Origin of the sequence: Citrobacter sp. RHBSTW-00524, from assembly GCF_013747755.1 — a bacterium.
GTDB classification, from domain to species: Bacteria; Pseudomonadota; Gammaproteobacteria; order Enterobacterales; family Enterobacteriaceae; genus Citrobacter; species Citrobacter braakii.
The window spans coordinates 2,475,017-2,532,687 of sequence record NZ_CP056421.1 but is presented as its reverse complement, the minus strand read 5'-3'; the positions used below and the strand labels follow the sequence as shown (position 1 = coordinate 2,532,687).

The 57,671-nt window shown below is 52.6% G+C and carries 52 protein-coding genes (2 of these 52 running past the window's edge); 16 read left to right on the top strand and 36 right to left on the bottom strand.

Annotated elements, in window-relative coordinates; genetic code table 11:
- A protein-coding gene (locus HV229_RS12190) for a YncE family protein (RefSeq protein WP_181547653.1) crosses the window boundary here: on the bottom strand, window positions 1-686 show its 5' portion. Its footprint begins 376 nt before the window's first position; 686 of the gene's 1,062 nt are visible here — the first part of the coding sequence; the start codon lies at window positions 684-686; its stop codon lies beyond the left edge, outside the window.
- 260 nt (window positions 687-946) lie between these two features.
- On the opposite strand from HV229_RS12190, the gene pqqU reads away from it, so the two are divergent.
- Complete coding sequence (gene pqqU, locus HV229_RS12185; protein ID WP_181547651.1) at window positions 947-3,067, top strand: TonB-dependent receptor PqqU; 2,121 nt, start codon at window positions 947-949, stop codon at window positions 3,065-3,067.
- 30 nt (window positions 3,068-3,097) lie between these two features.
- Here the strand turns inward: pqqU and HV229_RS12180 are convergent, their stop codons facing one another.
- A complete protein-coding gene (locus HV229_RS12180; protein ID WP_047417394.1) occupies window positions 3,098-4,135 on the bottom strand; it encodes an NADP-dependent oxidoreductase in 1,038 nt (345 codons plus the stop codon).
- A 58-nt stretch (window positions 4,136-4,193) separates the two neighbouring features.
- Window positions 4,194-4,769 (bottom strand): XRE family transcriptional regulator, encoded by a 576-nt coding sequence (locus tag HV229_RS12175; RefSeq protein ID WP_016153140.1) that lies wholly within the window; start codon window positions 4,767-4,769, stop codon window positions 4,194-4,196.
- Between the two features lie 37 nt (window positions 4,770-4,806).
- On the opposite strand from HV229_RS12175, the gene mddA reads away from it, so the two are divergent.
- Both mddA and HV229_RS12165 read left to right on the top strand, forming a co-directional pair.
- Window positions 4,807-5,325: an L-methionine sulfoximine/L-methionine sulfone acetyltransferase gene (gene mddA / locus HV229_RS12170; RefSeq protein ID WP_047498607.1), complete on the top strand. Its 519-nt coding sequence runs from the start codon at window positions 4,807-4,809 to the stop codon at window positions 5,323-5,325.
- A complete protein-coding gene (locus HV229_RS12165) occupies window positions 5,322-5,771 on the top strand; it encodes a DMT family transporter (RefSeq protein ID WP_016156572.1) in 450 nt (149 codons plus the stop codon). Before mddA ends, HV229_RS12165 begins: the two co-directional genes overlap by 4 nt.
- Before the next feature lie 66 nt (window positions 5,772-5,837).
- Here the strand turns inward: HV229_RS12165 and HV229_RS12160 are convergent, their stop codons facing one another.
- Together HV229_RS12160 and HV229_RS12155 are read right to left on the bottom strand one after the other, a co-directional pair.
- Window positions 5,838-6,071: a YdcY family protein gene (locus HV229_RS12160; protein ID WP_016153143.1), complete on the bottom strand. Its 234-nt coding sequence runs from the start codon at window positions 6,069-6,071 to the stop codon at window positions 5,838-5,840.
- Between the two features lie 17 nt (window positions 6,072-6,088).
- The gene (locus HV229_RS12155; protein WP_181547647.1) at window positions 6,089-7,687 is read right to left on the bottom strand and encodes an ABC transporter substrate-binding protein; all 1,599 of its coding nucleotides are present in this window, start codon (window positions 7,685-7,687) and stop codon (window positions 6,089-6,091) included.
- A gap of 282 nt (window positions 7,688-7,969) precedes the next feature.
- Between HV229_RS12155 and HV229_RS12150 the strand changes: the two genes are divergently transcribed.
- From HV229_RS12150 to HV229_RS12140, 3 genes are read left to right on the top strand one after another with little or no spacing between them, the layout of a single operon-like run.
- Window positions 7,970-9,283 carry an SrfA family protein gene (locus HV229_RS12150; protein ID WP_047358129.1) on the top strand — a complete coding sequence of 438 codons (1,314 nt, stop codon included), beginning with the start codon at window positions 7,970-7,972 and terminating at the stop codon, window positions 9,281-9,283.
- A 4-nt stretch (window positions 9,284-9,287) separates the two neighbouring features.
- Window positions 9,288-12,269, top strand: a complete 2,982-nt coding sequence (locus tag HV229_RS12145) for a virulence factor SrfB (RefSeq protein WP_046275606.1) — start codon at window positions 9,288-9,290, stop codon at window positions 12,267-12,269.
- On the top strand, window positions 12,266-14,425 hold the full coding sequence (locus HV229_RS12140; RefSeq protein ID WP_181547645.1) for a virulence factor SrfC family protein: 2,160 nt from the start codon (window positions 12,266-12,268) through the stop codon (window positions 14,423-14,425). The genes HV229_RS12145 and HV229_RS12140 overlap by 4 nt, the downstream gene beginning before the upstream one ends.
- Window positions 14,426-14,444: 19 nt before the next feature.
- Here the strand turns inward: HV229_RS12140 and HV229_RS12135 are convergent, their stop codons facing one another.
- Complete coding sequence (locus HV229_RS12135) at window positions 14,445-14,618, bottom strand: GhoT/OrtT family toxin (RefSeq protein ID WP_016153148.1); 174 nt, start codon at window positions 14,616-14,618, stop codon at window positions 14,445-14,447.
- Window positions 14,619-14,810: 192 nt separating this feature from the next.
- On the opposite strand from HV229_RS12135, the gene yncL reads away from it, so the two are divergent.
- Window positions 14,811-14,906, top strand: coding sequence for a stress response membrane protein YncL (yncL, locus tag HV229_RS12130; protein WP_071524268.1), 96 nt, complete (start codon window positions 14,811-14,813; stop codon window positions 14,904-14,906).
- A 119-nt stretch (window positions 14,907-15,025) separates the two neighbouring features.
- On the opposite strand, the gene HV229_RS12125 is transcribed toward yncL, so the two are convergent.
- Complete coding sequence (locus HV229_RS12125; RefSeq protein WP_181547643.1) at window positions 15,026-15,805, bottom strand: helix-turn-helix transcriptional regulator; 780 nt, start codon at window positions 15,803-15,805, stop codon at window positions 15,026-15,028.
- 101 nt (window positions 15,806-15,906) lie between these two features.
- Here HV229_RS12125 and HV229_RS12120 point away from each other — a divergent pair, with 101 nt between their 5' ends.
- Complete coding sequence (locus HV229_RS12120; RefSeq protein WP_181547641.1) at window positions 15,907-17,034, top strand: multidrug effflux MFS transporter; 1,128 nt, start codon at window positions 15,907-15,909, stop codon at window positions 17,032-17,034.
- A 195-nt stretch (window positions 17,035-17,229) separates the two neighbouring features.
- On the opposite strand, the gene patD is transcribed toward HV229_RS12120, so the two are convergent.
- From patD to HV229_RS12080, 8 genes are all read right to left on the bottom strand, one after another.
- Window positions 17,230-18,657, bottom strand: coding sequence for an aminobutyraldehyde dehydrogenase (gene patD, locus HV229_RS12115; protein WP_181547639.1), 1,428 nt, complete (start codon window positions 18,655-18,657; stop codon window positions 17,230-17,232).
- A 21-nt stretch (window positions 18,658-18,678) separates the two neighbouring features.
- Window positions 18,679-19,485 carry an ABC transporter permease gene (locus HV229_RS12110; RefSeq protein ID WP_003020204.1) on the bottom strand — a complete coding sequence of 269 codons (807 nt, stop codon included), beginning with the start codon at window positions 19,483-19,485 and terminating at the stop codon, window positions 18,679-18,681.
- Window positions 19,475-20,419: an ABC transporter permease gene (locus tag HV229_RS12105; RefSeq protein WP_181547637.1), complete on the bottom strand. Its 945-nt coding sequence runs from the start codon at window positions 20,417-20,419 to the stop codon at window positions 19,475-19,477. The genes HV229_RS12110 and HV229_RS12105 overlap by 11 nt, the downstream gene beginning before the upstream one ends.
- Complete coding sequence (locus HV229_RS12100) at window positions 20,420-21,436, bottom strand: ABC transporter ATP-binding protein (protein ID WP_016153153.1); 1,017 nt, start codon at window positions 21,434-21,436, stop codon at window positions 20,420-20,422.
- Window positions 21,437-21,452: 16 nt separating this feature from the next.
- Entirely contained in the window at window positions 21,453-22,598 is a 1,146-nt protein-coding gene (gene ydcS, locus HV229_RS12095; protein ID WP_016153154.1) for a putative ABC transporter substrate-binding protein YdcS, read from the bottom strand.
- Between the two features lie 329 nt (window positions 22,599-22,927).
- Window positions 22,928-24,337 (bottom strand): PLP-dependent aminotransferase family protein, encoded by a 1,410-nt coding sequence (locus HV229_RS12090; RefSeq protein WP_019076828.1) that lies wholly within the window; start codon window positions 24,335-24,337, stop codon window positions 22,928-22,930.
- Window positions 24,338-24,429: 92 nt separating this feature from the next.
- Complete coding sequence (locus tag HV229_RS12085; RefSeq protein WP_131341011.1) at window positions 24,430-24,846, bottom strand: type II toxin-antitoxin system HicB family antitoxin; 417 nt, start codon at window positions 24,844-24,846, stop codon at window positions 24,430-24,432.
- A 31-nt stretch (window positions 24,847-24,877) separates the two neighbouring features.
- Window positions 24,878-25,066 (bottom strand): type II toxin-antitoxin system HicA family toxin, encoded by a 189-nt coding sequence (locus tag HV229_RS12080; RefSeq protein ID WP_049259794.1) that lies wholly within the window; start codon window positions 25,064-25,066, stop codon window positions 24,878-24,880.
- Between the two features lie 263 nt (window positions 25,067-25,329).
- Here HV229_RS12080 and HV229_RS12075 point away from each other — a divergent pair, with 263 nt between their 5' ends.
- The 4 genes from HV229_RS12075 (at window position 25,330) to HV229_RS12060 (ending at window position 28,288) form a co-directional block, all read left to right on the top strand.
- Window positions 25,330-26,733, top strand: a complete 1,404-nt coding sequence (locus HV229_RS12075) for a cytochrome ubiquinol oxidase subunit I (protein ID WP_131350825.1) — start codon at window positions 25,330-25,332, stop codon at window positions 26,731-26,733.
- Window positions 26,733-27,743, top strand: a complete 1,011-nt coding sequence (gene cydB / locus HV229_RS12070) for a cytochrome d ubiquinol oxidase subunit II (protein ID WP_016153157.1) — start codon at window positions 26,733-26,735, stop codon at window positions 27,741-27,743. The genes HV229_RS12075 and cydB overlap by 1 nt, the downstream gene beginning before the upstream one ends.
- A complete protein-coding gene (locus HV229_RS12065) occupies window positions 27,743-27,868 on the top strand; it encodes a DUF2474 domain-containing protein (RefSeq protein WP_003020230.1) in 126 nt (41 codons plus the stop codon). Before cydB ends, HV229_RS12065 begins: the two co-directional genes overlap by 1 nt.
- A 189-nt stretch (window positions 27,869-28,057) precedes the next feature.
- Entirely contained in the window at window positions 28,058-28,288 is a 231-nt protein-coding gene (locus HV229_RS12060; RefSeq protein ID WP_016156585.1) for a DUF2554 family protein, read from the top strand.
- Window positions 28,289-28,291: 3 nt separating this feature from the next.
- Here the strand turns inward: HV229_RS12060 and HV229_RS12055 are convergent, their stop codons facing one another.
- Together HV229_RS12055 and HV229_RS12050 are read right to left on the bottom strand one after the other, a co-directional pair.
- Window positions 28,292-30,253 (bottom strand): U32 family peptidase, encoded by a 1,962-nt coding sequence (locus HV229_RS12055; RefSeq protein WP_046275600.1) that lies wholly within the window; start codon window positions 30,251-30,253, stop codon window positions 28,292-28,294.
- A gap of 79 nt (window positions 30,254-30,332) precedes the next feature.
- The gene (locus HV229_RS12050; RefSeq protein ID WP_181547635.1) at window positions 30,333-30,869 is read right to left on the bottom strand and encodes an XRE family transcriptional regulator; all 537 of its coding nucleotides are present in this window, start codon (window positions 30,867-30,869) and stop codon (window positions 30,333-30,335) included.
- 105 nt (window positions 30,870-30,974) lie between these two features.
- Between HV229_RS12050 and HV229_RS12045 the strand changes: the two genes are divergently transcribed.
- A complete protein-coding gene (locus HV229_RS12045) occupies window positions 30,975-32,141 on the top strand; it encodes a benzoate/H(+) symporter BenE family transporter (protein ID WP_046275601.1) in 1,167 nt (388 codons plus the stop codon).
- Here the strand turns inward: HV229_RS12045 and HV229_RS12040 are convergent.
- Window positions 32,124-32,993 carry a helix-turn-helix domain-containing protein gene (locus tag HV229_RS12040; protein ID WP_053390121.1) on the bottom strand — a complete coding sequence of 290 codons (870 nt, stop codon included), beginning with the start codon at window positions 32,991-32,993 and terminating at the stop codon, window positions 32,124-32,126. The two genes, HV229_RS12045 and HV229_RS12040, sit on opposite strands and share 18 nt — an antisense overlap.
- Before the next feature lie 184 nt (window positions 32,994-33,177).
- Between HV229_RS12040 and HV229_RS12035 the strand changes: the two genes are divergently transcribed.
- The gene (locus HV229_RS12035; protein WP_016153163.1) at window positions 33,178-34,086 is read left to right on the top strand and encodes a DMT family transporter; all 909 of its coding nucleotides are present in this window, start codon (window positions 33,178-33,180) and stop codon (window positions 34,084-34,086) included.
- Between the two features lie 35 nt (window positions 34,087-34,121).
- Here the strand turns inward: HV229_RS12035 and HV229_RS12030 are convergent, their stop codons facing one another.
- The 3 genes from HV229_RS12030 to tehA all read right to left on the bottom strand — a co-directional run bounded on the left by HV229_RS12030 (window position 34,122) and on the right by tehA (window position 36,548).
- The gene (locus HV229_RS12030) at window positions 34,122-34,796 is read right to left on the bottom strand and encodes a DUF3313 domain-containing protein (RefSeq protein WP_047498586.1); all 675 of its coding nucleotides are present in this window, start codon (window positions 34,794-34,796) and stop codon (window positions 34,122-34,124) included.
- Window positions 34,797-34,950: 154 nt separating this feature from the next.
- Complete coding sequence (gene tehB, locus HV229_RS12025; RefSeq protein ID WP_181547633.1) at window positions 34,951-35,547, bottom strand: tellurite resistance methyltransferase TehB; 597 nt, start codon at window positions 35,545-35,547, stop codon at window positions 34,951-34,953.
- Entirely contained in the window at window positions 35,547-36,548 is a 1,002-nt protein-coding gene (tehA, locus tag HV229_RS12020) for a dicarboxylate transporter/tellurite-resistance protein TehA (RefSeq protein WP_047358122.1), read from the bottom strand. The genes tehB and tehA overlap by 1 nt, the downstream gene beginning before the upstream one ends.
- A gap of 113 nt (window positions 36,549-36,661) precedes the next feature.
- Between tehA and ydcK the strand changes: the two genes are divergently transcribed.
- Window positions 36,662-37,642, top strand: coding sequence for a YdcK family protein (gene ydcK / locus HV229_RS12015; RefSeq protein ID WP_131350837.1), 981 nt, complete (start codon window positions 36,662-36,664; stop codon window positions 37,640-37,642).
- On the opposite strand, the gene rimL is transcribed toward ydcK, so the two are convergent.
- From rimL to HV229_RS11990, 5 genes are all read right to left on the bottom strand, one after another.
- Window positions 37,634-38,179, bottom strand: coding sequence for a 50S ribosomal protein L7/L12-serine acetyltransferase (gene rimL / locus HV229_RS12010; protein WP_016156595.1), 546 nt, complete (start codon window positions 38,177-38,179; stop codon window positions 37,634-37,636). The genes ydcK and rimL overlap by 9 nt on opposite strands.
- A 103-nt stretch (window positions 38,180-38,282) precedes the next feature.
- Window positions 38,283-38,507 carry a YdcH family protein gene (locus HV229_RS12005; RefSeq protein WP_003833168.1) on the bottom strand — a complete coding sequence of 75 codons (225 nt, stop codon included), beginning with the start codon at window positions 38,505-38,507 and terminating at the stop codon, window positions 38,283-38,285.
- 167 nt (window positions 38,508-38,674) lie between these two features.
- Window positions 38,675-40,330 (bottom strand): glucan biosynthesis protein, encoded by a 1,656-nt coding sequence (locus tag HV229_RS12000; RefSeq protein ID WP_029139548.1) that lies wholly within the window; start codon window positions 40,328-40,330, stop codon window positions 38,675-38,677.
- A gap of 193 nt (window positions 40,331-40,523) precedes the next feature.
- Window positions 40,524-41,867 carry a VOC family protein gene (locus tag HV229_RS11995; RefSeq protein ID WP_053389633.1) on the bottom strand — a complete coding sequence of 448 codons (1,344 nt, stop codon included), beginning with the start codon at window positions 41,865-41,867 and terminating at the stop codon, window positions 40,524-40,526.
- Between the two features lie 120 nt (window positions 41,868-41,987).
- Complete coding sequence (locus HV229_RS11990; protein WP_155574236.1) at window positions 41,988-42,890, bottom strand: manganese-dependent inorganic pyrophosphatase; 903 nt, start codon at window positions 42,888-42,890, stop codon at window positions 41,988-41,990.
- A 230-nt stretch (window positions 42,891-43,120) separates the two neighbouring features.
- On the opposite strand from HV229_RS11990, the gene pcaQ reads away from it, so the two are divergent.
- The gene (pcaQ, locus tag HV229_RS11985; RefSeq protein ID WP_003020288.1) at window positions 43,121-44,044 is read left to right on the top strand and encodes a pca operon transcription factor PcaQ; all 924 of its coding nucleotides are present in this window, start codon (window positions 43,121-43,123) and stop codon (window positions 44,042-44,044) included.
- A gap of 45 nt (window positions 44,045-44,089) precedes the next feature.
- Here pcaQ and HV229_RS11980 read toward each other — a convergent pair whose 3' ends face one another.
- The 10 genes from HV229_RS11980 to hrpA form a co-directional block, all read right to left on the bottom strand.
- Window positions 44,090-45,778 carry a methyl-accepting chemotaxis protein gene (locus HV229_RS11980; protein ID WP_153690342.1) on the bottom strand — a complete coding sequence of 563 codons (1,689 nt, stop codon included), beginning with the start codon at window positions 45,776-45,778 and terminating at the stop codon, window positions 44,090-44,092.
- 169 nt (window positions 45,779-45,947) lie between these two features.
- The gene (locus HV229_RS11975) at window positions 45,948-47,066 is read right to left on the bottom strand and encodes an S-(hydroxymethyl)glutathione dehydrogenase/class III alcohol dehydrogenase (protein WP_151222644.1); all 1,119 of its coding nucleotides are present in this window, start codon (window positions 47,064-47,066) and stop codon (window positions 45,948-45,950) included.
- Window positions 47,067-47,098: 32 nt separating this feature from the next.
- Window positions 47,099-47,374 (bottom strand): metal/formaldehyde-sensitive transcriptional repressor, encoded by a 276-nt coding sequence (locus tag HV229_RS11970; RefSeq protein ID WP_003833178.1) that lies wholly within the window; start codon window positions 47,372-47,374, stop codon window positions 47,099-47,101.
- Window positions 47,375-47,703: 329 nt separating this feature from the next.
- The gene (locus HV229_RS11965) at window positions 47,704-49,005 is read right to left on the bottom strand and encodes an AppA family phytase/histidine-type acid phosphatase (RefSeq protein ID WP_181547631.1); all 1,302 of its coding nucleotides are present in this window, start codon (window positions 49,003-49,005) and stop codon (window positions 47,704-47,706) included.
- A 278-nt stretch (window positions 49,006-49,283) separates the two neighbouring features.
- The gene (locus HV229_RS11960) at window positions 49,284-50,552 is read right to left on the bottom strand and encodes a Y-family DNA polymerase (RefSeq protein ID WP_181547705.1); all 1,269 of its coding nucleotides are present in this window, start codon (window positions 50,550-50,552) and stop codon (window positions 49,284-49,286) included.
- 2 nt (window positions 50,553-50,554) lie between these two features.
- On the bottom strand, window positions 50,555-50,974 hold the full coding sequence (locus HV229_RS11955; RefSeq protein WP_016153176.1) for a translesion error-prone DNA polymerase V autoproteolytic subunit: 420 nt from the start codon (window positions 50,972-50,974) through the stop codon (window positions 50,555-50,557).
- A gap of 171 nt (window positions 50,975-51,145) precedes the next feature.
- Window positions 51,146-51,676, bottom strand: coding sequence for a cytochrome b561 (gene cybB / locus HV229_RS11950; protein WP_104652040.1), 531 nt, complete (start codon window positions 51,674-51,676; stop codon window positions 51,146-51,148).
- A gap of 149 nt (window positions 51,677-51,825) precedes the next feature.
- Entirely contained in the window at window positions 51,826-53,265 is a 1,440-nt protein-coding gene (aldA, locus tag HV229_RS11945) for an aldehyde dehydrogenase (RefSeq protein WP_016153178.1), read from the bottom strand.
- A 199-nt stretch (window positions 53,266-53,464) separates the two neighbouring features.
- A complete protein-coding gene (locus HV229_RS11940; RefSeq protein WP_047417340.1) occupies window positions 53,465-54,256 on the bottom strand; it encodes a YdcF family protein in 792 nt (263 codons plus the stop codon).
- An 85-nt stretch (window positions 54,257-54,341) separates the two neighbouring features.
- Window positions 54,342-57,671: the 3' portion of an ATP-dependent RNA helicase HrpA gene (hrpA, locus tag HV229_RS11935; protein WP_181547629.1), read on the bottom strand. The gene runs 573 nt beyond the window's last position; 3,330 of the gene's 3,903 nt are visible here — the last part of the coding sequence; the start codon falls outside the window, past its right edge; the stop codon is at window positions 54,342-54,344.

Genomic DNA, 57,671 nt, shown 5'->3' with positions numbered 1-57,671 from the left:
TTTCCATCATCCAGCAGCTTTTTACGGCTGAGAATTTTGTTGGTGGTGGTATCGATGGTGATGAATTCACCGTCCGCATTGGCGGTGTACAGGCGTTTAGCCTTGCTGTCGACAGCCAGAGCGGTGCTCATTTTGCCGGTATTTTGAATGGTGTCCTTCAATTTAATGGCATCACCGTCCACCACCCAAATCACGCTCTCTTTACCAATACCGCTAATGTATACCGTGTTGGTGGCGTCATCGGCGACCAGCTCACGCGGCTGCAGTGGGCGAACGTCTTCAGAACGCTTACGCACATCCAGCACCAGACGTCCTTTCACCGCGCCCGTTTTGGCATCCATTGCCGTCACCGCGCTGTTTACCGTGTTGCCGAACCACAGCGTTTGCGTGGCGTTGTTGATGGTGGCGCCAAACGGTTTGAGATCGTTATGAATAACCTGAGTCACTTCGAGGGTGACCGGGTCAAGACGGTAAACCACCCCGCCGGTATCCAGTTTGCGGCTCTGCGAAGTCGCCAGCCACAGCGCGTTCTCTTGCTGGCTGTACGCCATTTCATAGGCGCCTTTGCCCACGGCTTTGCGCAGCAGTTCTTCTGCAGCCTGCGTAGTAAAAGATGATGCAACGAGCAGTGAACCTAACAGTAAAGAACCACGCAGACGCGGCGAAAACAGATGACGTAAAGACATGACGACTCCCTTTGATAAATTCGTTTGTTACTGCTTCACATAGCTTCAATGAGCAAAATCATGGTTTTGCCTTTTTTAAGAATGAGAATAGTAATCATTATTCATCTCAAAGTGGAGCACTTCTTCACATATTGACTACACTCGTTGTCATTGCCCGAAAAATTAGCGCAATTCAGCAGCGCTAAAATTCATCTTTTATAAAAAAATTCACGCGCTTATCGCTGGTGTTTCGGCGTAAGCATCATTAACTGGCCTTGTTCATGACGATTTTTTCAGCCCGCTACACTGCACTTCCTGTTTCTTTACTGCCTGTCTTCCTCTCGCCTTATGCCGTGGCAGAAAGTGAGATAAACGATCAAACGCTGATCGTTAGCGCGACACCACAGTCCGTTTCTGAACTGGACACCCCTGCCGCCGTCAGCGTCGTTGACGGAGAAGATATGCGTCTGGCAACGCCGCGAATTAACCTGTCTGAATCCCTGACCAGCGTCCCTGGGCTACAGGTGCAAAATCGGCAGAACTACGCCCAGGATCTCCAGTTGTCGATTCGCGGATTTGGTTCGCGAACCACTTATGGCATCCGCGGCATTCGTTTGTATGTCGACGGGATCCCGGCAGCCATGCCGGATGGGCAGGGTCAAACATCCAATATTGATATCAGCAGCGTACAAAATATTGAGGTTTTACGCGGCCCCTTCTCTGCTCTGTATGGCAATGCGTCTGGTGGAGTGATAAATGTCAGCACTGAAACGGGACATGAGCCGCCAACCATTGAAGCCAGCAGTTATTACGGCAGTTTTGGCAGTTGGCGCTACGGGTTAAAAGCAACGGGCGCATTGGGCGATGGCACACAGCAAGGGGATGTGGATTACACCGTTTCAACAACCCGGTTTACTACCCATGGTTATCGCGATCGCAGCAGCGCCCAAAAAAATCTGGCCAATGCCAAACTGGGCGTGCGCATGGACGATACGAGCAAACTAACCCTGATTTTCAATAGCGTAGAGAGTAAAGCTGACGATCCTGGTGGTCTTACCGAGTCAGAGTGGCAGGCCAATCCGCAGCAATCTCCCCGCGCTGAGCAATACAACACGCGAAAAACCATCAAGCAGACCCAGGCGGGGTTGCGCTATGAACGCCAGCTTAGCGCGAAGGATGATATCAGCATCATGACTTATGCAGGCGAGCGTGAAACCACTCAGTATCAGTCGATCCCGATGGCCCCGCAGTTAAAACCCTCTCATGCCGGAGGCGTTATTACCCTGCAACGTCATTATCAGGGGATAGACAACCGCTGGACTCACCGTGGCGAGCTGGGCATACCCGTGACCTTCACCACCGGTCTGAATTACGAAAATATGAGCGAAAGCCGTAAAGGCTACAACAACTTTCGCCTTGATGATGGCGTGCCAGAATATGGTCAGAAAGGCGACTTACGACGTAACGAACGTAACCTGATGTGGAATGTCGATCCCTATCTGCAAACCCAGTGGCAATTAACGCAGAAACTCTCGCTGGATGCCGGGGTTCGCTACAGTTCGGTGTGGTTTGATTCTAACGATCGCTATATTACGCCTGGTAACGGAGATGACAGCGGTGACGCCAGCTATCACCAGTGGTTACCTGCCGGATCGTTAAAATACGCCATCACCGATGCCTGGAACGTCTACCTGGCCGCGGGACGTGGGTTCGAAACGCCCACCATCAACGAGTTGTCTTACCGCTCCGACGGCCAAAGTGGGATGAATTTTGACCTACAGCCTTCCACAAACGATACCGTGGAAATCGGCAGTAAAACGCGTATCGGCGATGGGCTGTTTACCGCAGCGCTATTCCAGACCGATACCGATGACGAGATCGTGGTTGACAGCAGTAGCGGCGGGCGGACAACCTACAAAAACGCTGGAAAAACTCGCCGTCAGGGAGGTGAGTTATCCTGGGACCAACGCTTTGCCGCAAGCTGGCGCGTAAAAGCTGCATGGACCAGGCTGGATGCGACCTACCGCAGCAACGTCTGTGGCGATCAAAACTGCAACGGCAACCGCCTGCCTGGCATTGCGCAAAACATGGGATTTGCTTCTCTGGGCTACGTGCCTGATGAAGGTTGGTATGCGGGAACTGATGTTCGTTATATGAGCAATATTATGGCCAATGATGAAAATACGGCGCAAGCCCCGTCCTATACCGTAGTGGGTTTAAATACCGGCTATAAATTTTATTACCGCAGTCTGATGATCGACTTGTTCGGTCGGGTGGATAATCTGTTTGATAAGTCCTACGTCGGTTCGGTGATAGTGAATGAGGCAAATGGTCGATATTACGAACCGGCGCCAGGACGAAACTATGGCGTAGGGATTAATCTGGCCTGGCGTTTTGAGTAACACTGGCGGGAATGACTCCCGCCATCCGTTTTACGCATCGTCTGCAAGACGAATCACCACTTTACCGAAGTTTTTGCCGGTCAGCAGGCCGATAAAGGTCTGCGGCGCATTTTCCAGACCGTCGGTGATTTGCTCGCGGTAATGGATTTTGCCCTCTTTAACCCAGCGCCCCATTTCCCGCTGAAACTCCTGAATGCGGTGACCATAATCCTGACCAATGATAAAGCCCTGCATCCGAATTCGCTTTTTCAGCAGCGTTGCCATCAGCAAAGGTAATCTATCGGGTCCGCCTGGAAGCGATGTGGCGTTGTAACCGCTGACCAGTCCGCACAGCGGAATGCGCGCAGAGGTATTGAGTAATGGCAGAACGGCGTCAAATACCTTGCCGCCGACGTTTTCGTAGTAAATATCGACCCCCTGCGGACAGGCTTTTGCCAGCTGTTGCGCAAAATCTTGTGCGTGGTGATCGAGGCAGACATCAAAGCCCAAGACCTCGGTGGCATGTCGGCATTTCTCTGCCCCGCCTGCAACCCCGATCACCCGGCAGCCTTTGAGCTTACCAATCTGCCCTACCGTTGCGCCAACCGGGCCGGTGGCGGCGGCCACAACCAGCGTTTCCCCCGCTTTTGGCTGACCGATATCCAGCAGCCCCATATAAGCAGTAAATCCTGGCATCCCCATCACTCCCAGCGCCCAGGAGGGATGTTCAGGATTATCGCCAAGCTTCACCAGCCCGTTACCGTCGGAGATGTCATAGTCCTGCCAGCCGCTGTAGCTCAGCACCCACTCGCCTGGCTGGTAATCAGGATGGTTGGAGGACACCACGCGACTCACGGTCCCGCCAACCATCACGCCGCCAATCTCTACCGGCGGAGAGTAAGACGGCTCATCGCTCATGCGTCCACGCATGTAGGGATCGAGGGAAAGAAAAATGGTGCGCAGCAAAACCTGGCCTTCACCCGGCGTTGCCACCTCATCGTCTTCAAGACGGAAGTTTTCCGGGACCGGCGCGCCATGCGGGCGGGAAGCCAGTACCCAGCGGCGATTGCGATTAGTCTGTTGACCCATGATGTGCTCCTCTGCTTTTGGCATGATTCCATCAATAGTAGCAGCCTGTGTCCGCCAGTTAGCTGACGACATGATTTAACCGCACAACCAGGTAAACGCAGGGTTGTGCGGTTTCATTGATAAACCGACAATCATTCGGCGGGCCAAGCTCCAGGCAATCGCCAGCCCGCATTTCATGACGCACGTCCCCTTCCACAAAGACCAATTCCCCCTGCTGTAGCCAGATAAGTTGTCTTGCCTGCACATAGGAAGAGGCTGGCATCGGGATATCGCTTCCGGCGGGCAATTCTATCTGCACCAGATCAATAGGTAGATCGCTGCGCGGTGAAACGTGGCGGCGCAGATAGTGGCTTTGCGGGTCGTGCCAGACAGGCTGATCAGCGAAGCGCAGCAGCTTGCCCTCCTGCATTTCGGCCCGCGCCATCAGCATAGACATGCTGATACCAAAGGCACCGGAGAGCCTGCCCAGCAGCGTGGCCGTTGGGCTGCTCTCACCGCGCTCTATTTTATGGATCATCGCCCGCGACACGCCTGCGCGTTCAGCGAGTTCCGTCAGAGACCAGCCGCGAGACTCCCGCTCAATGCGAATTCTTGCACCGATCCGTTGATTTATGCTGTCTTCAATAGTATTCATATTGTAATACTATAGTGAACAACCCCTGAGGTTCAACATGTCCATTCGATTTGCCAGCAAAGAAGATTGTGCCGCCATTGCAGAAATCTACAACCACGCGGTACTGCATACGGCGGCTATCTGGAACGATCAAACGGTCGATGCCGAAAACCGTATCTCATGGTATCAAGCCCGCCAGTTGATGGGCTATCCGGTGCTGGTGAGTGAAGAGAATGGCGTGATTACAGGGTACGCCTCCTTTGGCGACTGGCGTAACTTTGATGGTTTCCGTCATACCGTTGAACATTCGGTATATGTCCATCCTGCTCATCAGGGTAAAGGCCTGGGACGATCGCTGCTCAGCAGGTTAATAGAAGAAGCCCGCGCGTGCGGCAAGCATGTGATGGTTGCGGGCATTGAGTCTCAGAATCAGGCGTCGCTGCATCTGCACAGTACGCTGGGTTTTAAAACCACCGCGCAAATGCCACAGGTTGGCACGAAATTTGGGCGCTGGCTGGATCTGACTTTTATGCAGTTGCAGTTAGACGATCGCCGCGAACCGGATGCCAGCAGATGAACCAGACGCTAACCCTCTCCTTTCTGATTGCCGCAGGTATTGGTCTGGTGGTGCAAAATACCTTGATGGTACGCATCACGCAGACGTCCTCGACGATCCTCATCGCCATGTTACTTAACTCGCTGGTCGGGATCGTGCTGTTTGTCAGCATACTGTGGTTTAAGCAAGGTATGGCGGGGTTTGGGGAACTGGTTTCCAGCGTGCGCTGGTGGACGCTAATCCCTGGCTTGCTGGGATCGTTCTTTGTTTTTGCCAGCATCAGTGGATACCAAAATGTGGGTGCAGCAACCACTATCGCGGTGCTGGTGGCCAGCCAGTTAATCGGCGGACTGGTGCTGGATATTCTGCGCAGTCATGGCGTACCGCTGCGGGCGTTGGTGGGGCCGGTCTGCGGCGCGGTGCTGCTGGTCGTTGGGGCCTGGCTGGTGGCGAGACGTTCGTTTTAATTGCGCTTATCCGGCCTGAACATGCAGGCCGGATAAGGTGTTACTTCGCCATCTGGCAACAACGAATTAAAGGATTGTGCCGCCTTTGGTCAACTGTTCGCGACGGGTTTCCATATCCTCTTTATGCTGACGACCATGATGTGCGATAGCCGTACGCAAACGCTGTTGCTGGGTGTAACGTTCTTCCCGGCTCAGCACGACATCATCGCTGAGTTCAATCAGCAATTCATTCATATGCGTAATGACGCTCTCTTCAATGGCGGCATCAACACGTGCGCTGACCTCATCCAGATGCGACATAACCTCTCCTTAACTCATTAATTTAATTTTGCTTTTGAAAAATCGCTGCCCATCAGGCTAACGCTGTATCCGCTGACGTTGCTGCGCGTCGCGTAAAACGTTTTCCCGTTTGCCAACGCAATCCACGGAGCCTGCTGGTAGAAAATCTCTTGCGATTGCTGGTAAAGCGCGGCGCGTTCTTCCGGTTTACTCACCAGTTTCGCCTTTTGAACCAGCGAATTATACTCTTTATCGCACCAGCGCGCGGCGTTAGATCCGGTTTTAATGCTGTCACAACCCAGCAGTACATCGGCGAAGTTATCCGGATCGCCGTTGTCTGACATCCAACCGAACAACGCGGTGTCATGCTCACCTTTACGCATTCCGGAGAGATATTCGCCCCACTCGTACGACACAATTTTCGCCTTCACGCCAACCTTCGACCAGTCGCTTTGGATCATCTCGGCAATCCGTCGGGAGTTCGGGTTGTATGGGCGCTGAACCGGCATTGACCACAGCGTCGCTTCAAAGCCGTTTTCAAGTCCCGCCTGTTTCAGCAGATCTTTCGCTTTTTGCGGGTCGTAAGCGTAATCCTGCAAATCTTTATTGAAACCCAGCATATTCGGCGGAATTGGCGATTTTGCCACCGTACCGGAACCTAAAAAGACGGCGTTAATAATGGCCTTTTTGTCTGTCGCGTAGTTAAGCGCCTGACGCACCAGCACGTTATCAAACGGTTTTTTCTCGGTATTAAACGCCAGATACCCGACGTTCAGCGCTTCAACCGAATGCAGCGTCAAATCTTTATTCTTCTTAATCTCATCAAACTGTACGGGCGCAGGTGCCGGAATTATCTGGCATTCATTGGTTTGCAGTTTCGCCAATCGGGTCTGAACGTTTGGCGTGATTGAGAAGATCAGGTGCTTCGTGGGGACGGCACCGTCCCAGTAGTTCGGGTTGGCGAGATAGCGGATTTGCGAATCCTGCTTGTACTGCTGCAACACGTATGGCCCGGTGCCAATTGGCCAGTTATCGACGTTTTCCGGGGTGCCTTTTTTCAGCATCACGTCGGCATATTCCGCAGAGAGGATGGAGGCAAAATCCATTCCCCAGTCGGCAAGAAACGCGGCGTTAGGTTCATTAAGGATAAACTGAACATGATAATCATCGACCTTCTTCACTTCTTTAATCAGTTTATCCAGACCGACATCGTTGAAGTATTCGTAGCTTCCCTGAGAAATTTTGTGGTATGGATGATCGGCATCTTTCTGTCGTAATACCGAGAAAACCACGTCATCAGCGTTGAAGTCACGGGTTGGTTTGAAGAATTTATTACTGTTGAATTTCACGCCCTGACGCAGGGTAAAAGTGTAGGTCTTACCGTCCGGCGAAATCGTCCAGTCCGTTGCCAGAGACGGAACTGGCGTATTTTTTACCGGATCAAAGTTGATGAGTCGGTTGTAGAGCACCTGTGAGCTGGCTACAAACGATGGACCGGAACTGGCGATTTGCGGGTTAAATGACTCTGGCGACGCTTCTGAGCAGTAAATGAGAGTGTCAGTATTGGCCGCGAACGCCGCGCCTGATGGTAAGACGGCGCTGAGCGCCAGCGCGAGTAACGTTTTCCTTGCAATCATGGTTATAAGCCTTCTTATTTTATTATTAACCGGGATATCAGAGCATAGCTGACAAAAACTGACCAATAACAAATCACTATCAGGTTATTCTAATCCGGTGTATTTCGCTGAATAATTCATCACCCTAAGCGAATTAATTTCCCTTAAGTCTTTTTCAAAACGTCAAGATTTTTCCCGGCACTCTATGCCATGAAAATTCGCCCCTTTTTGCCTCTCTTCCACCGTTTGCTCGTTTTTATAAAACGTAAAGTAGATACGTGAAGAAGTCTAAGGGGTAACAACGTGGCAAAAACTCTCTTGCGCAGCGGCAATTTGGATGACTATCAGGCCGTGGGCGGCGGTGGTCAGGCCGTGTTTGATTCAGCATTGCAAATTCGTGAAACGCTTCGCCTGCGTAAACAGCAGGCGATGGTGGATTGTCTGGCGATCCCACAAATTAACGACAACGGCGATCGCGTTGACTGGTATTCGCCGATTGAAGGGAAAGCCGTTGCATGGAAAGCCGCTGATGAAGAGGCCCGTTTTCGTGCGCTGCGCTATCTGGGAAGCACGCTGGAAAATGCGGCGGCGCTGAGTCGTAAAAGTCTGCAATCGGGTAAAACCTCCCTGCAACTGTTTGGCTCACTGCTGGAAAAAGCCATCCAGTTTCCTGGTGAGAATCACGTGTTTCTGGTTGAAGGTAAACCCGTTATTACGTTCTGGGGTTTCGTCAATCTGAATGAAAATCCTCGCGACGATGTGCTCGATTGCCTGCGCCTTGCCGATATTCCTCCGGTCGTCACCGTAGCAGAGCCTGAGCCGGAAGAAGAAATCACTGCCCAAATCACCTTTGTCGAGGCCGACGCACCTTTGCTGACTCCAGTGGTTGAGCTACCTAAACCGGCTGAACCTGAACATGAACTACAACCCCCGGTCGTTGTTAACGAACCGGAAGTCTCGCCGCCGCTCGCACAGAAGAAACCCGCACGCCGCCTGCCGCTGTGGAGCCTGCCCGTTGCCGCGGTGATCATTGCAGCCATGGTTGGGCCGCTGCTGTGGAAGCAACAGACCACCCAGCCCGTACCCGCTGTTCCCCCTGGAGACGTCGCTAAGGCAGATATGGCACCGCTGCCAGAACTGACATCTGCACTGCCGCTGCATCGGGCTGAAGTGGCTCCGGCTGCCAAAAAAGAAAAACCTGTCGAGGGACCGGTCGTGATCGCCGCGATTCCGAAAGATGCGCTGGTGATGGATGCCAACCAGATGAAGGCAGGAACGACGCGTTTTCTCAACGGTAACTGGCGCGTAATGGTTGATGTTAAAGATCCGGTTAGCGGTAAAGCGCCGTCGCTGCGCTATCAGATCCAGGCCAATAAAGGCACGGCGCGCGTGGTTCATGGCGACAATATTGTTTGTCGTGCCGAGATTTTCTCAGGTTTGCATCAGTCAGGTGAATTAATGATTAAGAGTCGCGGGAATGCCCGTTGTACGGACGGGTCACGTTATCCGATGCCGGAAATTACCTGCAAAGCGGGAACCAATGACGTCGCCGCCTGTACCGCACGTTATGACGATCACGCGGAAATCCCTCTGACGATCAAAAAGATAGGTGCCTGATTTTATGTTGGTGAATCTGTGTGACTACAAACAGAGCGTGACGCTCATCGCCAATAGCGGTGTGCAATTTCTGGATTTTGGCCTGACGCCGCAGGAATCTGCGCATCATGGCCGCTTTGTGCGCAAAACGGCAAATGGTCCCCTGCTGCGGCTGGATTTCGATCTGACAACCGGGCGTTATACCTTACCAGGCAGCACCGGCGGTCAGCCCGAAGTGGTGAAGCCGGAAAGCACCCAGAAGCTGCATTATTCGCTGGACGTGCTCGACGGTGTCTGGCTGCCGCTGCCGTTCCTGCGCTTTAATCCGCCGCGTACGTTCGTTGAAGGCCCGGATAACTGGGCGCGCGTACAGGTGCGAAAGCTGGCGCAACCTGACAGCGCGGGCAACACCCACCGCGTCACCGTGGCGCTGGACAGCCAGCTCACTGAAAATGCCCCTGCGGCGTTAACCCCCAACGAAAATGACCTGCTGAACGGTACGCGATTTGCGCTGGCCTGGCATGACAACGAAATTGCCGATTTCCTCGACCAGACCTGGATTGACGGCTGGTTGCGCGAATCCTTTATGCATCATGTCACACAGCATGAGAACCGCTCAGAACAAGAGATCCAGCAGGCACTGCGTAACTTTGAATATCAGGCGCACTGGCTGAATGTGCTGACCCTGTTAGGCGAGCAGCTTTCCGTCCCGGAAGTGAAACTGGTCACGCATACCCTCAGCACGCCCGCCATTCCCGTTGATCTTATCCTGGATATCGGTAACACCCATACCTGTGGCGTCCTGATTGAAGATCACGGGGATGCCAATGACGGACTGCGCCAGACAGCCGAATTGCAGGTGCGTTCGTTAAGCGAGCCACAGTTTCTCAACGATCCGTTGTTCACCAGCCGACTGGAGTTTTCCGAAGCACGTTTTGGTAAGCAGCACTTTTCCGTGGAGAGCGGTCGTGATGATGCCTTTATCTGGCCGTCGATTGTCCGCGTTGGCGATGAAGCCCGAAAGCTGGCGATGCAGCGCATGGGCACTGAAGGCAGCAGTGGGATCTCCAGCCCGCGCCGTTATCTGTGGGACGAAACGCCGGTGTTGCATGACTGGCGCTTTAGCCAGATGAATGGCAAAACCCAGCGCGAACCACTGGCTACCGCCTTCCCGCTGATGAACCTGATGAACGATGACGGGCAACCGCTGTTCAGCCTGCCGCAGGATGATCGTCTGCCGGTATTCTCACCGCAATACAGCCGCAGTACGCTGATGACGCATATGTTGTGCGAAATACTGGCCCAGGCGCTGGGGCAAATTAACAGCGTGGCGACGCGTTTGCGCCTCGGATTCCCGGCATCTCCTCGTCAGTTGCGTACGCTGATCCTGACCCTGCCGTCGGCGATGCCCAAACAGGAGCGTGAGATTTTCCGCCTGCGCATGTTTGAAGCTATTGCGTTGGTCTGGAAAGCAATGGGCTGGCACCCGCAGGATGAAGACTTCACCACCCGTAAACAGCAGGAAAAGAGCGTGGTTCCCGTACCTGAGATCCAGATGGAATGGGATGAGGCCAGCTGCGGGCAACTGGTGTGGCTGTATAACGAAGCTATCTCTCACTACGATGGCCACACCGAATCGTTCTTTAACGCCCTTGCCCGTCCGGACCGTTTGCCGGAGCCTGGTGAGACTAAAGGTCGTGCGCTGCGCGTGGCATCGATCGACATTGGCGGCGGGACAACGGATATGGCCGTCGTCCATTACCAGCTTGATGACGGCGTGGGTACAAACGTCAAAATTACCCCGCACCTGCTGTTCCGTGAAGGCTTTAAGGTTGCGGGCGATGACATGCTGCTGGACGTGATTCAGCGCTGCGTGTTGCCTGCGCTGCAAACCCGTCTGCAACAGGCTGGCGTGACCGACGCCGCCGCATTGCTGGCTACGCTATTTGGAGATTCCGGGCGCATCGACACCCAGGCGATTTTGCGTCAACAAACGGCGTTACAACTCTTTATGCCGCTCGGTCATGCGGTACTTTCTGCCTGGGAACAAAGTGATATTAACGATCCGGTAGCGGGTCTGCATGCCACCTTTGGCGAACTCCTGAGCCAGCAACCAACGCGCAACGTGCTGAATTACATCCAGCAGGCTATCGATCATGCGTTGCCTGCGGGATCGCCAGCGTTTGATGTGCTGAGCGTGCCGTTACAGGTGCAGTTCAGGCAGTTACAAGAAGCGTTACTGGCGGGCCAGTTTACCCTGACCTCCCCACTGCACGCGGTCTGTGAGGCCATTTCACACTATCGCTGCGATATTTTATTAGTGACCGGCAGACCCGCCTGTTTACCGGGCGTACAAGCGTTGATCCGCCATCTGCAGCCCGTTCCGGTTAATCGTATGATCTGGATGGATAACTACCGCGTACATGAGTGGTATCCGTTCAGCCAACAAGGGCGGATTGGTAACCCCAAATCCACCGCAGCAGTTGGTGCGATGTTGTGTAGCCTGGCGCTGGATCTACGCTTGCCGCGTTTCAACTTTAAAGCTGCCGATATCGGCGCTTACTCGACCGTACGTTATCTCGGCGTGTTGGATAATACGGTCAATACGCTGCGCGATGAGAACATCTGGTATCACGATATCGATCTGGATAAGCCCGGCGCGAAGCTGGATGCCCGCCTGCACTTCCCATTGCGCGGCAACGTTACGTTAGGTTTCCGTCAACTGGCCAACAGCCGTTGGCCTGCCACACCGCTGTATACGCTCAGCATAAATTCTGCCGAACTGGCAAAAACCATCGCCGGAGATGGCGTGTTGAATGTACGGCTGCAGCTACGCGGTGGTAGCAAAGAAAGCGGCCCGGAGTTCTTCGTACTGAGCGATGCGTGGTTACAGGATGGCACTCCCGTTGCCGCCAATGCCTTAACGTTAAAACTGAATACGCTGGCAGACCGTCGCCATAGCGGGAGCCATTACTGGATTGATAGCGGGAGCGTGTACCTGAAATGAGTAAGATGTTAAACACCGCGCAGGCCGCCATCGAGTGGGTAACTGATACCCGTCAGCGTGCGGCGCGTCTTGATGATGAAGCGGATGCCCTGTTGGCGCAGCTCACCCTGGCCGCCGTTAATGAATCTGCGTTGAAGACGACCTTTTCATCGCGAGGATGCGTTGGGCTTTACGGACATTCGCAATCGGCAAAAGCGCACCTGCTCACAGCATTGTGCAGCAACGCCAATGGCAAAGTGAATATCGTTACCCCGGATCGCAGCTTTGATTACTTTTCACATATTAATCCTGGTCATGCGCCAACCAATATGGCGATCCGCTTTACGCGTGATGAAAATCCGCTCGATGGTGAATGGCCGTTGCGCCTGCGGCTACTCAGTGAAGCCGAACTGGTACAGCTATTTATTACCCAGTTCTGTGCGCTTGCGGACAACCGCCAGGTCGAGAAATCGATTATTGAGGCGCGCCTGGAAAAATGGCAAACGTTGCGCCAGCGTCATCCGGTGCCGGGCATTACCGCGCATGATGTCGCGGCAATTGGTCGTTTCTGGCGCGCCTGCGTACCGGCCAGACAACAGCAATTTGACGACGCGCTATGGCATCAGTTTGCCACGCTGCTACCCGCTCTGGATCTGACTACCCGGGCAAACGCCTGGGCGTTACTGTGGGGAGAACAACCAGAGTTGACGCAACAGTGGTTGGCGCTGGCGCATACGCTGCAACAAACCGGGAGCGCGCAAGAACTCGCGGCTCCGCTGAGCCTGCTGGTTGACCATTTTGGTTTACCTGCCGAGAGTTTCCTGACTCAGGTAGCATTGAACGGGAATGAGGCGCAAAGCGATGTGGTGGTTCATCCAATAGAAAATGATCAGTTGCTCAATGCGGTCAGCCTTTCTCAGGCTTCGCTGGCGCTGCTCACGCGCGAGCTGGTCCTGACGGTTGAAGACGCGGTACTGGAAAATGTCGATCTGCTGGATATTCCCCTCGCCCCGGATGTTCATCCCCATCCATTGTGGCAGGCCAAATTAGGCTGGATGCTGGAACATTATCGCCAGCATCTGCAACCGGATGTACTTTTAATCTGTAATGCTGTATCTACCCGCTCCCAGACGCCCGCCATCACCCGCAAACTACTGGGCTGGGTTAACGACACTCAGCCCGTACATGACGCCGCATTGCCGGGAGTGGTCTGGGCCATTACTCCGCAGGATGCGCGGTTTAGCACTCAGCAAAATCTTGATGAATCTGTGCAGCAATTAATGGGCAAGCCCGGACTGCACTGGGGCACGCTGCAGGCGCTGGATAAACACAGCTTACAACGCCTCGTCGAATGGCTGACTCAGGCAACCTCGCCCCAGCAACGCCAGGCGAGATTGACCTCCCTGCGTGAGCAGCACCAGCAGCGTGTACGCGAAACCCTGATCGGCTGGATTAACCCCGTTGAAACCGAATCGGGTAGCAATGAGTCGGTGATCCGCCAGCTCCAGGCCCAGGCGGCAAAGCATGGCGAACTCCTGGACGGTTTGCTCCCGCCGATGCGCCTCTTTGAGTCGCTGCTGCGTGTTCAGCAGCCGCGCGAGGAACAGGTGAGCGGATTATTTAATGAAGAGATTGACCTGTTTGCCGAGGTGCGTGACACACCGCACTCGCCGGAAAGCAAAGAGACCGGGTATCAGGCGCACAAAATGTGGGTTAACCACGTGCGCCAGTGGTGTCGCGATGAAAATAATGCGCGCCGTTTACGCCTTGAGCCGCGTACGCTAAGGCAGGTTGCCGATATCCTCGTCACCACCAGCTATCGGCTGGAGATGCCGCAACGCTTACAGCGCATTATGCAGCGAGAAAACGTCTGCGCCGCGCAGCTTCACGCCGATATTGGGGATTTTATTACCTGGCTTGGATTTGCCAGCGTGGCAGAGGAACAGCGTCCGGCCAGCAGGATCCAAAAAGGGTCGGCTATTTTTAGTGCCCCGGCGCAACAGCCGATGTTACGGTTGACGAAACTGGATGAACAACCTTCGCATGGCGCAAGCCGTTACGTTTACGACTGGCTGGTCGCTTTGTATACCCGCGCCAATGAAAACGTGGGATATCAGCATCCAATGGATGTTTGCGCAGCCGACAAAAAACGATTAGATGCCCTGCTTTCCACCTGAAACGGCGTTTACGCCGTCATCAGAAGAGAGAAAACATTAACGCGACGGGAAAACTCATCGGCCAGGTCGCCCCGACTAATACCGCGCTGAGAAAACGAATCCGCTTTTTATCGCGGGAAAGAAACCAGGTGATGATTGCCGTGATAGCGGCCATCACCGCATAAAAAACCAGCATTTTTTGGTACAGAGACATGTCAGGCATCCGGGCCGAAAGGTAAAATCGCGCGCAATATGCTCTTTTTCATGACCTACATCAAGTTTTATTAATTATTTTAAGAGAAACGCCGGTAAAACAAGCCGTTTTCATTATGTTCAGAATCCGTACTATTGCGGATAGTTATAACCCGTACTATACCCATAAGGGTTAAAACGAAAGGTGGCACAAATGAATGTTTCCAGTAAAACTGTGGTGCTGATAAATATATTTGCTGCTGTAGGACTTTTCAGTCTGATTTCCGCAAGGTTTGGCTGGTTTGCTTGATGTCGTTCTTCTTGATTAATTGCAGCGTCCGCTGGCAGAGAGGCTCTTCTCTCTGCCATTAGTACACGATTTTCCCACTCTCCTGCCACCCGGTAAATTATCCTTAGTATGTAATCCCCCTAATCCTTCTGCGGCATTATATTGCCCGCATAACGGCTCGGTGTTGTGCCGGTATGCTGATGGAAAAAAGCGATAAAAGCACTGTCACTGACAAATTCCAGATATTGCGCCACCTGGCTGATCTGCCCCCCGTCAGCCAGCATCTCCATGGCTTTTAATAGTCTAAATTGCTGCCGCCAGCTCTGATAATTCATCCCGGTATCCCTGGTAAATATTCGACTGATCGTCCTCTCGCATGCCCCAACCCGTTGGGATAATTGATTTAGTCGTGGTGGCAATTCGCCCATACGTACTCCTTCAAGCCACACGTTCAGCCGTGGATCTGAGGGAAACTGCAACGTCCAGTTTTCACTGCGGGCGGCCCGCATTTCCTCACAGAAAACGGTGATAAGACTGGCCTGCTGCGCGGCAGGCATTTCCCACGGCCAGAAAGCCATACGTTCTATTACTTCAAAAAAGAGAGGATTAACGTCGACTATCTGCAGCGGAAATTTAGATAACGGCAATGTAGTTGAAAAATACAACGAACGATAAGCCATCACGCCACGCATTATGGCGCGATGTACCGTACCAGCCGGGATCCAGACCGCGCGCCGTGGCGGTAGCAGACACAGGGCATGCTCCAGCTCAATCGTAATGCTTCCCGCTGCCGAAAAAAGTAGCTGATGACGAAGATGGCGATGCCGGCCGGAATCGTGTACGCCCATCTCGGAGGCAATCCCGATTACCGGTTTATCAAAGCTATCCGCATCGAAATCATCATCCGGGGCAATTTCCATTATCTGTCCGATAGTTGATATTTAAAGTCTTGATAATGGTAATGCGACACCTCCCTTTCAGCAATAATGCCCGCCAGTTTTCTGTCTCTCTGGATATTGCTATGAACACTCTTCGCCGCCCGCCGCTGTGGCTTCTTACTTTGCTGATTATGTTTCCGCAACTGGTGGAAACCATTTATAGCCCGGCATTGCCAGGAATCGCCACGTCTTATCACGTAAGCAGTGAGCGCGCGGCGCAAACACTCTCCGTTTATTTTATTGCCTTTGCCATCGGCGTGGCGATGTGGGGTTGGCTAAGCGACTGCATCGGTCGACGTTGGGCGATGCTGGCAGGACTTATCTGCTATGGGTCAGGTTGTGCCCTGGCCGTGGTTGCCACTGACTTCAGCGTTTTGCTGCTGGCGCGGATGATCTCAGCCATCGGCGCGGCTGCCGGGTCAGTGGTGGTACAGACCATGTTACGGGACACTTATGAATCAACTGCGCTATCCCGCGTCTTTTCCGTGATGGGCGCTGCGCTGGCATTGAGTCCCGTTTTCGGCCTGCTAAGCGGAGGTTGGTTGGTTAGCCTGTATGGTCATACCGGTGTATTTATTGCCCTTGTGCTGCTGGCGCTGCTACTGCTACTACTGACTGCGACCATGCTGCCAGAAACCCGGCCCGAAAATACGCTCAGCCCCAGCCTTGCTGCACTGCTCTCCCGCATGATGCGTGACCGCGAGCTGTGGAAAAATACCATGCTGGTTGCGCTGCTGAACACCATGCTGTTTAGCTATTACAGCCTGGCTCCGTTTCTTTTCGGGCAATTGGGATGGAGTTCCAGAGCCTTTGGCTGGACGGGGGGATTACTTGCGTTTGCTTCGCTGTCGGGCAGCCTGCTGAACCGGAGATTATTGACGACAGACCAGACATCGGAACAGAGGGTACGTTATGCCTGTGCGCTGGCAGCATTGTCAGGCCTCGCCGCGTGGTGGTTACAGCACTCCGCGTGGATTCTGATACCGGTTTTCGGCGCGGTGATTGCCTATGGCATCGCGATCCCTAATGTGCTGAGTCAGGCCCTACGCCACTATCGTGAACAGGCCGGGGCCGCCGGTGCATTATTCGGATTAAGCTATTACCTGTTGCTAGGAATGATGCTGGGGGTGGCAGGCATGGTGCAACAACTGGGGCTGGTTCTGAGCATCTGTGCGCTACTTGCCTGGATTTGCAGCTTGCGCCGCGGATAACCGGATGACGATCGTGAAAGCACAAAGCCCTGACATTAATAAGCCGGGGCTTTGTTGTATCAATTAGCCTGACCTCGCGGATATTTCCAACTTACCGCCGTCCGATGGCGACGAGGCCAGTGGCGCGAATAATATAGACACACGTTTGCCAGTATTTAGCTATCCGTGCCGCATTTATTGCTCGCGCTTCAGATATTACTCATGCTTGATCATGACATGGCGAACAATCGTGTAGTCTTCCAGCCCGTAAACCGACATATCCTTGCCATAACCAGACTGTTTTTGTCCGCCGTGCGGCATCTCGCTGACCAGCGTGAAGTGGGTATTGACCCAGGTGCAACCATACTGCAGGCGAGCGCTAAATCGATGCGCGCGCCCCACATCCCGAGTCCAGACGGAGGATGCCAGGCCGTATTTCGAATCGTTAGCCCACGCCAGCACCTGATCTTCATCCTCAAATACGGTGACGCTGACCACCGGACCGAAAACTTCCCGCTGCACGATAGCATCTTCCTGCTTCGCCCCGGCCAGCAGCGTCGGAGCAAAATAGTAGCCTGCGCCGTCCACTTTTTTACCACCGGTGATGACTTTGATATGCCCCAGTGCTTTGGCTTCATCGACCGCTTTAGTCACGCGATCGAGGTGCGCCTGCGAGCTTACCGGCCCCAGCTCCGTCGATTCATCATTCGGTGCGCCGATTTTCAGGCTGGCAACCGCGGCACCAAGTTTCTCAACCAACGCGTCATAAATGCCTTTCTGGGCATAGATTCGACAAGCGGCGGTACAGTCTTGCCCGGCGTTGTAATAGCCAAAGGTTCGCACGCCGCTCACCACTGCATCCAGATCGGCATCATCAAAAATGATGACCGGGGCTTTGCCGCCCAGCTCCATATGTGTGCGCTTAATCGAAGGCGCGGTGTGCTGGATAATGTGTTCACCGGTCGCAATGGAGCCGGTCAGGGAAACCATCCGGACTTTTTCATGACCGGTCAGCGGGTCACCCACCGTTTTGCCACGGCCAAAAAGCACGTTGATAACGCCAGGCGGATAAATATCTTTGGCAAATTCAGCCAGTTTAAGTGCCGTTAGCGGGGTAATTTCTGACGGTTTAATCACCACACAGTTACCCGCCGCCAGCGCCGGTGCCAGCTTCCACGCCGCCATCATCAGCGGGTAGTTCCACGGCGCGATAGAGGCCACCACGCCCAGCGGATCCCGACGAATCATCGACGTATGCCCTTCCAGATACTCTCCGGCCGCCTGTCCTTGCAGGGTACGAGCTGCCCCAGCGAAGAAGCGGAAAACGTCGACGATTGCCGGAATTTCATCGTTAAGGACACAGTGCAGCGGCTTACCACAGTTAAGCGATTCCAGCTCAGCGAAGGTTTGCGCGTTATCGGCGATAGCATCCGCCAGTTTCAGCAGCAGTTCGGAACGGACTTTCGGTGTGGTTTGTCCCCAGGAGGCAAATGCGCAGTCTGCTGCACGTACCGCCGCATCAACCTGCCCGGCTGACGCCTCGGCAATCTCCAGAATGCGTTCTCCAGTGGCAGGGTTATAGACTGGCTGCTTTTCACCTTCACCGTTGACCAGCTCGCCATTAATCAGTAATTGATGTTGCATAGCAATTTCCCATATCGTCGTTTATTTACCGTTTCCGGCGAGAGTGTCGCCTTCACGCGTTAGCCACCAGGCCCCTAAAATTGGCAGTGTTGTCACCAGCATTACCAGCAATGCCACAACGTTGGTGACAGGCACATCTCGTGGTCGACCCAGTTGATTGAGCAGCCACAAAGGAAGTGTTCTTTCATGTCCGGCGGTGAACGTTGTCACGATGATTTCATCAAACGACAAAGCAAACGCCAGCATCCCTCCCGCCAGCAGTGCCGATGCCAGGTTTGGCAGCACGACATAACGAAAGGTTTGCCAGCCGTTGGCGCCAAGATCCATAGACGCTTCAACCAGACTCCATGAGGTACGGCGAAAACGCGCCACGACGTTGTTAAATACCACCACCACGCAAAACGTCGCATGGCCGACCACGATGGTGAGAAAACCGGGTTCCAGGTTGATAGTTTTAAACGCCGTCAGTAGCGCCAGACCGGTAATAATCCCCGGCAGCGCGATCGGCAACAGCAGCAACAGCGATATTGCGCTTTTACCAAAAAAGTCCCTGCGCCACAGTGCGGCAGCGGCCAGCGTCCCCAGAACGAGGGCAATGGCCGTTGACAACGCAGCGATTTTAAGTGACAACGTCACCGATTCCAAAATATCGCTACGTTGCGCCGCAACGCTAAACCACTTCAGCGTTAACCCCTGCGGTGGAAAACTAAAAGCAGCCTCCTCAGTATTAAAAGCATAGGTGGCGATGATGAGGATGGGAAAGTGCAGGAAAATAACCCCGCCCCATGCCGCCAGTTTGAGTAACCAGGGCGCGCGTTCAGAGTGCATCGAAAGCTCCCAGACGCTTCACGAACGCCAGATACAGTGCGATTAACACAATCGGCACCAGAGTAAATGCCGCCGCCATCGGCATATTGCCGATCGCCCCTTGTTGCGAATACACCATATTGCCGATGAAATAGCCTGGCGGCCCCACCAGTTGCGGCACGATAAAATCGCCCAACGTCAGAGAGAAGGTAAAGATCGACCCTGCCGCGATACCGGGTATCGCCAGTGGCAGGACCACATAGCGGAAAGTCTGATGCGGACGAGCGCCCAAATCAGCGGAGGCCTGTAAGAGCGAAGGCGGAAGTCTCTCCAGCGCGGCCTGTACCGGCAGGATCATAAACGGCAGCCAGATGTAGACGAACACCAGAAAACGCCCTAACCCTGAAGTCGACAACGTATTGCCGCCTACCGCAGGCAGCGTCAGGAACGAAAGCAGCAGCGGCTCCAGCCCCAGATGGGTTAAAAACCACTGCGCCACCCCGTCTTTAGCCAACAGTAACGTCCATGCGTAGGCTTTAACAATGTAGCTGGCCCACATCGGCAACATCACAGCAATGTAAAAAAAGGCTTTCATTTTGCCACTGGTATATCGCGCCATATACCACGCCATCGGAAACGCCAGAATCGCGCTGGCAATGGTGACCGCCACCGCCATCGTCAGGGTACGCAAAATGATGTCGTAGTTGGCGGGATTAAACAGCGCCTGCAAATTCGCCAGCGTCAGGTCGGGGGTGACCGACATGGTGAAATCATCGAAGGTATAAAAACCTTGCCACAACAGCGTCAGTAATGAGCCGAAGTAGACGATCCCAAACCACATCAGCGGTCCGAGGAGCAGCAAAAACAGCCCCAGACATGGATTACGCCAGAAGAACCCTGAGATCCGGTTCAGACTTGTCGACTGTGGAGGCGAATGTAAGACATTCATAGCCATTCACCTCTCCTCAACCAGCGGTACCATCACGTCGCGTGACCACGATGCCATCACCTGTTGACCCGGCGACAGCGTTGTCGGCAGCATTTCTCCCGTCAGGTTCGCCTGGCTAACCAGCAATTTTTCACCGCCGACAAGTTTCAGCTCAAAACGTGTCGCGGCACCCTGGTACTGCACAGCCTGGATAACCCCCCGGGCCTGGACTTCGCCACTGCTATCATTCAAGCGAATGTGTTCCGGACGCAGGGAAAACATACCCTGTAGCCCGCAAACGTTCGCTGACATCGTTTCATCAAAAACATTTGACGTCCCGACGAAACTTGCCACAAACGGTGTGCGCGGACGCATGTACAGTTCACGCGGAGAATCCACCTGTTCGATGCGACCATTATTAAACACCGCCACACGATCGGACATCGACAGGGCTTCACCCTGATCGTGGGTGACAAAAATGAAGGTGATACCCAGGGATTGCTGTAGCTTTTTCAGTTCCAGCTGCATCTGCTCACGCAGCTTAAGATCCAATGCCCCGAGCGGTTCATCCAACAGCAGGACGCGCGGTTCATTGACCAGCGCGCGGGCAATCGCCACGCGTTGCCGCTGACCACCGGAGAGTTGCGATGGTTTGCGTTCATAAACAAAACCGAGCGCAACCTTATCCAGCGCTTCACGTGCTTTAGCGTGACGCTGTTTTTTATCAATACCTTTGACCATCAGCCCGTAGGCGACATTGTCGAGAATCGACATATGCGGGAATAGCGCATAATCCTGAAATACCGTATTGACGTCCCGTTCCCAGGGCGGCAATTCGCTGGCCTGCTTACCAAAAATGGTGATTGCGCCGCCTGACAGTTGCTCAAACCCTGCAATAAGGCGCAGACAGGTGGTCTTGCCGGAGCCAGATGGCCCCAGCATAGAGAAAAACTCACCGTCGTTAATCGCAATACTCACCCCATCAACTGCACGAACATCCCCGTACAGACGCGAGACGTTATGAAACTCCACTGCGTACGTCATAAAACCCCCAGCGGAATTAACGACCGCCCATAATGGCGATGTAATCCTGCGTCCAGCGACTGTAAGGAACGAATTTGCCACCTTCTGCGATCGGCGTTTTCCAGAAGGCAATTTTGTCAAAGTAGCTATAGCCGTTGGTTTCACAGCCCTTTTCACCCAGCAGCGGGCTGGCTTTACAACCTTCAGGCACGACTGGCAGAGAACCAAACCAGGCTGCGACGTCGCCCTGAACTTTCGGGGTTAATGACCAGTTCATCCATTTGTAAGCGCACACCGGGTGTTTGGCTTCGCTGTGTAGCATGGTGGTATCAGCCCATCCGGTAACCCCTTCTTTTGGGAAGACCGTGGCAATAGGCTGGCCTTCTCCTTTCAGGGCGTTCGCCTGATAAGGCCAGGCGCTGGACGCCACCACACCTTCGTTTTTGAAGTCGCTCATTTGTACGGTGGTATCGTGCCAATAGCGATGGATCAGCGCGTGTTGATCGCTCAGGACTTTGATCACCGCCTGATACTGTTGTTCGGTGAGCTGATAGGGATCGGTAATGCCCAGTTGCGGCTGAGTCGCCTTAACGAATAATGCAGCATCGGCAATATAGATCGGGCCATCGTAGGCTTGAACGCGCCCTTTATTGCTTTTTCCGTCCCCAAGTTTTTGCTCAACAAATACCACGTTCCAGCTATCCGGCGGCGTTGGGAAAATTTTGGTGTTGTACATCAGCAGGTTTGGCCCCCACTGGTACGGTGTGCCGTAAACTTTTCCGCCAACGTTAAACCACTCGCCTTTTACCACGCGCGGATCGATGCTTTTCCAGTTAGGGATCAGCGCGGTATTAATCGGCTGAACGCGTTTTCCCATAATCAGACGCAATGAGGCATCACCGGAAGCGGTAACCAGGTCGTAGCCGCCTTTTGCCATCAGGCTGACCATTTCATCAGAAGTGGCCGCTGTTTTAACATTGACCGCGCAGCCGGTCTCTTTCTCAAACTGCGAGACCCAATCATATTGTTTATCGGTCTGTCCACGTTCGATGTAGCCCGGCCAGGCAATAATATCCAGACGGCCTTCCGGTTTATCTAAGGATGTCGGGGGTTCGGCTGCCTGTGCAGTCATCAGCGTCATACTGAGTGCGCACAGGCTACTGAGGGCAAACTGCTTGCTCATAACGTCTTACTCCTGTCTAAAAAATATTGAGCGGCAGCCTTGCCGTAAATATATGTCCTTTCCTAAAAATAGTCGGGGTGTTGTAAGCGTTCCTGCTGGCGCAAGGAAATTTAATCAGGTTGTGAGCTAACGCTCATTACGCTACTGATGCTGAACGGGAGCTTTAATCTTCTGGAGTATAGACAAGGAGTTAGGTGCAACGGTGGCAATAGTAAGAACTATTGATTTTTTGTATGGTAGCACCCGATATAAATAACATCGGGGTTAGGTATTCTCTATTTCGAAAATAAGAACGCGCTATTCTTTTATATTGAATAGCGCGTTACGTTTTATTTCATCATCTCGCGAATTAATTTTCCCAGCTGTTTCACTGCCTGTTCCTCACGCTCTCCCCAGTGCCATGCGGTATTAAAGCGAAAGAAACGAGTCCAGCTCCCCGAGGTCGAAAACATTTTTCCCGGTGCAATGCTGATATGGTGCGCCAGTGCCTGGGTGCTGAGCACGCCTGCATCAAGCGGTTCAGGCAGTTCCAGCCACAGAAAATAGCCGCTGTCGTTATGGTGAATTTTGACTTCCGCCGGAAGATGACGCAGCAACGTTTGCCAGGCCTGCTGTTTGCGTTCCGCCAGTTGACGGCGTAAGCGGCGCAGATGCGCGTCATAGCGCCGGGTTGACAGATAATCCACGAGCGCAAGCTGCATGGGGGAACTGGTGGATAACGTGCTCATGAGCTGGAGTCGCTGAATACGTCGAGCATGCTTCCCGGCCGCCACCCAGCCCACGCGAAATCCGGGCACCAGGCACTTCGAGAAGGATGAACAATGCAAAACGCTGTCGGCGCGATCCCAGGCTTTGGCAGGCAGTGGTTTTTCGCGACCAAAGTACAGCTCGCTGTAGACATCATCTTCTATCAGCATTACATGATATTTTTCCAGCAATGCGACCAGGTGCGCCTTTTTCTCTGGGCTGAGCGTAAAACCCAGCGGATTTTGGCTGTTGGTCATCAGCCAGCAGGCTTTTACCGGATACTCCTGCAACGCTTGCTCCAGCGCGGTAAGATCGATCCCCTCTTTCACGTCGGTGGCAATCGAAAGCGCCTTCAGCCGTAATCGCTCCAGGGCCTGCAACGCCCCATAGAAACAGGGATTTTCGACAATCACCCAGTCTCCCGGTTCGGTAACCGCCTGCAGGCTCAGGTTGAGGGCATCCAGCGCACCGGTAGTGATGACAATTTCATCAGGTGAAATGGTCATCCCCTGTTGAGCATAGCGGCGGGCAATGGCATGGCGCAGCTCATCATTTCCCGGCGGCAGGTTTTCTATCACGCTCATGGCGGTCGCGGTTTTACTGACCTGCGCCAGCGAGCGGTTCAACTGCTGGAGGGGAAACAGACGCGGATCGGGGAATGCAGAGGCAAATGGCATCACTGACGCATCCCGGCTGGCCTGCAACATATCAAAAATATAGGTGTTGATATCCACCGCTTCATCGCGCATCACCTGCGCCTGCGGCGCTGCCAGCTCACGTTCAGGGCGCGCGGCAACATAGTAACCCGACTGCGGCCGGGCAATAATCCGGCCCTGACTTTCCAGCAACTGATATGCATGTCCGACGGTCATAAAACTCATGCCGCTGCTGACCACCTGCTCGCGCAAGGATGGCAAGCGATCGCCGGGCTGCCATACGCCAGACGCGATTTGATCGCGAATTTGCTCAGCCAGTCGCTGGTATTTTTTCATTTTTCGTCCTGATAATCGGTGTCGGTGACACGCACTGTATATATCAGTTTACATAATCAGGGCATTTTTTATAACTGTTATAGTTAACAGTTTTACAACATTGTTACTGACAGCTCCTTGCCTAAGGCGCGTGCAGCTATTTGCACAGCATCAATTTTTGTCGCGTGCTTTAAATCGAACAAACGGGTAATTTCCTGCTTAGGCCTGCCGATCCTGTTTGCCAGCTCCTGCTGGGTGATTTTTGATTCAAGAAAGGCATTTAACAAAAGAACCTTCGACGCAATGCTCAGGGGGATTTCCACATAGTCACCTTCAGCGCCAACCGCCGAAGGTAAAGGAATCGGTTCGTTATCGTCGAAATAGAATTCAAAAGCGGTCACCAATGCAGACTGCGCAGCCTGCAAAGCCCCATGACGGGTTTCGCCCTGGGTTAATGCTTCAGGAATATCCGGGAAGGAAACCACGAATCCACCTTCCACGGCGGGGATTAGATTAACGGGATAACGCATGATTTTTTCAAAATCTCTCATATAATTAACCTCATATTGATGATGACTGTAAACCAAGCTGCTTCAGGATCGATTTTCGCAAGGCTTCTTTTATTTCATCACCAGGATGCCTGGGCATAACGCTACGCCTTCCCTGATACCTCAACTTCAGATGATTTGAGCCGTTTGTAACAGCCACTCCCTGAGATTCAAGCCAGCGTCTGAACTCACTTTGCTTCACTGCGCCTCCCTGTCGTCTATTATACGCACAAAGTAAACATTTATGATTACCTTTTCATTACCTCGCTAGTGATAGCGTAAAATCACTCGCGTGGGGAGGACGCTATTTGATAACAGGAATCCAGGTTCCAGATTTCATATCAGCCAGGCCAACCTATAACAGCACGACAACTGTTATGGTTAAAAAGAACTGTTCTGTTTCTGCCCTCCATTGCTTCGCAGCCTTAGAATTGCGCTAAATCAATTTTGCCTGCGGAGCTAAGCATGTTCGGTCTTGACGCGTTTCACCTGGCGAGGATCCAGTTCGCGTTTACGGTATCCTTTCACATCATCTTTCCGGCGATTACCATTGGCCTCGCCAGTTATCTGGCGGTGCTCGAAGGGTTATGGTTAAAAACGAAAAATCCAACCTGGCGCTCGCTATACCATTTCTGGTCGAAAATATTCGCCGTAAACTTTGGTATGGGCGTGGTTTCCGGGCTGGTGATGGCTTATCAGTTCGGCACGAACTGGAGTGGTTTTTCTGAGTTCGCCGGTAGCATCACCGGGCCGCTGCTGACCTATGAAGTATTAACCGCCTTCTTCCTCGAAGCAGGCTTCCTCGGGGTAATGCTGTTTGGCTGGAATCGGGTTGGCCCAGGGCTTCACTTCTTCGCGACCTGTATGGTTGCGCTGGGTACTATTATTTCTACCTTCTGGATCCTCGCCTCCAACAGCTGGATGCAAACGCCACAGGGCTATGAAATTGTTAACGGGCAAGTCGTTCCCGTCGACTGGTTCGCCGTGATTTTCAATCCTTCCTTCCCTTATCGTTTGCTGCATATGTCCGTTGCCGCCTTCCTGAGCAGCGCGCTGTTTGTCGCGGCATCAGCCGCATGGCATTTATTGCGCGGTAATAGCACGCCAGCAATTCGCGCGATGTTTTCAATGGCGCTGTGGATGACGTTAATCGTCGCCCCGCTGCAGGCCTTAATTGGCGATATGCACGGGTTGAATACGCTGAAGCACCAGCCTGCAAAAATTGCGGCGATTGAAGGACACTGGGAAAATCCGCCCGGTGAACCGACCCCGCTGCTGTTGTTCGGCTGGCCGGATATGGAGCAGGAGCGCACCCGCTATGGGCTGGAAATCCCGGCGCTGGGCAGCCTGATCCTGACTCATAGTCTGGATAAACAGGTCCCGGCGTTAAAAGAATTTCCGAAGGAGGACAGGCCCAATTCCACCATCGTGTTCTGGTCGTTTCGCATTATGGCAGGGTTAGGCATGCTGATGATCCTGCTGGGCGCGTTTGCCCTGTGGCTGCGTTATAAGGAGCGGCTATACACCTCACGTCCTTTCCTGCGCTTTGCATTGTGGATGGGGCCCTCCGGTCTGATTGCCATCCTTGCTGGCTGGGTGACCACCGAAGTTGGCCGTCAGCCGTGGGTGGTTTACGGTTTGCAACGTACGGCGGATGCGGTTTCCGCACATGGTGATTTACATATGAGCATCAGCCTGCTGTCTTTCTTTGTGGTTTATAGCTCGGTGTTTGGCGTGGGTTACAGCTACATGATCCGCCTGATCCGTAAAGGACCACAGGAAGATGAGCCGACCATTCCACCAACAGGCACGCCGGCACGGCCGCTTTCTGCTGCCGTTCTCGATTCTCAACCGGAGGCACACCGCTAATGGGTATCGATTTATCAGTTATCTGGTTTGTAATTATCGTGTTCGCCACGCTGATGTATATCGTGATGGACGGTTTTGATCTCGGGATCGGTATTTTATTCCCTGCGATTTCGGATGCGGATGACCGCGATGTGATGGTCAACAGCGTCGCCCCGGTATGGGACGGTAATGAAACCTGGCTGGTGTTGGGTGGCGCCGGATTATTCGGCGCTTTTCCCCTGGCCTATGCGGTGATTGTCGATGCGCTGACGATCCCATTGACCCTGATGCTCATCGGCCTGATATTTCGCGGCGTCGCGTTTGAGTTTCGCTTCAAAGCCACGCCGGCGCATCGACCATTCTGGGACAAAGCTTTTCTCGGCGGTTCAATCCTCGCGACATTCACTCAGGGTATTGTGGTCGGTGCCGTACTCAATGGATTTTCCGTCACCGGACGCAGCTACAGCGGCGGTCCTTTCGACTGGCTGACCCCCTTTACCCTGTTCTGCGGCGTGGGCTTGGTTGTAGCCTACGCCCTGTTGGGGGCAACATGGCTGGTGATGAAAAGCGAAAATCCGTTGCAGGATAAAATGCGCTGCGTGGCAAGAAAACTGCTGCTGGCGATGCTGGTTGTCATTGCCATTATCAGCCTGTGGACGCCGCTGGCGCACAGCGCCATTGCCGAACGTTGGTTTAGCCTGCCCAATCTGTGGTTCCTGATGCCGGTTCCGCTCCTGGTTGCGCTGATTAGCCTCTGGCTGTGGCGCTCGCTGGGTCAGCAAAACAGCCATACACTGCCTTTTGTATTGACGCTGGGGCTGATTTTTCTCGGGTTCAGCGGGCTGGGGATCAGTATCTGGCCCCACATCATTCCACCGTCCATTACGCTGTGGCAGGCGGCAGCTCCGGCGCAGAGTCAGGGCTTTATGTTGGTTGGCGCGCTGCTGATTATCCCGATAATCCTGGTGTACACCTTCTGGAGCTACTACGTTTTCCGCGGCAAAGTTCAACATGGTGAGGGGTATCATTGATGCAACAAACAATCTGGAAACGCCTGATGTGGCTGGTGATCCTCTGGGGCGGCAGCGTGCTGGCCCTGGCCGCCGTTGGTATGTTCTTTCGTCTCCTGATGACGGCCGCCGGATTTAAATCCTGATTCTCTCCCTGATAACAACCGGGCAGCGCTGCACTGCCCGGTTGTGACAAATCCCAACGTTATCTAAACAAAAATGTAAAAAACATCGAAATGACAAAACAGAGATTGTCATTAACCCGATTAAAATATTGAATAGTCACCTGGCGAAATTATCGTCAATTCCGCAGCTAACGTACCAGAGGGTGCATGATGTTTAAGAAAGGGTTAACGGTGTTATTGCTGGCCAGCGCGCTTTTTTCCGGTCAGCTTCTCGCTACCAATCAGGGACATGAATATATTCAGGTGCAGGATGCCGATCACTTATTACGACACACGGCAGACAGCGATGAACTACGAATGACGGCGGAAGAATCCGCCGCCGATCTTCGCGAACACCATTACTGGCAAAAATCACGCAAACCCGATACACATCAGAGCTAACCGTTAGCTTTTACGCTTTGGCAACGTTTTCAGCAGTTCTTCAGGGCTGACAGAAGCCACCACGCTGCCCGGCAACGGCATCTTCAGAATGTGATGTTTCATCTTGCCGATCACGTGCATTTCGCACGGTCGGCAATCAAATTTCAGCGTCAGGACCTCATCGCCGTTAACCAGCTGCATCGGCGTGGCTTTCCAGCTTTTGATATTTCCTTTCGCCTGTTTCGGACACAGGTTAAACGCAAAACGCAGGCAATGTTTGGTGATCATCACCGGCACATCGCCCTTCTCTTCATGCGCCTCATAGGCGGCATCAATCAACTGCACGCCATAACGGTGATAAAACTCTCGCGCTTTATGGTTGTAGACGTTAGCCAGAAAGCTCAGATGCGTTTGCGGGTAAACCGGCGCCGGCTGGGCAACCGGTTTACGGCGACCGCGCTGATAGTTTTGCAAACGAGCTGCATCCAGCATGTCGACCGCTTCACGTCGCAGCTGATTCAGTTGACCGTTCGGCACGAACAATGCTCCCGGCAGATTCACCTGAATATTACGGGCGTAATACAGCGTTTGTCCCAGTTTTGCCAGGCCATCCTGCAGGTTGCTCAACGCTTTTTCTGCATTGTTCGCTTCCTCAAACTGGCCGTCCAGCGTATGGGTGATACTCACCCCCTCCTCACTGGTGAGCGTCAGGATCAACTGTTCCTGCCAGCCGCCCAGCTCAATATCGACCGCGACGCGGCGTTCGCTGGAGGTTTTGGTCAACGCTTGCTGCCAGTTATGATCGAGATTGCGGTTCAGCGGATGGTTGGCGCGCACTTTGTGCAGGTCGGCGGGCATTTCATTCGGCCACACCCGATAACGATTGTGCCCCGTTTTTTCAACGGTGTTGGCGCGAAATCCGACGACCTCACGCTTGATTAACACGTTCAGACCATCCCCGTTGGCCAGCGGTTCTGTTACCTCAACATCGAGATGATCTTTTGCCACCTTCAGGACTTCGCCAACCGGCAGACCGATGAACTTTGGTGAGTCGAATGCGCCGATATCCCCTTTACGGGCATTCACAAAATAATCGGTGCTGCCGCGATGGAAGGTCTTTTCCGTGGATGGAGTAAAGAAATGTTCGGTACGCCCGGCTGAAGAACGGGCAAGATCGCCGCGCTCTTCAATAATGGCGTCCAGCATCTGACGATAATGCGCGGTAATATTCTTCACATAGCTCATGTCTTTATAGCGCCCTTCAATTTTGAAGGAGCGCACGCCTGCGTCAATCAACGCACCGAGGTTGGCGGTCTGATCGTTATCTTTCATCGACAGCAGATGTTTTTCATAGGACACCACGCGCCCCTGATCGTCTTTCAGGGTATACGGCAGGCGACAAGCCTGAGAACAGTCACCGCGGTTAGCGCTACGTCCGGTTTGCGCATGTGAAATATAACACTGGCCTGAATAGGCGACGCACAGCGCACCGTGAATGAAAAATTCAATAGTTGCATCCGTAGCCTGATGAATGGCGTGTATCTGCTCAAGGCTCAGTTCACGCGCGAGGACAATTTGGGTGAATCCGACGTCAGAAAGAAACTTCGCCTTCTCGACGCTGCGAATATCACATTGGGTGCTGGCGTGCAGCTCAATGGGAGGGATATCCAGCTCCAGAATCCCCATATCCTGCACAATCAGGGCGTCAACGCCGGTCTGATACAGATCGGTAATTAATCGCTGTGCGGGCTCCAGCTCATCATCATGCAAGATTGTATTCAGCGTCACAAAGATTTTCGCCCCGTAACGATGCGCAAACGGCACCAGTTCGGCGATATCTTTCAGGCTGTTACTGGCGTTATGACGCGCACCAAAACCCGGTCCGCCAATGTAAACGGCGTCAGCGCCGTGCAAAATGGCTTCACGTGCAATGGCGGTATCCCGGGCCGGGCTTAACAATTCAAGGTGATGAGGCTGCTGGCGCATACAGTTGTTACCATCCACAAGTGGTAAAAATGGCGGCTATTGTAGTCACAAGCGCGGATTTTCGGAATAGTTTTCCCGACTAACCGCGCGGGTAATGGATCAGGGAATGAAAGTGAACCGTTTGTTCGCTACTGTTACGGTAGCTATGCGCCCTGTCTCCCGCAAAACGCACCCCCTCGCCGGATTCCATGGTGCGCCACTGCCCCTCAATACACATATCCAGCAGCCCATTTATCACCACCACGTGCTCTATAACGCCGGTTTCATGCGGAGTCGATTCACTGAGTGCGCCAGGTGCCAGCTGTATCGAAAAATGATCGAAGCACAGTTGTGGGTCCCACGGAAACAATGGCGTGACGACCATCGCCTGCTGCTGGGGATCGAATGTTGGCGCGCCGTCTGACTCTGGCGGTGAAATAAACGTCGAGAATGGCACGTTCAGTCCGGTGGCAATTTTCCACAATGTAGCCACCGTTGGGCTGGATTCGTTGCGCTCAATCTGCCCCAACATGGCTTTTGACACGCCGGTTTCCTCCGCCAAACGTGACAGGCTCCATTCCCGCTGGTGACGTAGCGTGCGGAGCGTTGTGGCCAGATAGTGGGTTAAGTTTTCCATTTTTCGCCTTCCTGACTCTCCTTTCTCAAGGCTACAGCTTAGCACTTGTACGCTATAACGCACAGTGCTACATTGATTGACCGTTATAACGCACACGGAGTGACTATGCGCGCATTTTCCATCCCACTGCCCACCGTATTATCGGGTTTTGTGGCTGTCCTGGTCGGTTACGCCAGCTCGGCTGCCATTATCTGGCAAGCGGCCCTGGCCGCAGGTGCGACCACCGATCAAATCGCGGGCTGGATGACCGCGCTGGGGATTGCAATGGGCGTCAGTACGCTGGCGCTGACGTTATGGTATCGCGCTCCTGTGCTCACGGCCTGGTCAACACCTGGCGCCGCGCTGCTGGTTACGGGTCTGCACGGGGTATCGATTCAGGATGCTATCGGCGTTTTTATCGTAGCTAACGCGTTGATTGTGCTGTGCGGCATAACCGGATTGTTTGCCCGTCTGATGAAAATAATCCCCCACTCACTGGCATCAGCCATGCTGGCCGGGATCCTGCTGCGCTTTGGTCTGCAGGCCTTTAATAGCCTCAACAGTGAGCTTATTTTGTGCGGTAGTATGCTGGTGGCATGGCTGGTATTTAAAGTCACAGCCCCACGGTACGCGACGATCGCCGCGATGCTGGCGGGTATCGCTATCGCGCTAATAAAAGGTGACATTGTCACAAGCGGAGTAAATTTATCGCCGGTCATGCCTGCGTTTATTGCCCCACACTTTTCATTTGCCCACAGTATCAGCATTGCGCTACCGCTGTTTCTGGTTACCATGGCTTCGCAAAATGCCCCAGGTATTGCCACTATGAATGCCTCGGGCTATTCATTACCCGTTTCACCGCTCATTATCTTTACCGGCCTGCTGGCGCTGATGTTTTCGCCGTTTGGCGTCTACTCCATCTGCATTGCCGCCATAACCGCCGCAATTTGCCAAAGTCCCGAAGCGCATCCTGATGACAAACGACGCTGGCTCGCCGCCGCCGCGGCTGGCGTCTTCTATCTTCTGGCAGGGGTGTTTGGCGGTTCAGTCACAGGACTAATGGCGGCACTGCCCGTAAGCTGGATCCAGATGCTGGCCGGTCTGGCCTTGCTCGGGACAATTAGCGGTAGTTTGTATCAGGCGTTGCATAATGAAGCGGAACGCGACGCAGCCATCGTTACGTTTTTGGTCACGGCCAGCGGCCTGACGTTATTGGGGGTTGGATCTGCATTCTGGGGGCTGGTCGTAGGCGGTATCTGCTACGCCGTGTTGACGTTATTTCGCCGCACGTAGCTGCGTTGGCGTTTTACCGGTTACCTGTTTAAACCGGTTACTAAAATGGCTTGCCGAACTGAATCCGCAGGTCATCGCAATATCTGACAAACTGCGTGAAGTGTAACAAACCAGATGCTGTGCCAGCGCCATACGACGTTGCATCACGTACTGATGCGGTGCCATATTCATCGACTGGCGAAACATTCTGGCAAAATGGAATTCGCTGAGCGCCGCCTCGCTAGCCAGATCGTTCAGGGTGATCGGGTACGCCAGATGCGCGTCAATATAGGCCAGCACGTTACGCAAGGTGACAGGCGCGAGTCCTCCGGTGACGGTGGGCAGTCGCCATTGAACGTTGCTGTAATGCTGGATCAGATGCGTTAACAGTAGCGAAGATGCCGCGCTGAGCGTGAGGTGATTGGCCGGTTGCTGCCAGTCGTTATCAAGCAGAAACTGACGGTAAACCGCCGTGATCCCCGGGTCACTGCCAAACGTGTGCTCGTCCAGCGTGAAGCTATAGGGACTTCTATCCCAGACTTTTTCACCCACTTCGCGCAGATGTTCGTCGGTACAATAGAGATGAACAAAGGAGAGAGCGTCGCGGATATCCCAACTTGACTCGCTCTCTTTCGGCATCAGGCAAAAACGGTCCGGTCCGCCGCCATTCTTCCAGCCCCCCGCCGTTTTGTGGTAACTCTCGTAGCCATCCGCGATATATAAACTGAGCGTATGGTGATCGCAATACTGGGTGATGGTATCGCGCTTGTTTGACCAGGCCGCCAGTTGGATCCCTGAATGTAACGCAACCGATTCATGCAGCACGGCATTATGTTTGCGTAAGTTTTCAAAGGCATCGTAGGGCTGAGGCATACCATCACATTCAAAATAAGTTAGCAGGCTTTCAGTCTATAACAGCCACATATTGTTAACAGCTTCCTTTTCGCTTTTACGCTAAAAAAGCGCAAGATTTTGCAAGTCCGCCGCAAACCGATGAAAGCCTCCTGCCGCCAGACATGACACAGTGTGAACCTGAATCCAAAAAAGAGAGAGTTGTATGAACGCACTGTTGTACTGCCTGGTGGTGGTAATTTGGGGAACGACATGGATTGCGATTTATTTGCAGCAGGGCCCGGTTTCTGCGCCGGTTTCTATCTTTTGGCGCTTCGCCGTTGCCAGTTCGCTGATGATAGTGATCCTGCTGGTTAGCGGTAAATTACGCAAACTGTCTGGTCGCGATCATCTGTTTTGTCTGTTACAGGGTGGATGCGTTTTTTGCTTCAACTTCTGGTGTTTTTATACGGCTGCGGCCTGGATTAATACCGGCCTGGAGTCGGTGATTTTCTCAATGGCCGTCCTGTTCAATGCGGTCAATAGCTTCATCTTTTTTGGGCAAAAACCACCGCTGCGTTTCTATATAGCAGCCGGTCTTGGACTGACGGGCATTGTGACTCTGTTCTGGCAGGATTTGCTCAACAGCGGATTCAATCATTCCTTGCTGCTGGGTATCGGCTTAAGCGCCCTTGGAACCTTCGGTTTCTCATTGGGTAATATGATCAGCATGCGTCACCAGAAAAAAGGGCTGGAAGTGTTAACGACCAACAGTTGGGCCATGCTGTACGGCACGCTGTTGATCGCTGCCATTGCGCTGATGCGCGGGGACAATTTTACGCCACAGTGGACATTCAGCTATCTCAGCGCACTGTTATATCTGGCTATTTTTGGCTCAGTGATTGCTTTCGGCGCTTATTTCACACTGGTAGGTCGCATTGGTCCCAGTAGGGCGGCATACAGCACCCTGCTTTTCCCGCTGGTTGCGCTAACGCTGTCAACATTGTATGAAGGATACGTCTGGCAAGTTAACGCTATTGCCGGATTGGTATTGATTTTACTGGGGAATATGGTGATGTTTGCCCGACCAGAAGTGCTGATGGGTAAACTATTCTATCGACGCCGGGTGGCATAAAAAAAACGCACCATCCTGAGATGGTGCGTTGATTATTATTGTGGTTTTTTGTTCACGTCAAACATGGAGGCATCCGTCGCCATGTCATCAACAACTTTCTTCAACGTTTCGAATGTCATCGGCGTATTTTCGTTGCTCAGATCTTTACCTTCACCCTTACGTACAACTTTAACTACCGGTTTATTGGTCGCCGCATCAATCAACTCACCCTCGAAATAGAGGTTGGTATCCATGGTACGGTGACCCGTTGCCATTTGTGTTCCCGCAACGAGTAGCGCAACCGGGATCACTTCATAGAACTGCAGTCCTTCTTTGCTCGTTGCAACACCGGTAATCGCTCCGCGGAAAATCAGGCTACGTGGCCCAGGGGTAGTAACCAGGGGCTTACGCTTGCTGATGGCGGATTTCAACTGGGTATTAGTGTAGGTCAGCAGTTGATCAAGAACCTGCTGCCCTACCTGCGTGGTAGGTTTAGGAACCGGATAATACGTTACCGGGTTATATACAATGTTGTCATATTTGGATTCGTTGTAGCTCGGATCAACCCAACGGAGTACGGTTTGTCCCGATGCTGATTGTGTTTCCTTCAAATCAGAGTAATTTTTTAAAAACCCAGAATATTTATCCGGCGCAGTCACTTTTGACGCACAGCCGGATAATGCCAACAAGCCAGTAAGCACTGCAACTTTAAATAAAGTTTGAGTACGCATGAAACGATCCCTTTAGTTTTCGCAATGATGCTTAAAAAGGATAGCAAAACCGTTTCATTTTGGATGTACTAAAAATGGTAAACACCGCACAATTTTCTCTCTGCGCCCGGCACAAAAATACTGAGCGCAGAAAGAGTTAACCCAAGCGGGAGGTTCAGGCAGTTTTGCGTGCCAGCATTGTGGCAAAGCGCAGTTTAATTCGATTACCGTTTTCATCCGTACGATGAAGTTCACCCACGTCTTCGTTATATTTCAGCAGATCCCATCCGCTGTAATAGTTGCGCAATTCTCCGGTTTTAAACGCGAACGGGAAACCCACGGTACACGGAAAATCATCGGTATCCATCGCCGCGACGATTAAGTTATATCCGCCCGGTTTAGTGCACCGCTGCATATTTTCAATAAGGCCAGGGATAGTTTTGGCTTCAAGGAACATCAGCACAACGGTAGAAAGAATAAAATCATATTCGCCATCAAAGCGTAATGCGTTGAGATCCGCGACGTTAGCGTGCAGATTGGTCAGCCCTTCCGCCGCTTTGATACTCTCAAGGTTAGCGATGCTCATGGGATTTTTATCCCATGCTGTCACGTCATAACCGTTTGCCGCAAGGTACAGGCTGTTACGACCGTTACCGCAGCCCAGGTCTAACGTTTTACCTGGCTTAACAATTTTTGCCGCTTCAACAACATCGGAATGCGTACGAGTTAAATCGTATTTCTCAGTAAAGTAGTTTTCGTCGCAAAGGGTCATTATTTATCCTCAGATTTCAGTAATGCAGCACGCTCCGTGCGGATGAGCAGTTTCCCCTGCATCAGCAATGCAAACGTACGTACCAGTAATAATGCAATGATAAAATTGGTAAAAATAAACAGTGGGATCGCCAGCGTATGAAAAAATCCTGACTCGCTACCGTGGCCCAGATGCAGCCCTGTTGTTGCCAGCGCCGACACGCCAAACGAGAAGCTCCAGAAAGACGCATTAAATGGCTGTGACAAATACCACGGCATGAGCCGTAGCATGAACAAAAGTTGCAGCAGACCATAGCCGAACAACATTTTGGCTAACGTATCGCCCTCGCCGCCGTTGACGCTAAGCCAGGCGCTGCAGGCGACCAGCGCAGGCGCCAGTTGAATGCCAAGTGAAGTACGTAACACCGCAGGCAACTCGCCGCAGCTACGTAAACGTTGCAGAATCACCGGCTCCAGGCTGAGCCAGGAAAAAACCCCTGCGCCTAAAAACACCAATCCTGCGTCGTTGAAACCCAGAGCGCCACAGGCCATTGCACTGATAAAGTTATTGGCGACGGTCGGCAGATACAGACCCGGCGTGGTGGCTTCCTCTGGATGCGATCCACGCCACAACCCTGCCGTTTGCCAGGCGGCGTAGGCCAGCTGTATCACCACGCCAATGCTGAACAACCCAATCGCCAGCGGTCGATACCACGGGACAAAACCAATCGCGACCAGCATCGTTGTGGCCGGAAACAGACTGACAAAGCTGCTCATCACCGGGTGACGAATTTCCGCCAATACGCTATGCGGAAAACGCAGTAAACGGCTCAGAAAAGCCAGCGTCAGCAGCCCCCAAATGACCATTGCGAGGATCACTAAACCGTCGCCAATCAAGTGACTCACTGGCCACACCTGACTGGCATAACGCCACGCAAACCCCATCCCAATGATGCCCAGTACCATGCCAAAATAACCGGCCGGAAGATTGAGGACCCGCTCACTCTGCTTGTTCTTACTCATTTTGTTTATTTTTTAAAGTATATTTGAAATGCATTTTATGGAATTTCCGCTGATTTAGCCAGTGCGGAAAACTTTGCTACGTTTAACTAAGGTGCGCAACATGGAAATGAGCTATGACCAAATATCGTCTCAGCGATGAGTCTCGATCCTTTAGTTACCAGGATAATGGCAATAAAAAAGGCGTATTACTACGCCAAATCATTGCGCTCACTGATTTTAATGATGTCCAGGCCGGCACGCCCGGTGGCTGGATCGACAATGAAAGCGTGCTGTCACAAAGCGGTGATTGCTGGATTTACGATGAAAACGCGCTCGCATTTTCCGGCGCGACGATTACAGGAAACGCCCGCATTACTCAGGCAAGCGTGGTCAGAGATGGCGCGCAAATTAGCGATGACGTGTGGATTGACCGGGCTGAAATCAGTCATAACGCGCAAATACGTGACAACGTCACCATTCAGGATTCTGTGGTTCGCGGCGAGTGCCTTCTCTTTGGTGATGCGCGCGTGATGTGTGACTCTGAAATCATCGCCGCCAGGGGGCTAACCCGTGAAAACGACCAGCTCCTGCAAATTTATGATCGGGCTTTTGTCAGCCACTCACGAGTGGTGCATCAGGCGCAGATCTATGGCGATGCGAAAATCAACTATGCCTTTATTGAACATCGGGCGGAAGTTTTTGATTTCGCACAGGTGGAAGGTAATGAAGAGAACAATGTCTGGATTTGCGATTGCGCCAAAGTCTATGGATATGCGCGCGTCATCGCCGGGAGCGAAGAAGATGCCATACCTACCCTACGCTACAGCTCGCAGGTGGCGGAGCACGCGGTAGTTGAAGGTAACTGCGTGCTGAAACACCACGTGCTGGTCGGCGGTCATGCGCAATTACGCGGTGGACCGCTCCAGTTAGACGACCACATCCTGATTGAAGGCCACGTCTGCGTGCTGGGCGAAGTGCTGATCGAGCATCACATTGAGATAACCGGTCAGGCGCATATCCAGGCGTTTGATGGCGATACCATTCACCTACGCGGACCGAAAGTGATTAACGGTGAACAGCGCATTACGCGCACGCCTATCGCAGGTTTATTCTGAAGAGCCATCAATGATGCGGGCGTAGAGATTCACATCATAGTAATCACCATTAAGGAATTCCGCCTGTTGCATACATCCTTCCAGTTGGAAGCCATTACGTAGCGCCACCTGGTTACTCTCAACGTTTTCTACGCGACATTTAATCACGAAGCGGCGAATCTCCTGACGCTGCGCATAATGATGAATTAAGGCCTGTAGCGCCTGGGACATGATGCCTTTACCCTGATGCTCCTCATCTAGCCAGTAGCCGATATAAGCCGCTTTGTTCAGCGGTTCTATCTGGTTAAACGAGATAACCCCGACCACATTTTCTTGCGCAAAAATCAGGAACATTTTGGCGTAACCGCGCTGGTGCAACATCATATTGCCCTGCACATTCTTGCGGGTGTCCTCCTCAGAGGCAACAAACTGCGGCCAGTTCAGCGACTGCTGGAGCCAGCTTTTATTTTTAAGCACCAACTGATGCAGAGGCGTGACGTGTTGCTCTTCTACGGCACGCAGTTCCAGCGTGTCATTGATGGTAATCACTTCTGACATTTTCATTCCGTTATGATGGTTAAGCAGGCCACCCTGCTCAATCAAATAAAAACAGGAAGGGCTCCCTTTTGGAAGCCCTTTTACACAGCGAGCGCCGTTTTACTTAGCTCTCACTGACACTCTCTTTTTGCAATATTTTGAGCAGATCTTCCTTCAGGTGGAGTTTCTGTTTCTTAAGGCGAACAATGTCCAAACTATACCCCCGACCATCCGAACCTTCCAGTCTGGAGATCTCATGATCAAGGCTGTTGTGTTTTTCGAATAAGGACAGAAAGCGAGGGTTCTCGGATTTCAGTCGGGAAATAAGGTCTCTGTATTCTGGAAACATACTTTCTCCCTGTTAGTGGAAAAGGACGTGTATAAGAAATACACACCTCCAGAGTACCCACTTGACTTACAGAAAAATGCGAACGGGATCGAGTAAATAGTGTACAGAATGGTTGTGAAGAGGATTACAGATTCGGCCCCCCATTCGGAGAGCCGTAAAGGGAGTGATTAACGCATCTCGCGGTCGTCAACGTACTGACGTTTATCCGGCGCTGGCGGGAAGTACTGATACAGCCAGGTTTCACTGATGGCGTCGCCCTGACAACGCAGGAACATACGCATATCTACCGGATCGGTTGAGTCAGAGGTCGGATACCAGTCAAACTGAATGCGATAACCGTCGATAGGTTCCACGTAAAGGATCTCAATCTGTTTCGCTTCACCGCTGGAGAGCGTAATCACCGGTTCAATACCCTTCGGCGCGGCGGCTTTTAGATCGCCACCGACGAAATCAACAGCAAAACGTCGCGCCCATTTTTCCGGGTAGTGCTCGCCCGGCGCCCATCCTTCCGGGAAGCCGCCCATGCCTGTTCGGGTCGCCATCACGCGAGCCAGCGGTGAACGCACCGGCGGCTGAGCACTCCAGTACAGGCGATATTTGAATTCCAGATCATCGCCCGCTTTGATCGACCTTTCAGGCTGCCAGAAGCAGACGACGTTATCCAGCGTTTCGCCGGTCGTCGGGATCTCCATCAGGCCGATAGTCCCCTTGCCCCACTGGTTACGCGGTTCGACCCACAGGCTCGGACGCTTGTTGTACCAGCCCATGATATCCTGGTAATGGGAGAAGTCGCGATCGAGCTGCAGCAAGCCAAACCCTTTCGGGTTGTTATCGGTATAGGCGTTGAACTGCAGTTTTTGCGGGTTATTCAGCGGGCGGCAGATCCACTCGCCATTGCCCCGCCACATCGCCAGACGGTCGGAATCATGAATTTGCGGGTGAATGGTGTCACACATCCGACGTTCGTTGTTGCCGCAGCTAAACATGCTGGTCATCGGTGCAATACCGAGCTGCTTGATGTCTTTGCGCGCATAGATGTGGTTTTGTACATCCATGATCACCTGCGTTTTCTCGCAGTGGATCACGAACTTAAATGCGCCGGTTACGCTGGGGCTGTCGAGAAGCGCATACACGGTAAAGGAGGTTGCGCCCGGTTTGACCGTTTCAAACCAGAAAGAGGTGAAATCAGGAAACTCTTCTTTGCTGTCGGTGTAGGTATCTACCGCCAGACCGCGGGCCGATAAACCATACTGATAGGTGTCATCCACGGCGCGGAAATAGCTGGCGCCCAGGAAAGAAACGATATCGCGACGGGCTAATTCTGGCGCTTTAAACACGCGGAACCCGGCGAACCCGAGGTCAGTCTGCCCTTCCAACTGTTTGGTATCCACACCCGCATCATTGTATTTAAACAGTTCCGGACGGAAGTGGATTTCGCGCGCCATATGCGTGCTGCCATCAACCGAGAACATGCGTACGCGGCGACGGAAGCCCATTCCCACGTGGAAGAACTGCGCATCAAGCTGACGATTTTCAACATTGTTCCACAGAGACTGCTCTGCGTCATATTGAATGCTGTTGTAGGCCTGAGGCGTCAGTTTGGCCAGCGTGTCAGGTAACGCGCGCGGTGCGCCGCCCCAGGGCTTCTGTGCTAAGTCATGGGCCATCGATTGCAGAACGGAAAAATCAAAACGTACGGTTTTTCCGTCTGCAATGTCAGACTCTGCCGCAAAGGCGGCGCTGGAAAAGAGTGATGCAATACCACTGGTTCCGCACACGGCGGCCATTGCCATTGAACCTTTAATAAATCGTCTGCGATTCATGCCTGAAAGTGAGTCCTTCTGGTCGTGTAAATGGTCCCGCGCCGGCCATAATCAGCGGCAAGAGAGTGCACATTTCTGACCGCTCACTCTAGACAAAATTCATTAATAATCCAATTGTTGGTCGCCGATTATCTGTACAAAATCGAAAATATTTTATGTCGATGGGAACAGACCGAATCCCATGTAAATTCAATTAAAGTAAACCACACCGCCGTTTACTGCGATCTTGCGCCTCCTGATACAACGCAAACTCATCATAAACCGCACAACCCAGCGCCTGTTCAAACGCGTCGCGGCTGGAATTACCGTGGCTACGGGCCTGAGTTTCATTCCCCAGATTAGACTGGAAAATCCCCGCGGCGCTCACCGGTAAAAAATCTTCGTAGGTAATGGGCTGAGCAACCAGCCAGCCCCGCTCAATGAGCGGCTGCGGGTCGTCATCCGGGCGAATCGCCTGTCGATGCGCCTCGCCCGACGGCGTCAGCCGGTAGCGGAACCAGGCAAGCCCCTGCTGGCGCAGCAGAAATTCGCTGTCCGGGAATGCTTTGAACACCTCCTGCAAATGCAGCTGATGCGTCAGGTTGTCTTTTCCCGTTCCCGCTTTATTCAGCAATTCGTCGTACAACGCTCTGCCTTTCGGCGTCAGGGCCACGCCGCGCTGTTCGATTTCACCAAAACGCGCCGTGTGAGTGCCACGCATTTCACCGGCAAATAACACCGGCTCTTCCAGCGCTTTAAAACTGGTCTGGCGCAATAAAATGGGCACCTCGCGGCGCGGCGGCCCTTCAATCAGTATTTTGGGTTCAATGCCGCACTCCGGCATCATCGACTGAACCCGGTCGATATCCAGCGTACGCGGCGTCAGATGGTTGATATGACACCCAGGGAAACACACCACATCAGCAATCAGCCGGTGCTCATTGTGCAATGCGTGATAGGTCGCCTCATCGACCGTGGCATGCTGATGCCAGCGGAAAGTTTCCAGCGCTTCTTGCACAAACTCCTGCGCCTGCTCAGACGTAAAACTGCCCTGCACATCAAACTCATCCAATAGTTCGTGACAACGACGGGTGAAAATATCGCGTTTCGCGAGGATCTCCGCGGCTTTTTGCCGTAGCGCGGCGTTTTCGATTAATTCGAGCCGCAATAACGAGGTGAATACCCGAAACGGGTTGCGCGAAAGCGACGCATCGTCAATGGGACGAAACGCGGTGGAATGCACGGGAACACCGGCCTGGGAGAGATCGTAATAACTCACCGGATACATGCCCATAATGGCAAACATCCGGCGTAGCGTAGAAAGCTCCTGCGCAGTGCCCACCCGAATGGCGCCGTGGCGCTCAACGTTTAGCCGGGCCAGCTCATCTGCATTCGCCAGTTTTTCATGCAGCGTAGGATTATTTTCCAGTACCGCCAGATTCACATCAGCGACAAGTTCCAGCAACGTGCCATATTGCGGGACTTCCTGCTGGTACATTGCTGACATTGCCTGCGAAAATTGTTCCCGAATCTCATCTGCCGTGATGGTGTTCGCCATAATGTCATGCCTCCAGTGAATATTACCTGGAGTGTAGAAAACGCCGCTGACTCCGGTGGGAAGAATTTACAAAGTGTGACCCCGCGTAAATTTCCCACCCCTACAGACGGTGAACAGAACCTACTGGCGTGGTTTTAAATGACTTTCCAGCCAGGGCAACATCTGTTTTTTACGGCTGAGCATCCCCTCCACCTTACAGGGCTGCGGGATGTCTGACAGCGCTGGACCGGCAAACCACAGGCTGGTGTCGCCCAGATTGATATCGGTGAGCATCAGTACAACCAGCGCGGCATTCTTTTCCTCTGCATAGCGCGCCATTTCCAGACGGAGATCGTCCAGCACCGCAGCCACCTGTTGCAGCGCATACAGTTCAAGCTGCGCCACACAAACAGAATGTCCATGAATGGTGAAGGTTTTAATGTCTTTCTGCAGAAGCTCGCGAGCGCTCATGCCTTCCACGCTTGTTTTAGCAGACAGCAGGTCGCGACTAAACGCCTCGAGATCCACACCGGTTTTTTGGGCCAGGGCCTCCACCGCCAGGCGATCGTCAGAGGTGGTCGTTGGTGAGCGAAGCGTGACAGTGTCACTCAATGCAGCACCCAGCAATAAAACGGCCTCAGCGGCAGACAACTGGCTGCGCTCCTCTTCCGTCATCAGTTGCCATAACAGCGTCGCGCTGCTGCCAACTGGCTTCACCCACACTTCTGGTGGCAGACGAGTGACTAATCCACCGAGTCGGTGATGATCGATAATTCCCACGACGTTACTTTCTGCCAGCGATGCCGGCCCCTGGGCAGGCTCGGTGAAATCGACCAGCCACACATCACGATCGGTCAGTTCAAACGTCAGCCGTTCGGGCATCGTCAGTCCCGCATGCTCAAAGATAAATTGCGTTTCGCGGTTAGGTTCGCCCAAACGCCATGCCGTCGCCTGTTGGCCACGTAAAGTAAGCCAACGTGCCGTCATGGCGGCGGTACAAATGGCATCGCTATCGGGGTTAAGGTGCCCTATTACATCTATCATTAATCAGTGCCTTGTGAAGAGAATGGTTCAAAAGCAAACAATAACGAAAGTATATCGACTGGACGCATTCTCTTCCATGATCCCACCACCCGGCAGCGCTGTACAAAACATAAGCAAAATAAATCATTTGTAAGTAAAATAGGACAAATGTTAATAATATTTTGCTATCAAGTTATCAAAATCGAACAACTTCACTTGTCACCGATACGACTCTGTTTTTAACATCGCTTATGGAAAAAAATGTTCTGTTCAATCAGCGCATTCGCTTGCGCCACCTTCATACTTTTGTCGCCGTTGCACAGCAGGGAACGTTGGGCCGCGCGGCTGAGACCCTTAACCTGAGCCAACCAGCCCTCTCCAAAACGCTGAATGAACTGGAGCAACTGACCGGTACCCGGCTCTTTGAGCGTGGTCGCCTTGGTGCACAATTAACGCTGCCCGGAGAACAGTTTCTTACCCACGCAGTCAGAGTGCTGGATGCGCTCAACACCGCCGGACAAGCCTTAAACCAGCGCGAAGAGTCACAGACGGATGTCGTACGGATTGGCGCCTTACCCACCGCGGCCCTGGGCATTCTGCCGGCGGTCATTGGCCCGTTCCATAAGCAGCAAATGGAGACCACGCTGCAGGTTGCCACCATGAGTAATCCCATGATCCTGGCGGGTTTAAAGTCAGGGGAAATTGATCTCGGCATTGGCCGTATGGCCGATCCGGAATTGATGGTTGGTCTGAACTACGAGCTGTTATTTCTGGAATCGCTCAAACTGGTCGTGCGCCCTAACCACCCGTTGTTGCAGGAAACCATCACGCTGAGTCGGGTGATGGAGTGGCCGGTGGTGGTTTCACCAAAAGGAACCGCCCCTCGCCAGCACGCAGAGGCGTTGTTGCAAAGTCAGGGCTGCAAAATGCCGCCGGGCTGTATTGAAACGCTGTCAGCATCGCTCTCCCGCCAACTGACGGTCGATTACGACTATGTGTGGTTTGTCCCTTCAGGCGCGGTTAGAGAAGATTTACGCCAGGCGACGCTGGTGTCGTTGCCGATACCCACCCACGGTGCGGGTGAACCCATCGGCATTCTTACCCGTGTCGATGTGCAGCTCTCTCAGGCCGCGCAGATCCTGATCGCCGCAATACGCAAAACCGTGCCGTTTTGATGCCAAAAATTAAGGGACCATCAGGTCCCTTAATTGATTTTATTGTTAAAATGTTTCCCAGTTATCGCCACTGGCAGTTGCCGCCTGCGGGCGTGAATGGTCAGGCTTTGTCGTCACAGGCGCGCGTTTAATAGCACTTGTCCCTGTTAAACGGAATGTGCCAACAGCTTCCGTTAAGCGCGCCGCCTGCTCTTCCAGCGATGCCGCTGCGGCAGAGGCTTCTTCAACCAGCGAGGCATTTTGCTGCGTTACCTTATCCATTTCTGAAATTGCCTGGCTCACCTGGACGATACCCCGGCTCTGCTCATCAGAGGCCGCCGCAATTTCCAGCATAATGTCGGTGACGCGTTTTACCGCATCGACAATATCCGTCATCGTATTGCCCGCAGCGACCACTTCTCCGGAGCCCTGGTCAATCAGTCGAACTGATTCGCTGATCAATCCTTCAATCTCTTTTGCCGCCTGAGCGCTGCGGCTTGCCAGCGTGCGCACCTCACTGGCAACCACGGCAAACCCACGGCCCTGCTCTCCTGCTCGCGCCGCTTCAACCGCTGCGTTCAGCGCCAGAATATTGGTCTGGAAAGCAATGCTGTTAATAACGGCTGTGATTTCGGAGATTTTCTTCGAACTCGTTGAGATATTGCCCATGGTTTTGACCACGCCAGAAACCATCTGACCGCCCCGACTGGCCTTACCGGAGGCATCTTCTGCCAGCTTGCTCGCATGATGCGCGTTGTCGGCGTTTTGCTTCACCGTCGCCGTCAACTCTTCCATGCTGGCCGCCGTTTGTTCAATCGCCGCAGCCTGTTGTTCGGTACGTGAAGACAGATCGGTGTTCCCCGCCGAAATCTCACTGGTACCGCGATAAATCTCTTCCGCGCCCTGACGCACCGTGCCTACCGTTTTCCCCAGCGAACGTTGCATTGTTTGCAAATGGCGGCTCAGGCGACCAATTTCGCTGCGCCCGGTCGGTTCCTCCGGCATGGTCAGATCCCCCGCTGAAATTTGCTCAATGCGCTGGGCGGCACGCAACAGAGGATGAATGACGGTACGGCGCAGAACAATGAACGTCATCACGGTCAGCGCCAGCGCAAGAACGAATGCGCCCAGCATAAAAGCCATACCAAGCTGTGTACGCTGATGCGCCTGTTCGCTTAACTGATTCGCCCTGGTGGTACGAATGTCGATCGCCTTTAACAGCACCTTGTTGTACGCAGAGTCCAGCGGTCTGGCCTGTTCATTTTCATGGTTGATGATCGCCTCAAACATGCCGTTTTTAGCGTACTTCAGCATCGGCTGTAAGCCGTCGGTATAGGCTTTGAAGCTGGCGCTCAGTTCAGCGTCTAACGCTTCATCGGCAGACGTTTTTACCGCGCGTGACATATAAGCATTGAAACCGTCCTGCGATTGCTTAATCCGTTTTTCTGCCTCGGCGATATTGGCCTTCATGTCATCCATTTCGGCAATACGGCTCGCCGCGCCGGCGTGGATCATGTTGATACGCGCGGTACGCAAGTGGTTAGAGCTGTTAGATAACCCCATCCTGACCTGAATCTCATCGGTCACGTCGCGCTGATCGCGATCGGCCTGCATAAGAAAATAGCTTGCCAGCCCGGAACTTAAGGCGAACAGCAGAAGGATGCCACCGAGAATGGAGGAAAACAGCGGAACCAGCCGGATTTGATGCAGAAAGCCCAGTTTATGCTGGGCTTGCATCGATGTAGTGTTGTCCATGACCGTCGACTCTCTTGTAGGGTTTATGCGTGAAAACACGCCCGTTAGATAGTCATCGGCAATCCGGGAAGTTTACTTACCGTGAAAAGCGCCAGATTCGTCACACTTTCACAACATAATTCTAAAAAATTCAGGAAAGTGCCAGCGGTGAAATCCGCTGGCCAATGAATCAGTTATCGCCAAAGTGGATAACGGTACGGATGGATTTACCCTGATGCATTAAATCGAACGCGTCGTTAATCTGCTCCAGCGGTAAACGGTGGGTAATAAACGGATCCAACTGAATTTTCCCGCTCATCGCATCTTCAACCATACCAGGAAGCTGAGTACGCCCCTTCACGCCGCCAAACGCGGAACCGCGCCAGACACGCCCGGTAACTAACTGGAACGGACGCGTTTTGATCTCTTGTCCGGCTCCTGCCACGCCAATAATGATGCTTTCGCCCCATCCTTTATGGCAGCATTCCAGCGCCGCGCGCATCACGTTAACGTTACCGATACATTCGAAACTAAAGTCCACGCCGCCATCGGTAAGCTCGACAATCACATCCTGAATCGGTTTGTCGTAATCCTTCGGATTGATGAAATCGGTCGCGCCCATTTCACCTGCCAGCGTAAATTTTTCCGGATTGGTATCAACGGCCAGAATACGCCCGGCTTTCGCCTGCACCGCACCCTGAATCACCGCCAGGCCAATACCGCCCAGACCAAATACGGCGACGGTATCGCCTTCTTTCACTTTTGCGGTGTTATGGACCGCTCCGATACCGGTGGTCACGCCACACCCCAGCAGACACACTTTGTCCAGCGGAGCCTGCGGGTTAACCTTCGCCAGAGAGATCTCCGCACATACTGTGTATTCGCTGAAGGTACTGGTGCCCATATAGTGATAAATCGGCTCGCCGTTATACGAGAAACGGGTTGTGCCATCCGGCATCAGACCTTTGCCCTGGGTCGCACGTACGGCCTGACACAGGTTAGTTTTACCCGATTTACAGAACTTACACTCGCCACATTCTGCGGTGTATAGCGGGATCACATGATCGCCCGGTTTCAGGCTGGTAACGCCTTCACCCACTTCAACCACAATGCCGCCACCTTCATGGCCGAGCACCGCCGGGAAAACCCCTTCCGGATCGTCGCCTGAGAGCGTAAAAGCATCAGTATGGCACACGCCGGTGTGGGTAATTTTAACCAGCACTTCACCTTTCTTTGGCGGTGCGACATCGATTTCGACAATTTTTAACGGTTGGCCGGGGCCGAATGCAACTGCTGCACGTGATTTCATTTGTCTCTTCCCATTATTGCGAGGTGATGGTGTTATTTTAGATAAGCACGCAGAAGATGGCCGATTTCAGCCATGCGCACGGCACGCTGGTCTGGGGTTGTTTCCCCGCTGACCAGTTCGTCTTTCAGGTGGATCTCAACCATTTCGCCCATCAGGCCATTGGATGCGCCGCGCACGGCGGCAATTTGTTGCAGGATAGCCAAACACGGCTCGCCGGACTCCAGCGCGCGCTCAAGCGCATCAACCTGACCGCGAATACGGCGTACACGGGTGAGAATGCGTTTTTTATCTTCGGGTGAATGCGGCATACGCCCTCCAAATACTATAGGGGGGTATACTATCAGTCTTTTTAACTAATTGTAAAATAAATAACTTGTTATTATTTAATACGTTGCACAAACAGCACATTTAGACATATCACCGTTTTAAGCGGTTTTAGAGCCGCAACACCGAGCGCTTTTCGATGTATTCTGCATCGCTGAACAGTCCGGATTTTTTCTGGAGCAGCGTAACTGGATTGTCACTCGCAAAGAGCAGTCAGTTGAAGACTCATGTAATTATGAACAATACGAATACCCCCGACTACAAACCGGGGGGTTCTATTTTTTAATACGCTATATATATAATAATTAGTTACTTATTCCGTAACTGCACACTCTGGCACGCGAATTTCTTTAATGAGCCTGGAAAAACTTTTTAACGAACACATTCCCTGAATATTTTTCTCTTCACATGCAATTAATTTTAAATCAACTTTGCCGGCAGGTTTTTCTAACGACAACGGTTGTATATCCCTCATATCTCTCAGCGTCTGATAAACAAATGAAACCTGAACCCAATCCGTATTATCACTGGTTCTTTTCCACTTTTCGAATACAAGCTCCCCACCAGGAGGGGTATTATCGGGTTGACCGGGTAGCGACCAGTTAAGATCTAAAGCCCCGCTTAAATTTGCAAGATTGGTATCATGACCAGCAATAAACAACAGAGATACGGGTAATTTTATGCCATACCTGTTTTCTGTTGTACCATTTGTCAATAATGCAGTGTCTATCATATCGAGTAATGGTGTGGCTCTACTACGGGCAACTTCTGGAGTTCTTTGCAAAAGATCAAACTGAGCGTTATGCAGACTTAACAAATCTCTCCATTCTTTTTCTCCCGTAATACGCCCCCAGGCTACCTGTGGCATTCCCTGGGCCTCTTGCAACAGAAATATCTCAGTCAGCGTGGAAGAAAGACTCCAGGCACCAGGTAATGATACATTGTCAGGCGTTACCTTAAGTTCAGACGGTAAAGCCTCTGGTAATGTGCATTTCGTAGACTTCTCTGTAGTCTTACATGTCTCCGATTGTGAGAAATTTAAAACATTTTCCAGGGTCCGAAATGAAGATTGATAGCGTTGGGTATACAGTTCAATATTTCCTCCGGCCCGTTCCAGAATAGCGTTTTTAACCTTCAATGTGTTAAACGAACATGTCCCCATTTTTACCGGATTAAAAAGAGGATCAGTTTTTTCTTCATCCTTCTGATAATGCACTTGAATTTGACATTTTGGTGCTAACCCAGCCAGAAACGCCTCACCCGTTTTACGGGTGCGTTGATCCGTGTCTGCAATAACAGCAACCTGCCCTGGAGATGGGCACGTTTGATTATTCAACAGACCTTTGCTCGTGAACCATAAACGTTGATACTGACCTAATTCAGAAACAAGTTCTCCCCCACGAGGCGTTAGCCATCCTAACGGCACATCCCATTGTGGCCATTGATCGGGTGTGACATCTTTCATTATTGGAGTGAACTTCGTAGGTGCTCTTACTCCATGACGACTCACTATCACAACCCGCTCAAGTTTCATACCGTTCTGCTCTTCAGCATGTATTGAGAAAGAACCGCATAAGAGAGAAAAAAATAATAAACGAATGATGAATGTACTCATTACCAGCACCACCTTTTCGTAAGTGAAAAACAAACAACTCGTATAAGCCAGTTCGATAACTGGTTCTATCAGATAGAAATAATCCTACTCCTGAGTTCACAACAATCCAACTTTTTGCATATCAACTTTGTCTCTTATCGAAGTATTAAAGGAGCGCTAATTTAGCCGCGCTGGAAAGGTATCCAAGGTTATGGAATCGTTGGCAATTTACAACGTCCTGTCATTGAAAGGATAATTGATCCGGTATAAATAAGGTGGGCGGAAGCCTTGTTTGACTATCAATTTACCCGCAGCAAATCACTGTATCTCGTTGTATAACGTGGTGAAAGCATGTCTCGCTTCATCGCCCACGGCTGCTGTATCCCTTGCCCAGCAAAGTAGAGCGTTCCTTTCCCCTTTTCAGCATTAAGAGTATCCAGTAGGTCCATCAATTTATCGCTGTTACGCCGCGGGGCGTTATTATCAAAAAGATTCAGCTGTGCAACGCCAGAGCTAAAAAAATCCCCCAGCATAACGCCCGCTTTTTGATAACGTAGCCCCTCTCGCCAAACGGCGTCCAGGCTGCGCGTGGCTGCTGTAATAATGTCCCGGCTATCCTGAGTTGGCGTCAGCAGTTTTATCGATGCGCTGTTACCGTAATAAGGTTCATTCAGGACAAACGGACTGGTTTTGATAAACGTAGAGATAAACCGGCAGTACTGGTGTTCTCTGCGCAGCTTTTCCGCAGCACGTGAAGCATAGGTGCAAATGGCCTCTCTCATGGCGTTGTAATCCGTGAGTTTTTCACCAAACGATCTTGAGCAGATAATTTCCTGCTTATCCGGCGCAAACTCTTCCAGCGCCAGACAAGGCTCACCGCGCAATTCCCGGACGGTTCGCTCAAGCACGACGCTGAAATGTTTACGAATGAAGCGAATATCGGTATCCGCCAGGTCGAGAACCGTTTTAATGCCCATGACGTCCAGTTTTTTGCCGATACGGCGTCCGATGCCCCAGACTTCATCAACCGGGAGTGCTGCCATCAGCTTACGCTGGCGTTCAATATTTGAGAGATCCACGACTCCGCCCGTCTGTTCCTGCCACTTTTTGGCCGCATGGTTCGCCAGTTTGGCCAGGGTTTTGGTCTGAGCGATGCCGACCCCAACCGTGAGACGTGTTTTCTGCAAAATGGTTGCTCTGATTTCCTGACCAAAATCCGTAAGATCCCTGCAGTTTCGCACGCCCGTTAAATCACAAAAGGCTTCATCAATACTGTATATCTCCACGCGTGGCGATAACTCCTCCAGAATCGACATCACCCTGCTGCTCATATCCGCATACAGTTCGTAGTTCGAACTAAAACAGAACACGCCATAGCGCCTGAACAAATCTTTCTGTTTGAAGTACGGAGCGCCCATATTAACGCCAAGCGCCTTTGCCTCTACGCTGCTGGCAATAACGCAACCATCGTTATTTGAAAGAACGACAACGGGCTTCCCTTTCAGATCAGGCCGGAATGCCGACTCACAACTGGCATAAAACGCGTTAACATCCACCAGTGCAAACATCATCAGCCCGCAGCTTTAATGATAAATGTCACCACGCCAAATATATCCAACGTGTCCTCGCTGCTAATCATGATCGGCGCGTAGGCGCTGTTCTCTGGCTTCAGCATCACAACCGGATGTAATTGCAGGCGTTTAACGGTGAATTCGCCCTCAACGGCGGCAATAACGATGTCTCCATGGGCAGGTTTTCTGGCGCTGTCGACAATCAGTAAATCACCCTCGCCGATCCCTGCTCCCCTCATAGAGTCGCCAGATGATTTAACAAAATAGGTTGCGCTGGGATGCCGTACCAGCAGGTCATTGAGGTCGATACGTTTCTCAACGTAGTCCTGTGCAGGAGATGGAAAACCGCAGGGCACAAGATCGCTAAATAACGGAAAGTGTTTAATTTCGCGGCGTTCCGCAGGCTGGAAAAACAACATAATAATCTGCCTCTCATTTACTGTATTTATATACAGTAGTTTTAATAAGAGCAGCAATCAAGTAGCGAGTGTGATGAACTGGACGTTGTTTAACCATCTTGTCGGTAAGTTTTTATGATGTCTGGAAAAATAATCGGCTAAAAAAATACCCCGCATTTGCGGGGCATTACATCAGGAGCGTTTTCGCGGCATCATGCGCAGCAGCGTATTGTCCTTCCAGAAATAGTGGTGCATCAGGGCCGCAGCGGCATGCAGAGCAATAACAAAATAGCCCAGATTTGCCAGCGTCACGTGCCAGGACTTCAGCATATCCACTACATCAAAATTGGCCTCTGCCGCATGCGGCATAACAATGCCGAATGCAATCCACGGGTTACCCCGGTTGTACATCATCACCAGTCCAATAATCGGCAGAACAATAAACAGCAGATAAATAACCAGATGCCCCAGATGCGCCATTCCGGTCATCATCGGCTTCGGTTTTGGCATAATCGGCGGTGCCGGATATTTTAGCCTGACCAGCAGACGCGCCACCATCAGCGTTAAAATAGTGATGCCACAGGATACGTGCACCATGTTAAATAAGGGACGATAGCTGCGCGGGAAAAATCCGCGAAACTCCATAGCGCTGTAGGCCACAATGACCAACAAAAAGACCAGCCAGTGAATGCCAATTTGCAGGCCAGAATACTTATTCCCCATAACACTTCCTGAATAAAAACAATAATGCGTCACCATAACGGGCTTTTGTTAAAAATTCATTAACTTTTGCTCACCCGGCTTATTCTTATGGATCGCCAGCAAAGTGTGAGAATTGCGCCGGGTGGCGTACAGGCTCACCCGGCGAAAACTTAGGACTGCAGATACACCACCTGCGTTTGCAGATATTCGTTCAGACCGTGTTTACCGTCAGCCCCGCCAATCCCGGACTTGCGCCAGCCAGCATGAAAGCCCTGCATCGCCTCGAAGTTTTCACGATTAATATAGGTTTCGCCAAACTTCAGCCCTTTAATCGCTTTCATCGCCGTATTCAGATTCTGCGTATAGATCGATGAGGTCAGACCGTAATCGCTGTCATTGGCCATCGTCAGCGCCTGTTCCAGCGTATCAAACGCTACCACCGGTAGCACCGGACCAAACGTCTCCTCGTGCATAATCGCCATCTCCTGGCGCACGTCTAACAGTAACGTCGGAGGATAGTAATACCCTTTGCCGGAAACGGCCTTACCGCCCAGCACCACTCTGGCGCCTTCCTGCACCGCTCGTGCAACTTTCTGCTCTACACGCTCCAGCGCAGCGGCGTTAATCAGCGGCCCCATCGCAATATCATTGCGCTCAGCCGGATTGCCAAACTGCACGGCTTTCATCGCCTCGCCCAGACGATTGACGAATTGGTCATAAATACCTTTCTGAACGTACACGCGCTCGGCACAGTTGCATACCTGTCCGGTGTTGATCACCCGCGAGTCAACAATTGCCTTTACGGCCAGTTCAAGATCGGCATCATCCATCACGATAGCCGGGGCCTTGCCGCCCAACTCCAGACAAACTTTGGTGATATTTTTAGCCGCCGCAGCCATAATTTTCTCACCCGCCCCGACGCTACCGGTCATGCTCACCATGGCCACCTTCGGGTTTGCGGCCAGCGCCTGACCGACCGTTTCACCACGTCCCAGCACCAGATTAAATACGCCGCGCGGCAAGCCAATATCATCAACAATTTTGGCAAAGGCGATGGCGTTATTCGGTGTAAATTCACTCGGCTTAATGACAATGGTATTACCCGTCAACAGTGCGGGAGCCAGTTTGCGGGCAATCAGGAAAAATGGAAAGTTCCACGGCAGAATGCCCGTAGTCACGCCCAAAGCGCGCTTAAACAGCAGAATATTCTCGCCCGGACGATCGCTTTGCAGGATCTCGCCTTCATAGCGACGCGCCCACTCCGCCATATAATCGATATAGTCGGCGGTAAACGAGACTTCGACCTCAGCCAGTTGCTGTATTTTTCCACCCTCCGCCACAATCAGCGCGCTGATTTCACTGGCTCGCTGACGGATACCCGCAGAAATTTTGCGTAACCAGTTCGCCCGTTCAATGGCGGGCAGCGCTTCCCATTGCGGCTGAGCGCGCTGTGCAGCATCGATCGCTTTACACGCATCCTCGGCACGTCCATCGGGAATACGCGAGATCACCTCTTCCGTGGCAGGATTGACGACATCAATCCAGGCATCATCGTGCCAGGTCACAAACTGCCCATCGATATACATAGGATGTTGTACGGGTACTGACATGCGGCTCTCCTGTGATTGATTTGTTTTTAACAAGTAAAACTATTGTTAATTAATATCAATCATGCAGGTCGTATTATGGCTGGAGTGGCTGTTCTGTGAGCGGCTTCATAAAAGCGTCTGGCAAAGTGATGATGAAGGGAAAAAACAGGTGTGATTTTTGCCCGTTTGCCGCAAAACGCCGACAAACGGGCAACAGGAATTACAGAGAGCGGCTCTCCAGTAAGTCAGTCAGCACGATGTCATTTTGCAACTGCTGCCAGGCTTGCTCAACGTTCTGAGGAATATCAACATGGGCGATGAAATCACGGCCACAAGGCCCATAACCGGTGGCATCATCACGCAGGCGAGGAAGTTCACCGGTTATGAGAGACAGATAGCGATCCACTGACCACAAACCTTCTGCTGCTGGCACAAAATCCACGCCGTCTTGCTGTTGGGCCAGCTCAGGGATGAATCCAGGGAAACTCAACCAGCGCGGCGCATGCGGCTCATCGCGGGTTACGCGCTGAAAGGTTGCCATCGTGCGACGTTGCATAGTGGGATCCTGTACCACAATGACGGTATGAATACTTTCCGTCGCCTGATTCAATAATGCACAGCTAAAACGGGCATTCTCACCGCAGTTTGTTGACTGGTCTTCCACCCAAATCTTCTCACCTGGGATTTGCCAGAACTGATGTGCGATATCGGCAAGGATCGCCGCTTCCGCGCGCCCGGTGGTACGAATGATGTTGTAACGAGGATGCTCTGCAATCGCGTCATACAGAAATCGTGTGGAGTGACCGATGCCACCGCTAATCAACAAGGGAACCTGTTGCTCTTTCGCGATCCGGCAAGCGGCGTCGATGGTCGGAATAACCGCGTTCCCTGCCAGAATCACGCAATCTGACTGAACGGTGATATTCCCCGTAAAATCATTCTGCGCCAACCATCGCCCTACGGTATTGATCGCCGCAAGCGTGGTTGCGGAAAGTGTCGGAAACTGGCTCATACTCATGACTCCTGATCTTAATACTTTATCGGGTTGCATACCGGGCGGTGACGTCACCTTACCCGGTATGCTGTCTGGTACCGATTTATCCCGAAATCTGCTCCATCGCCTGCAAAATACGTTTATCGGAAATCGGATACGGCGTACCAAGCTGCTGGGCAAAATAGCTGACGCGCAGCTCTTCTATCATCCAGCGGATCTCTTTGACATCGTCATCTTCACGGCGAGCGGGAGGCAGTTTATTGAACCACTGCTGCCAGGCCTGCTGCACGCTATCCACTTTCAGCATCTGCGCACGGTCACGATGCGGGTCGATAGCCAGTTTTTCCAGACGCTTTTCGATAGCCTGCAAATAACGCAGCGTATCGCCCAGACGCTTGAAACCATTGCCGGTAACAAATCCACGGTACACCAGCCCGCCCATCTGCGATTTGATATCCGCAAGCCCCAGCGCCATGGTCATATCCACGCGCCCTTTCAGACGTTTGTTGATATTAAACACCGCGGTCAGAATTTGTTCGACCTGCTTAGCAATATCCACCACCGTATCGTTCAGTTCAGCCCGCACTTTTTCATGCAGCGCCGCAAAGCCTTCTTCGGTCCACACCGGACCACCGTTGGCGTCGATCAGTTGATCCACACCACAGGATATACAGTCGTCAATCAAATCCAGCACTTTACCGTACGGGTTAAAATACAGCCCCAGCTTGGCTTTGTTGGGCAGTTTTTCATGCAAATATTTGATTGGTGAAGGAATATTCAGCAACAACAGGCGGCGTAAACCGCACCACATCGCCTGCTGTTGCTCCAGCGGGTTATCAAACAGTTTGATGGCAACGCTGTCACGCTCATCCACCAGCGCTGGCCAGGCTTTTACCTTATAGTTGCCGCGTTTTTGCTCGTAACTCTCCGGAAGCTGACCGAAGCTCCAGATGTGCAACCCGCTCTGTTCGATACCGTCATCCGCCACCGCAGACAATGTTTCCTGAACTTTACCCTTCAATGCGTCTTTCAGATCCTGCAGCGAACGTCCTTCCTGCAGCTTTTTGTTCTTATCATCCACTACCCGGAAGGTGATTTTTAGGTGATCGGGCACCTGATCCCAATGCCAGTCTTCACGGTCAACGGTCACGCCGGTCATGCGGCGCAGTTCACGCTCCAGCGAGTCGAGCAGCGGCAGTTCCAGCGGCGTGACGCGGCCTAAAAACGCTTCCGCATAGTTCGGCGCGGGCACAAAGTTGCGTCGTACCGGTTTCGGCAGAGACTTAATCAGGGCGATAACCAGTTCACGGCGCAGCCCCGGAATTTGCCATTCAAAACCGCTCTCTTCGATCTGATTGAGCAGCGGGAGCGGAATATGTACGGTCACACCGTCCGCATCGGCTCCGGGTTCGAACTGGTAACTTAACCGTAGTTTGAGATTGCCCTGATGCCAGAAGTTCGGGTAATCCAGCTTACTGATTTTTTCCGCGCCCTCTTTGATGAGCATGCTCTTTTCAAAGTTGAGCAGATCCGGCGTTTCACGGCTGATCTTTTTCCACCAGCTGTCAAAGTGACGCGCGGAGACCACATCATGGCTGATGCGTTGGTCGTAAAACTCAAATAGCGTCTCATCATCAACCAGAATGTCGCGACGGCGCGATTTGTGCTCTAACTCTTCCACCTCTGCGCGTAACTTCAAATTGTCACGGAAAAACGCATGGCGCGTTTGCCAGTCGCCTTCCACCAGAGCATGGCGGATGAACAGTTCACGCGACAACGCGGGATCGATCTGGCTGTAGTTCACCTTACGGGCTGCAACAATCGGTAAACCGTAGACGGTAACCTTTTCTGTTGCCATCACCGCGCCCTGCGCACGTTCCCAGTGCGGTTCACTGTATGAACGTTTGATCAGATGCTGGGCAACCGGTTCGACCCACTCAGGATCGATGCGTGCAGCAATACGTCCCCACAGGCGGCTGGTTTCCACCAGCTCCGCTACCATCGTCCACTTCGGCGGTTTTTTAAATAGACCAGAGCCTGGGAAGATCGAGAAGCGAGCGTTACGCGCCCCGGTAAATTCCTGTTTATCGGCATCTTTCATCCCGATATGTGACAGTAAACCGGTCAGCAACGCGACGTGGATCTCTCTGTATTCAGCGGGTTCGCTGTTAACAGGAATCCCTAACTCTTTCACCACCTGACGCAGTTGCGTGTAGATATCCTGCCATTCACGCACGCGCAGGTAGTTCAGAAAATCAAGTTTGCACTGACGACGGAACTGGTTTGACGACAGCGCTTTCTGCTGCTCGCCGAGATAGTTCCACAGATTCACAAATGCGAGGAAATCAGACTCTTTGTCGTGGAAACGGCGATGCTTCTCGTCGGAGGCCTGCTGCTTGTCCGTCGGGCGCTCGCGCGGATCCTGAATAGACAGCGCCGAGGTGATAATCATCGCCTCACGTACGCAGCCATGTTTTTGCGCTTCCAGCACCATGCGAGCCAGGCGTGGATCCACCGGCAGTTGCGAGAGCTGACGGCCCAATGGCGTCAGTTTGTAAGCGGTTGTCTGTTCGTCGGTGGTTATCGCCCCCAGTTCTTCGAGCAGGCGTACACCGTCCTGAATGTTACGTTTATCCGGCGCTTCAACAAACGGAAACGCCGCGATATCGCCCAGCCCCAAGGCGGTCATCTGCAAAATAACGGACGCCAGGTTGGTACGCAGGATCTCCGGGTCGGTAAACTCCGGGCGCGACAGGAAATCGTCTTCGGAATACAGACGAATACAGATCCCCTCCGAAACACGACCGCAACGGCCTTTACGCTGGTTGGCAGAGGCCTGCGACACCGGTTCAATCGGCAAGCGCTGAACTTTGGTGCGGTAACTGTAACGGCTGATACGCGCAGTACCCGGATCAATCACATACTTGATCCCCGGAACGGTCAGCGAGGTTTCCGCCACGTTGGTCGCCAGCACGATACGGCGACCGCTGTGCGACTGGAACACACGGTTCTGCTCGCTGTTGGAAAGACGCGCATAAAGCGGTAGCACTTCGGTATGGCGCAAATCCAGCTTATTCAGCGCATCGGCGGTATCGCGGATTTCGCGCTCGCCGCTCATGAAGATCAAAATGTCGCCCTGACTTTCACGGCCTAACTCATCTACGGCATCAAAAATTGCCTGCAATTGGTCACGCTCGGTGTCATCTGCGTCTTCAACAATTGGACGATAGCGAACTTCCACCGGATAGGTTCGACCAGAGACTTCGATAATCGGTGCATTATTGAAATGCTTTGAAAAACGCTCCGGATCGATGGTTGCCGAAGTGATGATAATTTTTAGATCCGGACGGCGCGGCAGAAGCTCTTTCAGATAGCCGAGCAGAAAATCGATATTCAGGCTGCGCTCATGCGCTTCATCGATGATGATGGTGTC

Bases quoted from the DNA above. Each gene is read 5' to 3' on its own strand.
- HV229_RS12050 (WP_181547635.1), bottom strand. From the start codon at position 30,869: ATGGAAAACTTAACCCACTATCTGGCCACAACGCTCCGCACGCTACGT.
- mddA (WP_047498607.1), top strand. From the start codon at position 4,807: ATGTCCATTCGATTTGCCAGCAAAGAAGATTGTGCCGCCATTGCAGAA.
- HV229_RS12065 (WP_003020230.1), top strand. From the start codon at position 27,743: ATGCAACAAACAATCTGGAAACGCCTGATGTGGCTGGTGATCCTCTGG.
- HV229_RS11975 (WP_151222644.1), bottom strand. From the start codon at position 47,066: ATGAAATCACGTGCAGCAGTTGCATTCGGCCCCGGCCAACCGTTAAAA.
- rimL (WP_016156595.1), bottom strand. From the start codon at position 38,179: ATGTCAGAAGTGATTACCATCAATGACACGCTGGAACTGCGTGCCGTA.
- ydcK (WP_131350837.1), top strand. From the start codon at position 36,662: ATGACCAAATATCGTCTCAGCGATGAGTCTCGATCCTTTAGTTACCAG.
- HV229_RS11965 (WP_181547631.1), bottom strand. From the start codon at position 49,005: ATGAGTACATTCATCATTCGTTTATTATTTTTTTCTCTCTTATGCGGT.
- HV229_RS12040 (WP_053390121.1), bottom strand. From the start codon at position 32,993: ATGCCTCAGCCCTACGATGCCTTTGAAAACTTACGCAAACATAATGCC.
- HV229_RS12045 (WP_046275601.1), top strand. From the start codon at position 30,975: ATGCGCGCATTTTCCATCCCACTGCCCACCGTATTATCGGGTTTTGTG.
- HV229_RS12125 (WP_181547643.1), bottom strand. From the start codon at position 15,805: ATGGAAATTGCCCCGGATGATGATTTCGATGCGGATAGCTTTGATAAA.
- HV229_RS11990 (WP_155574236.1), bottom strand. From the start codon at position 42,890: ATGATAGATGTAATAGGGCACCTTAACCCCGATAGCGATGCCATTTGT.
- HV229_RS12140 (WP_181547645.1), top strand. From the start codon at position 12,266: ATGAGTAAGATGTTAAACACCGCGCAGGCCGCCATCGAGTGGGTAACT.
- HV229_RS12030 (WP_047498586.1), bottom strand. From the start codon at position 34,796: ATGCGTACTCAAACTTTATTTAAAGTTGCAGTGCTTACTGGCTTGTTG.
- patD (WP_181547639.1), bottom strand. From the start codon at position 18,657: ATGCAACATCAATTACTGATTAATGGCGAGCTGGTCAACGGTGAAGGT.
- HV229_RS11970 (WP_003833178.1), bottom strand. From the start codon at position 47,374: ATGCCGCATTCACCCGAAGATAAAAAACGCATTCTCACCCGTGTACGC.
- cybB (WP_104652040.1), bottom strand. From the start codon at position 51,676: ATGGGGAATAAGTATTCTGGCCTGCAAATTGGCATTCACTGGCTGGTC.
- aldA (WP_016153178.1), bottom strand. From the start codon at position 53,265: ATGTCAGTACCCGTACAACATCCTATGTATATCGATGGGCAGTTTGTG.
- HV229_RS12175 (WP_016153140.1), bottom strand. From the start codon at position 4,769: ATGAATACTATTGAAGACAGCATAAATCAACGGATCGGTGCAAGAATT.
- HV229_RS12110 (WP_003020204.1), bottom strand. From the start codon at position 19,485: ATGCACTCTGAACGCGCGCCCTGGTTACTCAAACTGGCGGCATGGGGC.
- HV229_RS12145 (WP_046275606.1), top strand. From the start codon at position 9,288: ATGTTGGTGAATCTGTGTGACTACAAACAGAGCGTGACGCTCATCGCC.
- HV229_RS12035 (WP_016153163.1), top strand. From the start codon at position 33,178: ATGAACGCACTGTTGTACTGCCTGGTGGTGGTAATTTGGGGAACGACA.
- HV229_RS12120 (WP_181547641.1), top strand. From the start codon at position 15,907: ATGAACACTCTTCGCCGCCCGCCGCTGTGGCTTCTTACTTTGCTGATT.
- HV229_RS12180 (WP_047417394.1), bottom strand. From the start codon at position 4,135: ATGGGTCAACAGACTAATCGCAATCGCCGCTGGGTACTGGCTTCCCGC.
- HV229_RS12135 (WP_016153148.1), bottom strand. From the start codon at position 14,618: ATGTCTCTGTACCAAAAAATGCTGGTTTTTTATGCGGTGATGGCCGCT.
- HV229_RS12105 (WP_181547637.1), bottom strand. From the start codon at position 20,419: ATGGCTATGAATGTCTTACATTCGCCTCCACAGTCGACAAGTCTGAAC.
- ydcS (WP_016153154.1), bottom strand. From the start codon at position 22,598: ATGAGCAAGCAGTTTGCCCTCAGTAGCCTGTGCGCACTCAGTATGACG.
- HV229_RS12005 (WP_003833168.1), bottom strand. From the start codon at position 38,507: ATGTTTCCAGAATACAGAGACCTTATTTCCCGACTGAAATCCGAGAAC.
- pqqU (WP_181547651.1), top strand. From the start codon at position 947: ATGACGATTTTTTCAGCCCGCTACACTGCACTTCCTGTTTCTTTACTG.
- HV229_RS11940 (WP_047417340.1), bottom strand. From the start codon at position 54,256: ATGAGCCAGTTTCCGACACTTTCCGCAACCACGCTTGCGGCGATCAAT.
- HV229_RS11960 (WP_181547705.1), bottom strand. From the start codon at position 50,552: ATGTTTGCACTGGTGGATGTTAACGCGTTTTATGCCAGTTGTGAGTCG.
- HV229_RS12155 (WP_181547647.1), bottom strand. From the start codon at position 7,687: ATGATTGCAAGGAAAACGTTACTCGCGCTGGCGCTCAGCGCCGTCTTA.
- tehA (WP_047358122.1), bottom strand. From the start codon at position 36,548: ATGAGTAAGAACAAGCAGAGTGAGCGGGTCCTCAATCTTCCGGCCGGT.
- HV229_RS11980 (WP_153690342.1), bottom strand. From the start codon at position 45,778: ATGGACAACACTACATCGATGCAAGCCCAGCATAAACTGGGCTTTCTG.
- HV229_RS12060 (WP_016156585.1), top strand. From the start codon at position 28,058: ATGTTTAAGAAAGGGTTAACGGTGTTATTGCTGGCCAGCGCGCTTTTT.
- HV229_RS12000 (WP_029139548.1), bottom strand. From the start codon at position 40,330: ATGAATCGCAGACGATTTATTAAAGGTTCAATGGCAATGGCCGCCGTG.
- HV229_RS12090 (WP_019076828.1), bottom strand. From the start codon at position 24,337: ATGAAAAAATACCAGCGACTGGCTGAGCAAATTCGCGATCAAATCGCG.
- HV229_RS12085 (WP_131341011.1), bottom strand. From the start codon at position 24,846: ATGCGTTATCCCGTTAATCTAATCCCCGCCGTGGAAGGTGGATTCGTG.
- HV229_RS11955 (WP_016153176.1), bottom strand. From the start codon at position 50,974: ATGTTGTTTTTCCAGCCTGCGGAACGCCGCGAAATTAAACACTTTCCG.
- HV229_RS12160 (WP_016153143.1), bottom strand. From the start codon at position 6,071: ATGTCGCATCTGGATGAGGTCAGCGCACGTGTTGATGCCGCCATTGAA.
- HV229_RS12055 (WP_046275600.1), bottom strand. From the start codon at position 30,253: ATGCGCCAGCAGCCTCATCACCTTGAATTGTTAAGCCCGGCCCGGGAT.
- HV229_RS11995 (WP_053389633.1), bottom strand. From the start codon at position 41,867: ATGGCGAACACCATCACGGCAGATGAGATTCGGGAACAATTTTCGCAG.
- tehB (WP_181547633.1), bottom strand. From the start codon at position 35,547: ATGACCCTTTGCGACGAAAACTACTTTACTGAGAAATACGATTTAACT.
- HV229_RS12075 (WP_131350825.1), top strand. From the start codon at position 25,330: ATGTTCGGTCTTGACGCGTTTCACCTGGCGAGGATCCAGTTCGCGTTT.
- pcaQ (WP_003020288.1), top strand. From the start codon at position 43,121: ATGGAAAAAAATGTTCTGTTCAATCAGCGCATTCGCTTGCGCCACCTT.
- HV229_RS12165 (WP_016156572.1), top strand. From the start codon at position 5,322: ATGAACCAGACGCTAACCCTCTCCTTTCTGATTGCCGCAGGTATTGGT.
- cydB (WP_016153157.1), top strand. From the start codon at position 26,733: ATGGGTATCGATTTATCAGTTATCTGGTTTGTAATTATCGTGTTCGCC.
- HV229_RS12100 (WP_016153153.1), bottom strand. From the start codon at position 21,436: ATGACGTACGCAGTGGAGTTTCATAACGTCTCGCGTCTGTACGGGGAT.
- yncL (WP_071524268.1), top strand. From the start codon at position 14,811: ATGAATGTTTCCAGTAAAACTGTGGTGCTGATAAATATATTTGCTGCT.